The sequence below is a fragment of the Leeuwenhoekiella marinoflava DSM 3653 genome (genome assembly GCF_900129005.1).
Taxonomy (GTDB): Bacteria; Bacteroidota; Bacteroidia; order Flavobacteriales; family Flavobacteriaceae; genus Leeuwenhoekiella; species Leeuwenhoekiella marinoflava.
This window is the reverse complement of the sequence record NZ_FQUN01000017.1, coordinates 57,672-115,342: the sequence shown is the minus strand read 5'-3', so window position 1 is coordinate 115,342 and position 57,671 is coordinate 57,672. Positions and strand designations below refer to the sequence as shown.

General features: G+C 37.3%; 42 protein-coding genes (2 of these 42 cut by a window edge). 18 read left to right on the top strand and 24 right to left on the bottom strand.

What is annotated here, in order from left to right; genetic code table 11:
• From BUB91_RS15625 to BUB91_RS15605, 5 genes are all read right to left on the bottom strand, one after another.
• Positions 1 to 396 carry the 5' portion of a rhamnogalacturonan acetylesterase gene (locus BUB91_RS15625; protein ID WP_073100210.1) on the bottom strand. The gene continues 387 nt to the left of window position 1, outside the view, so 396 of the gene's 783 nt are visible here — the first part of the coding sequence; it begins with the start codon at positions 394 to 396; its stop codon lies off the left edge, out of view.
• 2 nt (positions 397 to 398) lie between these two features.
• A complete protein-coding gene (locus tag BUB91_RS21365) occupies positions 399 to 2,294 on the bottom strand; it encodes a pectinesterase family protein (RefSeq protein WP_073100209.1) in 1,896 nt (631 codons plus the stop codon).
• A 91-nt stretch (positions 2,295 to 2,385) separates the two neighbouring features.
• On the bottom strand, positions 2,386 to 4,005 hold the full coding sequence (locus tag BUB91_RS15615; RefSeq protein WP_073100208.1) for a RagB/SusD family nutrient uptake outer membrane protein: 1,620 nt from the start codon (positions 4,003 to 4,005) through the stop codon (positions 2,386 to 2,388).
• Positions 4,006 to 4,009: 4 nt separating this feature from the next.
• The gene (locus BUB91_RS15610) at positions 4,010 to 7,123 is read right to left on the bottom strand and encodes a SusC/RagA family TonB-linked outer membrane protein (protein ID WP_241652630.1); all 3,114 of its coding nucleotides are present in this window, start codon (positions 7,121 to 7,123) and stop codon (positions 4,010 to 4,012) included.
• 30 nt (positions 7,124 to 7,153) lie between these two features.
• The gene (locus tag BUB91_RS15605) at positions 7,154 to 8,608 is read right to left on the bottom strand and encodes a glycoside hydrolase family 28 protein (RefSeq protein WP_073100207.1); all 1,455 of its coding nucleotides are present in this window, start codon (positions 8,606 to 8,608) and stop codon (positions 7,154 to 7,156) included.
• A gap of 271 nt (positions 8,609 to 8,879) precedes the next feature.
• Here BUB91_RS15605 and BUB91_RS15600 point away from each other — a divergent pair, with 271 nt between their 5' ends.
• Entirely contained in the window at positions 8,880 to 9,920 is a 1,041-nt protein-coding gene (locus BUB91_RS15600; protein WP_073100206.1) for a LacI family DNA-binding transcriptional regulator, read from the top strand.
• Positions 9,921 to 9,958: 38 nt separating this feature from the next.
• On the opposite strand, the gene BUB91_RS15595 is transcribed toward BUB91_RS15600, so the two are convergent.
• The 12 genes from BUB91_RS15595 to BUB91_RS15540 form a co-directional block, all read right to left on the bottom strand.
• Complete coding sequence (locus BUB91_RS15595) at positions 9,959 to 11,575, bottom strand: UxaA family hydrolase (protein ID WP_073100205.1); 1,617 nt, start codon at positions 11,573 to 11,575, stop codon at positions 9,959 to 9,961.
• A gap of 43 nt (positions 11,576 to 11,618) precedes the next feature.
• On the bottom strand, positions 11,619 to 13,058 hold the full coding sequence (locus tag BUB91_RS15590; RefSeq protein WP_073100204.1) for a tagaturonate reductase: 1,440 nt from the start codon (positions 13,056 to 13,058) through the stop codon (positions 11,619 to 11,621).
• Between the two features lie 17 nt (positions 13,059 to 13,075).
• A complete protein-coding gene (locus BUB91_RS15585) occupies positions 13,076 to 14,362 on the bottom strand; it encodes a TRAP transporter large permease (RefSeq protein ID WP_073100203.1) in 1,287 nt (428 codons plus the stop codon).
• Complete coding sequence (locus BUB91_RS15580; protein WP_073100202.1) at positions 14,359 to 14,829, bottom strand: TRAP transporter small permease; 471 nt, start codon at positions 14,827 to 14,829, stop codon at positions 14,359 to 14,361. The genes BUB91_RS15585 and BUB91_RS15580 overlap by 4 nt, the downstream gene beginning before the upstream one ends.
• 1 nt (position 14,830) lies before the next feature.
• Positions 14,831 to 15,823: a TRAP transporter substrate-binding protein gene (locus tag BUB91_RS15575; RefSeq protein WP_073100201.1), complete on the bottom strand. Its 993-nt coding sequence runs from the start codon at positions 15,821 to 15,823 to the stop codon at positions 14,831 to 14,833.
• On the bottom strand, positions 15,820 to 16,491 hold the full coding sequence (locus BUB91_RS15570) for a bifunctional 4-hydroxy-2-oxoglutarate aldolase/2-dehydro-3-deoxy-phosphogluconate aldolase (RefSeq protein WP_073100200.1): 672 nt from the start codon (positions 16,489 to 16,491) through the stop codon (positions 15,820 to 15,822). Before BUB91_RS15570 ends, BUB91_RS15575 begins: the two co-directional genes overlap by 4 nt.
• An 11-nt stretch (positions 16,492 to 16,502) precedes the next feature.
• Positions 16,503 to 17,516, bottom strand: coding sequence for a sugar kinase (locus tag BUB91_RS15565; protein WP_073100199.1), 1,014 nt, complete (start codon positions 17,514 to 17,516; stop codon positions 16,503 to 16,505).
• 6 nt (positions 17,517 to 17,522) lie between these two features.
• A complete protein-coding gene (uxaC, locus tag BUB91_RS15560) occupies positions 17,523 to 18,950 on the bottom strand; it encodes a glucuronate isomerase (RefSeq protein ID WP_073100198.1) in 1,428 nt (475 codons plus the stop codon).
• Between the two features lie 32 nt (positions 18,951 to 18,982).
• Positions 18,983 to 19,744: an SDR family NAD(P)-dependent oxidoreductase gene (locus BUB91_RS15555; RefSeq protein ID WP_073100197.1), complete on the bottom strand. Its 762-nt coding sequence runs from the start codon at positions 19,742 to 19,744 to the stop codon at positions 18,983 to 18,985.
• 8 nt (positions 19,745 to 19,752) lie between these two features.
• The gene (kduI, locus tag BUB91_RS15550) at positions 19,753 to 20,586 is read right to left on the bottom strand and encodes a 5-dehydro-4-deoxy-D-glucuronate isomerase (protein ID WP_073100196.1); all 834 of its coding nucleotides are present in this window, start codon (positions 20,584 to 20,586) and stop codon (positions 19,753 to 19,755) included.
• Between the two features lie 177 nt (positions 20,587 to 20,763).
• The gene (locus BUB91_RS15545; protein ID WP_241652629.1) at positions 20,764 to 21,771 is read right to left on the bottom strand and encodes a DUF4861 family protein; all 1,008 of its coding nucleotides are present in this window, start codon (positions 21,769 to 21,771) and stop codon (positions 20,764 to 20,766) included.
• A 15-nt stretch (positions 21,772 to 21,786) separates the two neighbouring features.
• Positions 21,787 to 23,007, bottom strand: coding sequence for a glycoside hydrolase family 88/105 protein (locus BUB91_RS15540; protein WP_073100194.1), 1,221 nt, complete (start codon positions 23,005 to 23,007; stop codon positions 21,787 to 21,789).
• Positions 23,008 to 23,602: 595 nt separating this feature from the next.
• On the opposite strand from BUB91_RS15540, the gene BUB91_RS15535 reads away from it, so the two are divergent.
• The 12 genes from BUB91_RS15535 to rhaM all read left to right on the top strand — a co-directional run bounded on the left by BUB91_RS15535 (position 23,603) and on the right by rhaM (position 44,353).
• The gene (locus tag BUB91_RS15535; RefSeq protein ID WP_073100193.1) at positions 23,603 to 25,834 is read left to right on the top strand and encodes a fasciclin domain-containing protein; all 2,232 of its coding nucleotides are present in this window, start codon (positions 23,603 to 23,605) and stop codon (positions 25,832 to 25,834) included.
• A gap of 6 nt (positions 25,835 to 25,840) precedes the next feature.
• Complete coding sequence (locus BUB91_RS15530) at positions 25,841 to 29,098, top strand: SusC/RagA family TonB-linked outer membrane protein (RefSeq protein WP_073100192.1); 3,258 nt, start codon at positions 25,841 to 25,843, stop codon at positions 29,096 to 29,098.
• 12 nt (positions 29,099 to 29,110) lie between these two features.
• Positions 29,111 to 30,580: a RagB/SusD family nutrient uptake outer membrane protein gene (locus BUB91_RS15525; protein WP_073100191.1), complete on the top strand. Its 1,470-nt coding sequence runs from the start codon at positions 29,111 to 29,113 to the stop codon at positions 30,578 to 30,580.
• A gap of 11 nt (positions 30,581 to 30,591) precedes the next feature.
• Positions 30,592 to 32,265, top strand: coding sequence for a fasciclin domain-containing protein (locus tag BUB91_RS15520; protein ID WP_073100190.1), 1,674 nt, complete (start codon positions 30,592 to 30,594; stop codon positions 32,263 to 32,265).
• Positions 32,266 to 32,299: 34 nt separating this feature from the next.
• Positions 32,300 to 33,760: a fasciclin domain-containing protein gene (locus BUB91_RS15515; RefSeq protein ID WP_073100189.1), complete on the top strand. Its 1,461-nt coding sequence runs from the start codon at positions 32,300 to 32,302 to the stop codon at positions 33,758 to 33,760.
• A gap of 24 nt (positions 33,761 to 33,784) precedes the next feature.
• Positions 33,785 to 36,985, top strand: a complete 3,201-nt coding sequence (locus BUB91_RS15510; protein WP_073100227.1) for a SusC/RagA family TonB-linked outer membrane protein — start codon at positions 33,785 to 33,787, stop codon at positions 36,983 to 36,985.
• Between the two features lie 11 nt (positions 36,986 to 36,996).
• Entirely contained in the window at positions 36,997 to 38,733 is a 1,737-nt protein-coding gene (locus BUB91_RS15505; RefSeq protein WP_073100188.1) for a RagB/SusD family nutrient uptake outer membrane protein, read from the top strand.
• 39 nt (positions 38,734 to 38,772) lie between these two features.
• Positions 38,773 to 40,149 carry a DUF4998 domain-containing protein gene (locus BUB91_RS15500; protein WP_073100187.1) on the top strand — a complete coding sequence of 459 codons (1,377 nt, stop codon included), beginning with the start codon at positions 38,773 to 38,775 and terminating at the stop codon, positions 40,147 to 40,149.
• Positions 40,150 to 40,318: 169 nt separating this feature from the next.
• On the top strand, positions 40,319 to 40,732 hold the full coding sequence (locus tag BUB91_RS15495; protein WP_128759372.1) for a hypothetical protein: 414 nt from the start codon (positions 40,319 to 40,321) through the stop codon (positions 40,730 to 40,732).
• A gap of 539 nt (positions 40,733 to 41,271) precedes the next feature.
• Complete coding sequence (locus BUB91_RS15490; RefSeq protein ID WP_073100185.1) at positions 41,272 to 42,657, top strand: sulfatase-like hydrolase/transferase; 1,386 nt, start codon at positions 41,272 to 41,274, stop codon at positions 42,655 to 42,657.
• A 66-nt stretch (positions 42,658 to 42,723) separates the two neighbouring features.
• The gene (locus tag BUB91_RS15485; protein WP_073100184.1) at positions 42,724 to 44,031 is read left to right on the top strand and encodes a DUF4861 family protein; all 1,308 of its coding nucleotides are present in this window, start codon (positions 42,724 to 42,726) and stop codon (positions 44,029 to 44,031) included.
• A 4-nt stretch (positions 44,032 to 44,035) separates the two neighbouring features.
• Positions 44,036 to 44,353 carry an L-rhamnose mutarotase gene (gene rhaM / locus BUB91_RS15480; protein ID WP_073100183.1) on the top strand — a complete coding sequence of 106 codons (318 nt, stop codon included), beginning with the start codon at positions 44,036 to 44,038 and terminating at the stop codon, positions 44,351 to 44,353.
• Between the two features lie 51 nt (positions 44,354 to 44,404).
• Here rhaM and BUB91_RS15475 read toward each other — a convergent pair whose 3' ends face one another.
• The 5 genes from BUB91_RS15475 to BUB91_RS15455 form a co-directional block, all read right to left on the bottom strand.
• Positions 44,405 to 44,938: a hypothetical protein gene (locus BUB91_RS15475; RefSeq protein ID WP_073100182.1), complete on the bottom strand. Its 534-nt coding sequence runs from the start codon at positions 44,936 to 44,938 to the stop codon at positions 44,405 to 44,407.
• Between the two features lie 83 nt (positions 44,939 to 45,021).
• The gene (locus BUB91_RS15470) at positions 45,022 to 45,762 is read right to left on the bottom strand and encodes a hypothetical protein (protein ID WP_073100181.1); all 741 of its coding nucleotides are present in this window, start codon (positions 45,760 to 45,762) and stop codon (positions 45,022 to 45,024) included.
• Between the two features lie 83 nt (positions 45,763 to 45,845).
• Positions 45,846 to 46,799, bottom strand: a complete 954-nt coding sequence (locus BUB91_RS15465; protein ID WP_073100226.1) for a DUF3078 domain-containing protein — start codon at positions 46,797 to 46,799, stop codon at positions 45,846 to 45,848.
• Positions 46,800 to 46,864: 65 nt separating this feature from the next.
• A complete protein-coding gene (locus BUB91_RS15460; RefSeq protein ID WP_073100180.1) occupies positions 46,865 to 48,043 on the bottom strand; it encodes an AIR synthase related protein in 1,179 nt (392 codons plus the stop codon).
• 403 nt (positions 48,044 to 48,446) lie between these two features.
• Entirely contained in the window at positions 48,447 to 50,630 is a 2,184-nt protein-coding gene (locus BUB91_RS15455; protein ID WP_073100179.1) for a glutamine synthetase III family protein, read from the bottom strand.
• A gap of 201 nt (positions 50,631 to 50,831) precedes the next feature.
• Here BUB91_RS15455 and BUB91_RS15450 point away from each other — a divergent pair, with 201 nt between their 5' ends.
• The gene (locus BUB91_RS15450; RefSeq protein WP_073100178.1) at positions 50,832 to 51,848 is read left to right on the top strand and encodes a glutamine synthetase beta-grasp domain-containing protein; all 1,017 of its coding nucleotides are present in this window, start codon (positions 50,832 to 50,834) and stop codon (positions 51,846 to 51,848) included.
• A gap of 71 nt (positions 51,849 to 51,919) precedes the next feature.
• On the opposite strand, the gene BUB91_RS15445 is transcribed toward BUB91_RS15450, so the two are convergent.
• Both BUB91_RS15445 and folP read right to left on the bottom strand, forming a co-directional pair.
• Positions 51,920 to 52,858, bottom strand: a complete 939-nt coding sequence (locus BUB91_RS15445) for a calcium/sodium antiporter (RefSeq protein WP_073100177.1) — start codon at positions 52,856 to 52,858, stop codon at positions 51,920 to 51,922.
• Positions 52,859 to 52,912: 54 nt separating this feature from the next.
• On the bottom strand, positions 52,913 to 53,746 hold the full coding sequence (gene folP / locus BUB91_RS15440) for a dihydropteroate synthase (protein WP_073100176.1): 834 nt from the start codon (positions 53,744 to 53,746) through the stop codon (positions 52,913 to 52,915).
• 127 nt (positions 53,747 to 53,873) lie between these two features.
• On the opposite strand from folP, the gene BUB91_RS15435 reads away from it, so the two are divergent.
• The 4 genes in view from BUB91_RS15435 to BUB91_RS15420 are tightly spaced (at most 55 nt apart) and all read left to right on the top strand, a layout consistent with a single transcriptional unit that may run on beyond the window.
• Positions 53,874 to 54,428, top strand: a complete 555-nt coding sequence (locus BUB91_RS15435; protein WP_073100175.1) for a DUF1599 domain-containing protein — start codon at positions 53,874 to 53,876, stop codon at positions 54,426 to 54,428.
• A gap of 1 nt (position 54,429) precedes the next feature.
• A complete protein-coding gene (locus BUB91_RS15430; protein ID WP_073100174.1) occupies positions 54,430 to 56,142 on the top strand; it encodes a BT_3928 family protein in 1,713 nt (570 codons plus the stop codon).
• The gene (locus tag BUB91_RS15425) at positions 56,139 to 57,215 is read left to right on the top strand and encodes an ABC transporter permease (protein ID WP_073100173.1); all 1,077 of its coding nucleotides are present in this window, start codon (positions 56,139 to 56,141) and stop codon (positions 57,213 to 57,215) included. Before BUB91_RS15430 ends, BUB91_RS15425 begins: the two co-directional genes overlap by 4 nt.
• A gap of 55 nt (positions 57,216 to 57,270) precedes the next feature.
• On the top strand, positions 57,271 to 57,671 hold the 5' portion of the coding sequence (locus BUB91_RS15420) for a TlpA family protein disulfide reductase (protein ID WP_073100172.1). 79 nt of this gene lie beyond the right edge of the window; 401 of the gene's 480 nt are visible here — the first part of the coding sequence; it begins with the start codon at positions 57,271 to 57,273; the stop codon falls past the right edge of the window.

Below are 57,671 nucleotides of genomic sequence, written 5' to 3'. Positions count from 1 at the left end.
TGCTTCTCTAGCCTCTTTTACATAACGCTCTAAATTATATCTATACTGTGTAAAAGGGTTGGTATACCGAGTGCTATCTTTAAACTTTTGATCATTATGACCAAACTGAATAAACACAAAATCTCCTTTTTTTAAAGAACTTAAGACTATTTCCCAGCGACCTTCAGTAATAAAACTTTTACTACTGCGCCCATTTAGCGCATGATTACTAACCTCTATATTTTCATCTAATAGTTCTGGCAGTACTTGTCCCCAACCATGTTCAGGATTCGTTTCTGGGTTTTTCTTATTTGACATAGTAGAGTCACCTATCAGGTAAATCGTAGGCTTATCTTGAGCAAAAAGAATTCCTGTTAAAAAGAAAAAAACAACAAATAAGGTTTTAAAAAATTGCATAACTATTCATTTAAAATTGAAAAAATAAACTCTGGTTTCCAGTTATCGTGACCCGCTAAAACATGAGCTTTTGTATAGTAATCAATCTCTTCTTCATAAAGTTGATGAGACCACCACACTCGTTTCTCTGGGTTTGCTCCGGCTCCTTTACTATTATATTCAGCATAAAAAACAGAGCGTTCTTTATGCGGAAACATTTTATCACCGTCCCATACTTCCCAACCATCAGGAAGTATATGAGCTCCTAAATCTGAATTGATAAATACTGTTTTAGCATAAGGTCTCCAAGGTCTTCCTAAATAGGCTTTAGTCACTCCTTCTGCTGCTGTGAGTTTACAATTAAGAAATACATAACCGTATTTTTGCTTAGCTGGTGTTGAAGCTGCAGTCACATATGAATTATTAAGACTATTGATTTCACAATGATCAAAAAATGCAGTCGCCTGACCAAAAATGAAATCGGTAGTACCTTCTATATAACAGTTATCAAATAGCACTCTATTATCTTCCCCTGCTGTATAAACCGTATCCTGACATCCTAGTATTTTACAATTTTTAAATATTGAACGGTCTCCTGCCGTATGCAAAGCAACAGCTTGACCTTGGTTACATGATGTATTTTGTATCGTTAAGTTTTCAGCATAAAAATCACGTCCTTCAACCTTTAAGGTATGTGAAGTAAAAGTGCTATGTATAAAACCAGTAAGTGAATCTATCTTACCAGAATAATCATTATTTACAATAACAACCCCATCTCTACTTTCTCCTACTAATACTATTTTACGCTTCCAGGCAGGCACTTCTATTTTTTCATTATATACGCCATTTTTAATATATATCTTGACATAATCAGGTCCTAAATCACGTGTGCTGCTGATGGCCTCTTGAATTCTTTGAAAATCACCACTACCATCTTTAGCTACTGTAATCTCACGATATATTTTTGCATCTTCCGCTTTGAAAACCCGATTTAAAAACGCCATGCTGTATTGCAAGGTGGATTCAAACCATGGTTGCATCAGCCAAAAAGAGTGTGGCGTATCTGGAATTGTATGCACTTCATTATAAATATTATTTTCGTCAAGAATGGAAAGCATATCATCTCTGCCTGCGTGAAAACGAGGCATCATACTATTTATAAATAATGTAGGAGGTGTATTTGCATCTACATATTCAAGAGGTGATGCTTCTTTCCAATTTTTAGGATTATCAGACTCTAAGCCATCAAGCCACTTACCTGCAATTTCCCCTTCTTCACTTTCAGGATGTATAAATGAAACAATCCCATCAACATTAATTATAGCTTGAATTGAATCTGAAACTTCAAAACTTTTACTATTGTAGACCGAAGATCCTCCGGTTACCCCTATCAATGTCGCAAGCTGTGCACCGGCTGAATTACCAAGTATAGCTATTTGCTTGGTATTTATTCCGTATATATCTGCATTTTGACGCATCCATCTAACAGCAGCTTTTAAGTCTAATACGGCTGCGGGGTATTTAGCTTCGCTACTTAAACGATATTCAGCAGTAACAGCTACAAAACCATTGTCTGCAAAATGCTGCGCCATAGGCCTAACATTCTCTTTGCTACCACTAATCCATCCTCCTCCAAAAACCAATAAAATTGTAGGCTTCATAATGCTTGTATCTTTCGGAAAATAGACATCTGCCTTTAAGTCTCTATCAGCTACAGTGTGATAAATAACGTTCTCACTTTTATTAAAATTTCCAGTTTCTAATTCTTCTATAGGTTTGATAAAAGGGTAATTGTTTTTTAACTTATCGTAGGTGGTTTTTATAGAGTATGGCTTTACAGCTGTAGATCTATTTTGAGCAAAACAAACTCCGCTCAATAAAAAGCAAAAAAGAACAATTTTAAATCTAAGTTGAATCATATTATTACTATTAAAATCTCTATCAATTAAACAGAAAAAAGCTTAACCGTAAATCGGTAAGCTTTTTTCACACTCAATTAAAATTCAAAAATTACTGGTATGCAGGATTTTGTTCAAATTCATTATTCTGATTCAAGTCTAACGCACTTTGCGGTATAGGTCTTAAAATCTTCAATTCTCCATTAGCTCCATCAAAATTGCCTTCCTCTACAAGGTAATGATAAGCAGAAGCACGTTCTACTAATTTACCAGTACGTTTTAAGTCAAACCAGCGGTGGTATTCTCCCATCAATTCACGACCACGTTCATCCAAAATATAATCGATATCAAATTCTCCTAATGTAACATCATCTACTCCTGCACGCTCACGTACTTCATTTATAAAATTAAGACCTGTACCAGGCTGACCAGCTTGTAAATGAGCTTCTGCTGCAATTAAATAAGTCTCTCCTAAACGAGAAAGAATAATGTCTCTTCTACTTGTATTTTGCCCAAAAGGTGCTTCAGGATCATCAAATTTTTTCATTGGAATCGTTTGATAATCATTAGTAGGATTTGCTGATGGTACATACGTACCATAATCATGATATGTTGCTTCTGGATGCTCGACTATATAAGCATCTTTGTCTGCCTGTGTAGCTTCCCACGCCGGAGCATAATAATGAGCTACCGGTAATGTACTCGTATCATCAACATCATAAAAATCAAAGTAACGCGCATAAACTTCAGTCATAAACGTAGTCGAATAGCGCTCATCATCTTCTTCAAAAAGATCTATTGCAAACTGTGTAGGACATAACGTATATGTTCTATATGGCGCATCACCAGCAATCTCACTACCTCCTTGGTACGGCCCAAAATAAGCAGTTTGCATATGCCCCAGACTAAAAGGGTCTGTACTCACCGATGCCGCATCGTATTGCACCGAAAACAAGGTTTCAGAATTTATCGCATAATCAGGAGACCAAAGTTCTTCAAAAGACAAATCAAGCGACTGCCCTGCAATAGCAGCATCTGCATAAGACGCCGCAGTTTCAAAATCTGTTGCGGCTCCAAAACTTTCATAACCTCTGGTTAAATACACCTTGGCTAACAGGTGATTTACCGCACGCTGAGTCACTTTGCCCTGATAAGCACCAGTACTTACTGCTGGCAAAGCCGCTTCTAGTTCGGTAATTATAAAATCATAGATCGCTTCTGCTTCCGCACGATCAAAAGAAAGCACCGGCTCTCTGAAGTATTCGGTAATTAAAGGCACTCCCCCGTAGGTTTGAACCAACAGGAAATAAGCGTTTGCTCTTAAAAAGCGTACTTCTCCCAGTTGCTGATCCAAAACATCAGTGGTTTCGGTAAGATCGTAGTAATAAACAGCGGTGTTTGCGGTTTGAATCGCTTTAAATGCAGTGTCATACAAGGCGCCCACTCCTTCAGACGAAGGATTCAAATTGGTATACCTGCTCAATCCCAGAGGCTCCCGGTCTCTTCCCTCTGCATACAGGTCTGTTCCGCAGGCATACAGCCAGGGAGAATTGCCGTACAGCTCTCTCAGCTGCGCATAATTTGCATTCAACAGCGATTGATAACCTTCGGCGGTAATGTAGAAATCTTCTGCCGTGGCATTGGATTTATTATCTTCTTCTAAAAAATCTGAACAGCCCGTTAAAAAGAGGACTAGTGTCAAATAACTTAAAGTATATACTATCTTTTTCATCTTCTTATAATTTTAAATTAAACCCTAACTGATAAATTACAGCACTGGGTCTACCTACATTTAAACTGGCTCCTGCCCACTCCGGGTCATACCCGTCATACTCAGTAAATACAAAAGGATTCAACACATTTGCATAGATACGCAGTTGCGAAAATCCTAAGGATTCTAACGCCTGAGTTCCTAAATTGTAGCCTAAAGCAATATTTTTAACTTTCACGAAGGAAGCATCTTTGTAATACCCAATGCCGTTATCGTCCCAAAACCTTCCTGCGTTCTGAGATTGTGGATATTGTGTGGAAGCATTAGGCGTTAAGCCGGCTTCATTTTGTGGAATGTAAACATCCAAATCTATTTTTTGACGCCCTCTGTCATTTACATTGGCAAAGTTAGAATGATACGGGCTATAAGTAAAAACGCCTTCGGTAACGATCACCGAAGCAGACAGGTCAAAGTTTTTTACTTTCAACGAACTGAAAAAACTTCCGGTCCAATCTGGATTTGATGAGCCTAAAATAATACGGTCACCATCAGGTGTATACCTGCCATCATCATTTACATCAAGCAGCTTTTCCTGACCTTCTTCCATTCCGTAACCAGCAGCTTCAGAAACTTCATCCGCTTGCCAAATTCCCGTAAATTTATAGTTGTAAATAGCATCAAGAGATTCTCCTAAAAATAGATTATTACCTATATCATCTACTTCACTTTGACCATAGATTGACCTTAATTCATTTGTGTTTTTTGTAAATGTAAAAGATGTAGTCCATGTGACATCTTCAGTTTGAATATTACGTGTAGTTAAAGCCAATTCAACCCCTCTGTTATTTACAGAGGCAACATTTGCATTAATATTAGAAAAACCGGTTTCACTAGGTAAATCTTGCGTAAATAACAAATCATCAGATAAACGATCGTACACATCAATACTACCGGTGATACGATCTCTCAATAAACCAAAATCAACCCCTACATTAAATTCACGGGTACGCTCCCACTGAAGTTGAGCATTTGCTATTTGGGTAGAGACAAAACCATTAGAAACAGAACCTGCATAATCATAATAGGTTTGAGAATTTAAAGTATTCAAAGAAGAGTACGGAGATATGATATTGTTTCCTGTATAACCAAAACTCATTCTTAGTTTTAAATTATTTATTGTTTTAGAGTCTGTTAAAAAATCTTCGTTAGAAATATTCCATCCTAAAGCAGCTGAAGGGAAAGAATCCCAGCGATTTTCTTTCGGAAATACAGATGATCCATCCCATCGATTTGACAAAGTCAAAAGATATTTATCATTATAAGAATAGTTTAATCGCAAGGCATACGATCTCAACGTATTTTTATTAAAACCTGAGCCTATATCAAAGGTACCTTGCTCACCACTACCTATATTATAGAAACTATTATCAAACGGCATATTTCTGGATGAAGAGAAAGAACTTTCATTTCGATTTGAAAACATGCTATAAAGCCCCAAGAAATTTAAATTATGTTTTTCATCAAAGGTTTTGGTGATGTTGAACTGATTATCCCAAGTATAATTAAAATTCTGACTGTTACTTAATTCTGCGGAAGGTAAATTGTTGTTATTTGCACCTCTGTTAGTAAGTGCACCCCAGGATTGACCGCGACGCGAATGCGTATAACCAGCTGCAAACGATGTCTTAAATGACAACCATTCTAATGGCTGATACTGAAAATATGTATTACCTATTACATTCCAACGACGAAGGTTATTAATAGTATTATTTATTTCTAGCAAAGGATTGTAAGTACTGGTTTTGTTTATGATAAAATCACCATTTTCATCTGTTAGCTTACCGGGTAGTGGAAAAAGTGTAACACCATCTAGGTCATATGGATCTAGAAAAGGATTTAATCGAAACGCTTGCTGCATCGCATTACCAGACCCTTGGTCTTGATTAATTAAAGTAACTGTGGCGTTAGTACCCAAAGTGAATTTATCATTGATTTTATGATCAACCCCTAGTTTTAAGGTGTACTTATCTAGTTCTTCATTATCAATAACACCAGTTTCATTCTGATAACCTATTCCTAAGTTATACCCTAAGCCATTCTCTGCTCTTCCCGATGCATTTACATAAGTGTTTTGTTGAATCCCAGTCTTTAAAACTGCATCGTACCAATCAAATGATTGGTTTTCAGCAACACGCCTCAATAACTCGGTATTACTTCCATTTCCTCCTACTGCATCAGCAAGCGTCGCGGCACTTACAGCTCCCGTGTTAGGATCTGTACCTGCAGTTGCTAAATAAGCAGACTGATGATAATCCCACCAAGTTTGTGGCTCCATCAATTCTGGCAATCTTGCTACATTTTTTACACCCACAAAAGATTCTACACTTACTTTTAAGCCTCCTTTAGCCCCTGCTCCACTGCGAGTAGTTACAATTACAACACCATTAGATCCTCTCGAACCATAAATCGCCGTAGATGACGCATCCTTAAGGATGTCCATACGTTCAATATCCTGCGGGTTTAAAAAGTCTATATTATCTGTAGGAACACCATCAACTACAAATAATGGATCTCCTCCTCCTCCAATAGAATTTTGACCTCGTATAGTTATATTAAAACCATCACCTATTCTACCTGTAGAATTGCTTACCTGCACACCAGGAACTAAACCTTGTAATGATTCAACAGGGTTTGTTATGTTACGCTCGGTAAGGCTTTCTGAATCTATTGTACCTACTGCTCCGGTTAAATCTGACTTTTTAACCGTTCCATATCCTACTACGACTACTTCGCTTAAAGACTGAACATCTGTCTCTAACGATATCGTAAAAGTGTTTTGAGTACCTACCGCTACGTTTTTAGTTAAAAATCCTACATAACTAATCACTAAGTTATTGTCATTTCCCGGAACCTGTACTTCAAAATTCCCGTCAAAATCTGTTACGGTGGCATAATTGGTTCCCTCGACCACCACATTAACCCCGGGAAGAGGCATCCCGTCATCTGCGGCAGTAATAGTACCGGTTATCGTTCTGGTGTCCTGACTAAATGTATTCCCGATAAAAAAACAGGACAACAAAACAACGAAGAATCCTGCTTTTTTTGGAATAAGAAAATTTGTGTGTCTATTTCTCATCATATTGATTTTGGTTATTTATACTATGAATTTTTAATTGCTGTAATCCACTCCGTTAATTGAAGTGTTTATATAATTTATGGGTTCGCAGTTTTCGACCAGTAAAGGAGTTTCGGCTCCCTTTATGGTTACATTTTTAAGCGTAATGCCCGAAACCGGTCTTTCTTCGCGACCTTTGATTAGCAACCCGTATTTACCACCCTTTTCTACTGTAATATTTTCTAAGTTAATATTACTTATACTAGGTATAAACTCCCCTTCCTGCACCCCATAAATACCGTAATAAGTATTGATTTTGAGCACCGCTTCTTTTACCTGTCCTACTTCAATGTCCTTGACATATACATTTTCTACAAATCCGCCACGCAACGTATTGGTCTTAATGCGTATCGCTCTATCTAGATTGGGGCTGTTCATGGTACAATTGCGAACAAAAACATTGCGCACTCCTGCAGAAATCTCGCTTCCCATCACCACACCGCCGTGGCCGTCTTTCATATCGCAATTTTCAACCACTATATTTTCACTGGGAATATTTACTCTTCTTCCGTCACCGTTACGACCCGATTTTATAGCAATACAATCGTCACCGGTATTGAACTTGCAATTGGTGATATGCACATAACTAGAATATTCAGGATCACACCCGTCATTGTTAGGTCCATGACTGTTGACGGTGATCCCGTCTACGGTAACATATTTTGATTTTAAAGGATGAATTACCCAAAAAGGAGCATTCGTAAACGTCACACCTTGAATAAGAACATTTTCACACTCTAGAGTTTGTAGAAATAGAGGGCGCAACTGATTTCCCTCACCAAAAACCCTCTTTTCAACCGGAGTACCATCTTCTATCATTTTAAATAGAGTTGGTAAATTGTGTTCATCTTTTTGTTTTGGATCTCCTTCCTGATATCCATATCTATCTGCACCACACCAAGGCCACCAATTAGTTTTATCTGCCTGCCCATTTAAAATTCCACTACCGGTAACCGCTATGTTTTTTTGTCCTTTAGCGTATATTAACGGAGAGTAATTCATAATCTCCATACCTTCATAAGAAGTATGTACTGCTGGTAAATAAGCACTCTTATCTTTTGTGAAAAGTATTTCTGCCCCTTTTTCTAAATGTAAGTTTACATTACTTTTTAAATGAATAGGACCAGTCAAATATTTACCTGAAGAAACCACAACTTTACCACCACCTGTAAGACTACAGGCTTCTATTGCTTTAGAAAATGCCTCAGTATTGAGTGTTCTACCATCTGCAACAGCTCCATAATCTTTTATATCGAATGTAGAATCTGGGAATTCTATAGTACCTATCTTTTCGATAATTGCATCTGCTTCACTCCAAACTGAAGTCTGTGGCGGTTCACTTGTTTCAGCTTTTTTCTCATTGTTTTTACAAGATATAGATAACAACAATAAACAGTTCAGTAAAACCAAAGCATTGTTACGCAAACGATTTCTTTTAAAATTCAACATATATAGATTTTTATAAAAATTTAGGCCTTGAAATTTTGAATCATTCAAGAAACAAATACAATCGATTGCACGAAAATAATTATTAATTATCAGTATGCAAATAAAAAGTGCTAATAATTAATAAAAAATCATATTTTAACAGTTAAAATTTCAATTTCAGAAAGTAAAACGACAAAAAATAGCATTATATACTTATTAAAATTGATAAAAAGACATAGACTTTATTAAAAAAAAATTAAATTGGAAACGATTACAATACCCTAAATAAAAAATGCGTCAAAAAGAGAAAGTCACAATCTACGATATTTCAAAAAAATTAAATATCAGTGCAGCTACCGTTTCAAGAGCCTTAAATGATAGTAACCGGGTTAGCCTTAAAACAAAAGAACTTGTTTTAAAAACAGCTAAAGCTCTCAATTATCAGCAAAACACACTGGCCTTGGCCTTAAAGAGCGGACGAACCTTTAACGTAGGAGTTGTAGTTCCTTACATTAATCACACGTTTTTTGCTTCGGTAATACGTGGTATTGAAGAAGAATTGGAGCCTAAAGGCTACCATGTTATTATATGTCAATCTCATGAAAATGTTGAAAATGAGGCTAAGCAAATAAAAACCTTACTCAACACGCACATTGATGGTATATTCATTTCAGTATCTAAATCTACAGAAGATATTAAGCATATTGAAGAAGTATGTGAAGAGGGTGTCCCTCTAATCTTCTTTGACCGTAAAAAAGATATTTCAGGGGTGAGTTCTGTTACTATTAATGATTATGAAGGTGCATTTGCAGCTACAGAACATCTTATTAAACAAGGTTATAAAAAAATTGCACACATAGGCGGTGACCCAAAACTTCAAATCTACAAACATCGTTATGACGGTTATATTGCCGCTTTAAAAGCTTATAACATTCCTATTGATAAAAACCGCATTCTTGAAGTAAGCAGTACAGTTGAAGCTGGCATAACAGCCGTACAAGATCTACTTGATAAAAAGATTGAGTTTGATGCGTTCTTCTCTGCCAGTGATTATGTTGCACTAGGTGGCATGCGAGAACTAAGAAGCAGAGGTTTAAAAATACCTGAAGATGTAGGTGTTGTAGGTTTTAGTAATGAACCCTTTACAAAGTACCTGGAACGACCACTTACTACCGTTGGTCAAACTCCTGTTTTAATGGGACAGATTGCAGCTCAAGTATTTTTAGAACAAATAAAAGACAATAATAAAAGTGTTCGGGTTGAGAAAAAAGTGGTGCTTATGCCAGAGCTTTATGAGCGTGAAACTTCATTAAAAAAAGGAAGCATTGATTAAATGCTTCCTTTTGAAATTCTTTTATTTATTAAAATCTTTTAAAGCGATACACCACGTTTCCAAGGAATAAAGTCATCCTGATCTAACGCATCTGCTTTAGATTCTACTTCACCGCTGGCAACTTGTATAACATGCTCTAATATTTCTTCTCCCATTTCGGTAATAGTTTTTTCTCCACGGATAACCCCACCACTATCAATATCTATAATATCTGGCATTCTGCGAGCCAAAGTACTGTTTGAAGCGACTTTTAAAACCGGAGCAATAGGATTTCCTGTTGGTGTCCCTAGACCGGTAGTAAACACAACTATATTAGCTCCTGCGCCTACCATTGCCGTTGTACTTTCAACGTCATTACCGGGTGTACATAGTAAGTTAAGGCCTGACTTAGTTACATATTCCCCGTAATCTAAAATAGCCTGAATAGGCGAAGTACCTCCTTTTTTAGCAGCTCCAGCAGACTTCATCGCATCGGTAATTAAACCATCTTTTATATTACCCGGAGACGGATTCATATCAAAACCAGAACCGACATCTATAGCAGATTTTTCGTAAGCTTTCATCAATTGCATAAAGCGCTGCGCATCGTCATCGTTAACACAGCGGTTTACCAATTCCTGCTCTACACCACACAATTCTGGGAATTCTGAAAGAATAGGTGAACCTCCTACAGCAGCCAGAATGTCTGAAGCATATCCCAAAGCCGGGTTAGCAGAAATTCCTGAAAAACCATCAGAACCACCGCACTCTAATCCCATTTTCAATTTTGAGATAGATGCTGGTTCACGCTTAATTAGATTTGCTTTCTTTATCCCTTCAAAAGAATCTTTAATGATTTTTGAAAGCATATCTTCTACAGTTCCCTCCTGTTGCTGTTCGTAGATCAAAACAGGTTTTTTAATTTCAGAATTTTTTTCGGCTAGCGCATTTTTAAAAATATCAATCTGCAAGTTTTGGCACCCTAAACTCAATACAGTCGCTCCTGCTACGTTAGGATTATTTACATAACCAGCCAATAATTTAGATAAGGAAACCGAGTCCTGGCGTATACCACCACACCCACCTTGATGGGTGATGAATTTTACTTCTATATTGTCAAAAATGGCTTGTTCTTCTTCAATTTCAGCAACGGCAGTATCTTCTGGAGCACCGGTAATTAAATTGCGTAATAATTGTCTCTGCTTACTCGCTTTATGAAAAGACAATTCTTTTTCGAAAACATCTTTAAGCAATTCGATATTTCGGTTTTCACAAAATACAAGCGGAAAAAACAACCATACGTTTTGAGTTCCTACCTGCCCGTCTTCACGGTGGTATCCCATAAAAGTTCTGTCTTTCCACTTTGTAATATCAGGGGCTATCCACGAAGTAGTTTCTGTTTTTTGAGAAACCGAACTCGCCTGATGTTTAACATTTTCTGTAGTTAGCAAACCTCCTTTTTTAATAGGACTCAAGGCTTTACCTACTAAAACACCATACATGTAAATCGCGTCTTCGGCAGCTAAATCAACTAACGATATCTTATGTTTCGCCTTAGAATCGGTTAAAACCTGAAGCGTTTGCCCTTCAAATTTTACGGTATCTCCTGCATACAAATCTACCAGTGCTACCGCTACGTTATCTTCTGGATGTACTTTAATCAGTTTGCTTTTCATATCTATCACTTTAAAGGCCTAATCAATAATCTTTATTATTGACTTAAGCCGTAAACTTTTTATAAGCGGCTTCTACACCATATTCTTCAATCAATTCTAATGCCTGAGCAATACGCGATTCTAAATCTGAAATCTGTGTAAGATCTTGATCCCAATACGTCATATTACTTAGTATTCGTTTTGAAATAGCACTGTAACCTCCTTGCTCCCAAGCAGCTTGAAATTCTGTAATTATTGCTGCATCATCTTTCACCGGTAAATCCTGTCCATTCCAAGTTCCTTTATAGAAACGAATTAAACAAGCCAATGCAAAAGTAAGGTTTTCTGGTAATCGATTGTATTCTTTTTCAAAAGCTAATAAACTAGGAAGAACACGAACCTTAAATTTAGACACCGTATTGAGTGCTATACTTGATAATTGATGCTTGATAAACGGATTTCTAAAGCGATCGAAAACTGCATCAGCAAAGGCACTAAGCTCTTCTTCAGAAAGGTCAAGTGTTGGATTAATTTCTTTAAAAACTGCATCTCTTACAAACTTACCGGTAAAGTCATTATCTACTGTTTCTTTAACGGTATCATTTCCGTAGAGAATAGAAAAAGGAACCATAGTAGTATGTGCACCATTTAAAATACGCACTTTACGCGTACGGTAAGGTTGCATATCTTCTACCACAAGCACATTCTCATCGATCTTATCAAAAGGAATTTTAGCTTTTAATTTAGCATCACCTTCTATCACCCACAGTAAAAAGGTCTCTGCGGAAACAATAAGGTTATCTTTAAATTTCAACTGACTTTGGTACGTCTCAATATCATCTTTAGGATAGCCCGGTACAATGCGATCTACCAATGTGTTGTGGAAATTATTGCTGGTTTCTATCCAAGATTTAAAAGCATCTCCCAACTCCCACAAATCTGCGTATTGCAAGATTATTTTCTTAAGTGTATCTGCATTATTGTTGATTAATTCACACGGAATAATCGTTAGTCCCATATCCGGAGCACCTTCAAAATGATTGAAACGCTTGTATAATAAAGCTGTTACTTTTGCCGGAAAGCTGTTGTGAGGCTTCCTATTAAGTGTATCAGTTTCATCAAAACTAATACCTGCTTCGGTTGTATTTGAAATCAGGAACTGCAGTTCTTCTCCTGTAGCCAAAGCCAGATATTTATCATAGTCTTCATACGGGTTAAGTCCTTGCTGAACACAAGAAATAGTATGAATTTCTTCGGTTTCCTCTCCGTTTTTTATTCCACGTAGAAATAGATTGTATAAACCATCTTGCTCATTAAGCATATTAATCAAGCCATTTGCTAAAGGTTGAATAACCGCAACACCAGCATTAAAATCAGCTTCTTTATTCAGCTTATCTATTATATAATCTACAAAGGCTCTTAAAAAATTTCCCTCGCCATATTGAATGACTTTGACGGGTAAGCTCTTTGTATAACCGGCATTTGCTCTGTTAAGGTTTTTCATAGGTTGTAATTGATAAATTATTCAAAAAGTGAAGGTAACCATAGGCTGATTGCCGGTATAAAGGTTACCATTAGTAAAACAAGGGCCATAACGGCATAAAGTGGTAAAAGCGGCTTCATTATTTTTTGAATTGATGTTTTTGCCACACCTACACCAATAAATAATACAGCTCCCACCGGAGGTGTACATAAGCCTACACAAAGGTTCATCACCATCATAATCCCAAACTGCACCGGCTCTACTCCCATACTGGTTACCACTGGTAAAAATATAGGTGTAAAAATCAGAACTGCAGGTGTCATATCCATAAAAGTTCCCACAAATAAGAGTAAAATATTGATAATGATCAAAATAACAAATTTGTTCTCGCTAAGCGAAAGTAATGCTGAACTTACGTTTTGAGGTATGTTTTCAAAAGACATTACCCAAGACATACTCATTGAAGTTGCAATAAGTAACATAACGATTGCCGTGGTACCTACAGAGCTTAAGAAAATACTCTTTAAGCTTGAAACCTTCAATTCTCGATATACGAATGATAAAACTAAGCAATATAAAACAGCAATCCCTGAAGCTTCAGTAGCCGTGAAAATACCGGTAACGATACCGCCGATTACAACCACTAATAGCAATAAACTAGGAAATGCATCTAAAAAGGTTTTCACTATAGTTTTTATACTACTACGCTCACCAGCAGGATATCCTTTTTTCTTGATCCAGAAAGCTGCTACAAGCATCAATGCTAGTCCCATTAATATACCAGGAACATATCCTGCTAAAAATAAAGACGCGATTGAAACACCTCCACTGGCCAGTGAATACACAATCAACACGTTAGAAGGTGGAATAATCAATCCGGTAGTTGATGCGGTTATATTGATTGCTGCACCAAATTCCTTAGAATAGTTTTCCTTTTCCATAAAAGGTCCTAGAATCCCTCCTATCGCAGATGTCGCCGCTACTGCAGAACCAGATATCGCACCAAAAAGCATTGCTGCAATTACATTCACATAAATCAATCCACCCGGAAGTGAACCAATTAAAGCCTTCGCAAAGTTGATGAGCCGCAGGGCTATTCCGCCTTGGTTCATAATCTGACCGGCCAATACAAATAACGGTATCGCCAAAAGTGAAAAACTATCAAGACCCGTCGCCATTCGCTGAGCGATTGTCGTAAAACTAGCCAATGAATCTATTGAGACCATTATCGTAAGCAAACAAGAAATACCTATAGACCAAGCCACAGGCACACCTATCCCCAGCAAAACAAAAAATACCAATACGAGAATTAAAACTTCAATCATGATGCTAAATATTTTTTAGGGTTTGCCAGTTCGATTCCTTTATACCAAATTATTAAGGCTCCACTTAAGGGAAGCACTACATAAACATATCCTAACGGAACCCCTAATGCCGCAGAGTTTTGTCCCAATTCAAAATTCACATAGACCAGATTTCCGCCTCCTATAATAAATGCAAAAAAAGCAAAGAGTATAATCAAGATGTTTATTCCTATTCTTAATTTAATTCGATTTGAAACATCAAGTTTAGGCGGTAAAACATTAATTGCTAAATGGTCTTGTTGACCTGCTGCATAAGCAGCTCCTAAAATCCCAATCCAGATCAATAAATAGCGTGCAATTTCTTCGGTAAATGAACTAGCTGATTGTAATACATAGCGTGAAAATACTTGCCACAAAACAGCTACAACGATTGAAGCCATTAGAAAAACTAGAATAGTTCCTAAAATTTTATCAAGTCTTTTTTTCATATTAATTGGATTTAACCGCTTGTATTTCTTCAATCAATTTTTTCATATCTTCATTCTCAGAAAAATCTTCATACATAGATTTCACACGATTGCGAAACGGCTCTTTGTCAGGGTAAATAACCTGTACCCCGGCTTTCTTAATTTCAGCCAGTGCTTCCATCTCTGCCTCGTGCCAAATTTTCTTTTCAAACTCTAGAGATTCCATCGCTGCTTCTTTAACCCACTTTTGTTCTTGTTCAGACAAATCATTCCAGATTACGGTACTAATTAGTAATTCATCCGGTAATGCTGTATGTTCATCAACTAAGAAATATTTACACACTTCGTAATGATGCGATAAATAAAAGCTAGGTAAGTTATTCTCAGCACCATCTACAACACCTTGTTGTAAAGCCGTATACAACTCTCCCCAAGCAATGGGTGTTGGTGACCCTCCCAGGTTTTTAACCATATTAATTGCTGTCTGGCTCTCCATAACACGAAGTTTGAGACCTTTAAGATCTTCAGGCGTTTTTACAGGCTCTTTAGTATAAAAACTTCGACTTCCGGCATCGTAAAAAGTTAAGCCTTTAAGACGTTGCTCGACACTCGCATTGAGTAATTCTTCTCCAATATCTCCTTCTAAAACAGCAAAACGATGTTCTGCATTTCTAAACAAAAAAGGAAGACCAAATACTTTAAGTTGTGGTGCAAAATTCTCCAATACTCCGGTAGAAACTTTGGTCATCCCAAGGCTTCCAATTTGTAGTAGTTCTAGACACTCTCGCTCTGATCCCAATTGCTGACTGGGATAAATATCCAAACTCATTTTACCGCCTGACTTTTTCTGAAGACGTTCGCCCATAAAAATCATCGCTTTATGAACAGGATGCGTTACATCTAAACCGTGTGCTAGTTTTATCACACGTTTATCAGAAACTTCGTCACAACTCATTACACCAAGTAAAAAGACAAGGCATAAAGCTATCAAATAGTAGTTTTGAATACGTCTCATGCGCGTAGTTTTTTGACAATATCCAGCGCATTTTTTATAGTCGAAGTCACACCCTCCAGATCGTAAGCTCCAGAAGTATCTTTTACAAAAAGCTTAGAACCAATTCCTACACAATGCACTCCTGCATCAAACCAGGTTTTTAAATTCTCTTCGGTAGGGCTTACACCACCGGTAGGCATAATACTTGCCCATGGTAACGGACCTTTAACGCCTTTTATAAAAGCAGGACCGCCCACTTGTGCTCCCGGAAAAATCTTAACCACTTCGGCTCCTAACTCTTCAGCAAAAGAAATTTCGGTTACTGAACCACAACCCGGCATCCAGGCTACTTTACGACGGTTACACGCCTTTGCCATTTCAGCATTTACAACAGGTGAAACTATAAAATCTGCTCCTAATTGAAGATATAATGATGATGTACCGGCATCTAAAACAGAGCCTACTCCCATCATCATTCCGCTTAGTTCAGCTTTAGCATATTTATTGAGTTCGCTAAAAACCTCGTATGCATAATCGCCACGGTTGGTAAACTCAAAGGTACGCAAGCCGCCATCATAACAAGCTTTTAAAACCTGTTTACAAACTTCAACATCAGGATTATAAAAAACCGGAACGATTCCGTTTTCTTTCATCTGAAGCACCACCTCTATTCGGGTATATTTTGCCATTAATTTATGTTTTATCTTTTAATTCGTCCTCCCGTGTTTCCTTGCATAACCTCAGTTATTTCAGCAACAGAAACCAGATTGACATCTCCTAGAATCGTATGTTTTAAAGCGCAAGCTGCATTGGCGAAATTCAAGGCCTTTTTAGCATCAAAATGACGCAAGCCATAAATTAGTCCAGCGGCATAAGCATCACCAGTTCCGATGCGATCAACCACTTGTGTAATCTCAAGCTCATCTGTCTCTATGTAAGTATTGTCCACAAAGGCTCTACCATAAATCTTTTGCCACGAAGCACTCAATCCTGTTCTGATCTTGTCAAAAACTTGTTTGATGTTGGGACATTCCGCCATCAAATGTTTACTCGCCTCGATAAACCCATCTTTGTCTAAACTGAAGCTTGTTTCTAAAATCTCATTGATTTCATTAACCCCACCGATGAATATTGTGGATAAGCCTACCAATTCTTTTAAAACTTCTTGCCCCTTACGACCGTATTGCCACAGGTTGCTTCGGTATGCCGGGTCTGCAGTAACGTGTAAGCCTTTTGCATTCGCAGAAACCAAAGCAGCTTTTAGCCCCTGATAAGCAGCTTCTGAAATTGCTGGAGTAATACCCGTCCAGTGAAAAAGACCTGCATTTTTCAATTCTGAATCCCAGTTTATTTTCTCTGGTTGAATATTAGCAAATGAGCCATTTAACCGATTGTAAGCAATCTGACTACTACGCATATCCGAGCCTACTTCTAGCAAATACTGCCCAATAGGATGATTAACTTTTTGTACTGAAGAAACATCAATACCGTATTGACGCATACTGCTAAGTGCTGCATCTCCCACAATATCGTTAGAAACCGCAGTGATATGTTTTACAGATTCTCCCAAGACAGCAAGCGATGCACCTACGTTCATCTCAGTTCCTCCAAAGAAAAAATCTAAAGATTTAGCCTGAGATAATTTGCGATTTTCAGCAGGAGAAAGACGTAGCAAGACTTCTCCAAATGTTATTATTTTTTGAACTTTAGCCATAGAATCTTAAAAGTTGAAGTATTCTTTAGCGTTATTATAACTGATATCGGCAATGGTTTTACCTACCAAATCCATGTTGTTAGGTAACTCTCCAGAAGCAATCTCTTTACCAAAAAGATTACAAAGCACGCGTCTAAAATATTCGTGACGCGGGAACGATAAAAAGCTTCGGCTATCGGTAAGCATACCTACAAAACAACTGATAAGCCCCATGTTAGAAAGTGCATTCATTTGCTTTTCCATCCCGTCCTTCTGGTCTAAAAACCACCAACCGGAACCTAACTGTACTTTACCTTTTACGCTACCATCGTTAAAATTACCTATCATTGTTGCCATCACTTCATTATCAGAAGGATTCAAATTATAGATGATGGTTTTGGTCAGTTTATCTTTGCTATCTAAAGCGTTCAAAAAGTTTGATAACGACTCGGCTTGTGTATAATCACCGATAGAATCCCAACCGGTATCCGGCCCTAACTGAGCCAGCATGCGCTTGTTATTATTACGCAGCGCGCCTAAGTGAAACTGTTGCACCCAACCGAACTCGTGATATGTTTCTCCTAAAAACAACAAGATTGCTGTCTTAAACCGCTCTGTTTCTTTTGTTGAAAGGCTTGCCCCACCTCTTCGCTTTTTAAAGAGTTCTTTGATCTCGGTTTCAGTAGCGGTTGTCCAAGAAATCTGATTCAAGCCGTGATCGCATAATCTGCATCCATTTTGATGGAAGAACTCAATACGTTGACGTAGTGCTTGCTTAAGATCATCGTACGTAGCTATAACAACCCCGGAAACTTCAGCTAATTGATTGAGATAATCGTTGAACCCTTCGGCATCAATTAAAATCACTTTATCAGGACGAAAAGCAGTACTCATCTTGAGTCCGGTTTTGTCACCATCATAAGCTCTGTGCTGATCTAGTGTATCTAATGGATCTTCGGTAGTACAAACCGTCTCTACATTCATTTGTTTCAGAAGTCCGTGACAGCTGTTCTCTTTGAGTTGCAACTGACGATTTACTTCTTTGTAAATTTCTGGACCCGATTGTGCATTCAATAATTCATCTATACCGAAATAACGCTTCAATTCTAAATGCGTCCAGTGATACAATGGATTACGCAAGGTGTGCGGAACTGTTTTTGCCCAGGCCATAAACTTCTCTTCATCTGAAGCATCTCCGGTAATAAAACGTTCGTTTACACCTAGCGTGCGCATAGCTCGCCATTTATAATGATCGCCATTCAACCATACCTTTGAAATATTCTCAAACTGACGATCAGCCACAATCTCTGCCGGTGGCAGATGATTGTGGTAATCTATTATAGGCTGTGGTGCGGCATACTTGTGATAAAGCTCTTCTGCATACTTGTTCGATAAAAGGAAATTGTCTTTTATGAATGTATTTTTCACCTCTGCCATTGTATCTACTGTACTCATAATATTATTCTATTTTATGCTTTGTAGATTTATTATCTACCCATCCAACCACCATCTACGGTCATAACAGTCCCACTCATATAATCACTAGCTTTAGAAGCTAAAAATGTAATTGGACCTTTAAAATCTTCAGGTTTACCCCATCTACCTGCCGGAATTCTGGCAAGAATAGAAGAACTTCGATCAGGATCATCCCGTAAAGCTTCGGTATTATCTGTTGCGATATAACCCGGAGCGATAGCATTTACTTGCACACCTTTTCCGGCCCATTCATTTGACAACGCCATAGTCAACTGCCCTATTGCTCCTTTAGAAGCTGCATACCCAGGAACTGTGATTCCGCCTTGAAAAGTTAAAAGAGACGCTGTAAATATCACTTTACCATTACCTCTTTTAATCATTTCTTTGCCAAGTTCACGACTTAAAATAAACTGAGCATTTTGATTAACTTCAATCACTTTATCCCAATATTCATCGCTGTGCTCTGCCGCCGGTGCACGTAAAATTGTACCTGCGTTATTCACTAGAATATCTATGGTTAGATTTTCTGATTTTACTTTTTCAATAAAAGCATAAAGCGATTTGCGATCTGAAAAATCACACTGATAACCTTTAAAAGATTTCCCAGTGGCTTCTACTGCTTTTTCTATAGCTGATCCTGAAGTTTCTAATGATGCTGAAACCCCAAGAATATTAGCACCGGCTTCTGCTAAAGCTTCCGCCATTGCGAAACCAATACCACGTTTACAACCGGTAACTAATGCTGTTTTTCCTTCTAAACTAAACAAACTCATCCTACTTCTTATTTTAATTCGTCTGGAGTTACTTTATCCATATCACCATAGTCTAGATTCTCTCCGGCCATACCCCAAATAAACGTGTAGTTTGAAGTACCTGCACCAGCGTGAATAGACCATTCAGGAGAAATTACAGCCTGATGATTTTTCATGAAAATATGACGTGTTTCGTGTGGCTGCCCCATAAAGTGACTAATAGACTGACCTTCTTCCAGATCAAAATAAAAGTAAACTTCCATACGGCGCTCGTGTGTGTGGGGAGGCATAGTATTCCATACATTTCCTTCCTGAAGCTCTGTCATTCCCATTTGAAGCTGGCACGTTTCAACAACACTATTCACGAGTAATTTATTTATCACACGCTTGTTAGAAGTTTTTGTATCACCTAATTCTACAACTTCTGCATCAGCCTTAGTAACCTTTTTAGTAGGATATGATTTGTGAGCCGGAGCTGAATTGATATAAAAATACGGTTGCTCTTCAGTTGCTTCAAAAACAACATCTTTAACTCCTCTACCTACATAAATAGCTTCACGGTGGCCTAGTTCGTAAGTCTCTCCATCAACAATCACTTTACCTTTTCCGCCAACATTGATCACACCTAATTCACGACGGTCTAAAAAGTTTTCAGCCTTAAGCTCATCAATAGCTTCTAGCTTCAAAGCTTTATCTACAGGAAATGCTCCACCTGCGATATAGCGATCATACATGGTATAAGTAAGGTTGATCTCATTTTTTACAAATAACTCAGGAATCAAGAAATGCTCTCGTAATTCACTGGTAGTATATTTTTTTACATCTTCTGGATGATGTGCGTATCTAAATTCTGACTTTGTCATTTTTGATATGTTTTTTTGGATAAATATTTTAAAATGGTACTTCTCAAACTTACGACTCCTGTTTTAAAATGTAAAATTTACATTTTAAAATTCCAAAACCATTTTATTCAAATTAGGAATCGAACTCAAATTTAAAGAGCTCCTTTCTAAAGCTTATCCTGTACTGTATGGTATTGTTTATTCTAACTTGCCGTTGTTATCTAATTCTGACAACTTGGTCTGTAAATCTTGCTTAAAAGCTTCTTCGGTTTTAATACCATCTTTTTCTTGATCCCAAGCGCTATTAATATAATAAGTCTGTTTTTCTGTTGATGGGTTGAATACAACCAAGTGATCGTATGGTCCTTCAACTGCTTTAGCCTGATCTGTCTTATAAAAAATCGCCATACCCAACTTATCATTTTCCCCTGCTAAAGTTTGCACTCCATAAGTCGCTATATACGCCCAGTCTCCATTCTCACTCGTTTCTTTCATTAATGGAATGTCATCAAACTTTACGATTCCTGTAGCTAAACCATCAAAAGAAACACTGGGTGTTAATTCAGCTTTTAAGAAACGATCTTCCGGAAAAATACTGATAACCGATTTTAAATCTGTTGTTACATCGCCAGTCTTCCAACCTTTATAATCTATAGTTACACTAGAGTTTTCAGCAGAATTATCGATCTCAACTAGAGTTTTTTTAACTTCGTCAAAGTGAGCTATGGTATCTCCTGTAAAACGACCATAACCTCCTATACCCATAGATTTACCTGCTTTTAAAATATCTTGTCCCCAAGGCGCATCATTATGGTATGAGTCAAAACCATCTGTTCCTACAAATGGCAAAACCAGTGTATCTACTTTTTTACCAAAAATATCTATTGCATTTCTCCAGTCTAGATACAAACGATAAGCGGTTTGTTTATTTTCCCAACCCGGACCTTCATATCTTATGTACCAAGAGTGGTCAGTATGTTGCTCAGGCACTTCCATCTCTTCTACATTTACAAAGCTTCCATCAATATACTCTCGAGTATCTTCTTTCCAGCTCCCTCCCTTTTTAACAGATATTTCTGTGTAAGTAGCAGGTTGAACTTCTTCTACTTCAATAATTTCTTCAACAACATTCTTGTCTTGTTTTTCTTTACAAGCTAATAACGTAGTTAGAGCAAAGGCTCCTAAAATAATTTTGGAATTCATCATTAATTTTTTGTTGCGTTAGCGATCTAATTGTATTGCAGCCATTATAAATGGACCGGTACCCTTAGGATCATTATCTTTTTTACGCTCATTGATGTAATACTCATAAGAACCGTCTCGATAAGGGTCCCCTCCTAAACCTGCTACTGCACAAACCTGAGTTAAAGTTATTGTCCCATCCTCGTTACGCTGAATAAGTTCTTGGGTAAGTCCATCAAAGGCCTTATTGGCTACATCTTTATAAGCCGCATCAAGATAGCCTTTATTCACTCCTTTTGCAAAGGCATATGCAAACATGGAACTGCCAGATGCTTCTAAATAATTACCCTCTTTATCTCCTAATGTAGGAACTTGATACCATAAACCTGTTTCATCTTGATACGGAATTAAAGCATCTGCCAGTTGGTTTAAATACTGAATCAGCTCTACTCTTTTTGGATGATCTTCAGGGAAATAATCTAGTACATCAACCAGAGCCATAGCATACCAACCTAAAGATCTTGACCAAAAATTAGGCGAAACACCAGTCTCTTGATCTGCCCATTTTTGTTCTTTACTTTCATCCCAAGCGTGATATAATAATTGACTCTCAGGATCTATCGCATGTTTTTGAATCAATTCAAATTGTTTAGCAACGTCATCTAAACCCTTGCCTTCTTCAAAAGACGAAGTGTACTCAGCATAATATGGTGCCCCCATGTACAGACCGTCTAACCACATTTGATACGGATACCGCTTTTTATGCCAAAAACCACCCTCTGAGGTACGCGGATGTTCTTTAAGCTGCTTATCTAATAATTGCATTGCTCTTTTATACTTCTCTTCTTTTGTTATTTCATAAACCGGAAAAAGAATTTTACCCGCATTAATCATATCTATATTGTAATCCTCTAACTTATAAGTTGTGATTGAACCATCCTCTTGTACCAATCGATCAGCGTATCCTTCAACATAATCAAAATACACTGAATCACTTGTCATCTCATATAAGTCGATAAAACTCTTAAGGACTAAACCATGAACATAATCCCATTTTGCCGTATCACGACCATCAATCTGATAAGACTCAGGGTATCGTAACATTATAGACTGAGCCATTTGTACAAACCATTTTTCTGAAGCCAGGTCCTGAGATTCTGTTTCTTTTGCTCCAGCTGTTTTGGTTTCATTCTTACAAGCTGACACAACTATTATCAAAACAACAAGAAAGGTAATTTTAAAAAAGCGTGAAATATTCATTATTAATTGGAATTGATTTTACGAAAACGATTTTCATATAAAAAAACAAGAATGCAATCGATTACACAAACTTAGTATTCCCTTTCAAATAATCAAAATAAAATCTAAAAGAATTACTAAGGGTACTAATTTTTAACAAAATGATCTACTAAAGACTAAACGTAAAAGCTAAAAAGTATTTTTTTTTAGCTTTTTAATAAAAAAATAAAATCTACATAAATACCAGTATTTATAATACTTGATAAGAATTTGACTAATCATAACTATCTCTACTTAATTGATTTAGCAAAATACAAAGCAGGTTAGTACAGGATACTCATAATTTAATATCCCTATAAATTTGAGTGTTAATAATTTTAACGTTTAGCTCTTGTCTGAAGTATTTGTTTAAAAAATTAAATTTAAAACAAACTGATTGCAATCGTTTTCGCAATTGGTTTAAAAATAAAAAATTCAAACCTTAGCTTCTCTTGTTTTATTGTATTAACCACATTACTATAAACTGTGCTTTCTTGAAATAATCTTTCTTCTTTGCGCAATCGTTTGAGATTTTAGAGAGAGTATTAAATAAACTAACTAATTAACCGAAAAAATAATGAATAAAAAAATACTCCTAATTTTATCATTTTATTTTATCGCAATCGTTTTCGCATCTTGCAGCAAAAAGGAATTTGATGAATACTATGGAAGACCAGAAAATCTGGAGGAACCTGTTTATCAAATATTAAGAGAAAAAGGAAACTTTAGTATGCTCTTACAAACTATTGATAAAGCTGGTTATGCAGATATTTTAGGGAAATCAGGTTACTGGACCATGTTTGCTCCTAACGATGAAGCATTCAATGCTTTCCTTCAAGAAAAGGGTTTTTCAAGTATTGATGATATAGATTCTACTTTAGCTGGCCAAATTGTTAAATACGGTCTTATTTACAATGCTTTTAGAACAGAGCGACTTCCTGATTATCAATCATCAGGCGGATGGGTAGAAAACGCTGCCTTTAAAAGAAGAACTGCATACTACGACGGCTTTAAAACTCAAAATATTGATGGACAAGAAAGAGTTGTTATTGGCTCAAATCGTAACAATACTGACGGAACAAACTACTATGTATCTGGAGACAATAACAATAAATACATAACATATTTTGCTGATGAGTTTTTAAATGCCAGAGGTTATGGAGCTTATGATTATAACTTCTTCTACCCTAACAATACACTTTCACCTCTTAATATCATGCAAGCGCAGGCAATAGACACAAATATTGTCGCTGAGAATGGCATTATTCACGAAACGGATAAGGTTTTACTTCCTCCAAAAAATCTAGATGATTACATCTCTCAAACGTCACAGTACAGCCTTTTTTATCAACTTCTTGGAGACAATCTCGTGACTTATGTAAGAAATGAGGAAGCTTCTAACAGTTATTACAATTTCACCGGAAACACTGATGATGTATATATTAAAGTTTATGATCAAGCCTTACCCTTTTCTCCTACCAATGAAAACTTTTTAAAGGAAATGGATAATGATGGGCAGGCCAACGGCTACACCATATTTGCTCCTGAAAATGCGGTGTTCCAAGAATTTATAAACGAAGTACTTCTTAAGAATTACCCTTCTTTAGACCAGTTACCAAAATATATATACGAAGATCTTTATAATGCACATATGTGGCCCAACAGTGTATGGCCTTCTCGATTTCAAGCCACCGTTAACGGCTTAGAAGAAGAACCTAGATTTGACTTTGATTCAGAAATCATAGATGCTCAACAATTGAGCAATGGGTTTTTCTACGGGACCAATAAGGTACAACCTTCAAACTACTTCTATAGCGTTTACACCTCGCCTTATTTAGATCCTGCCTATACCTTAATGACTCGATTATTAAATGACCCAGATGGGTATCGCAATCTTATAAGTAATATTAATCGACGTTGGACGCTTTTTATGATGTCTGATGAAGTACTTAGAAACCTTGGCTACGATTACAATATAGACCGTTCTGAATGGGTTTATGAGTCTCCTGAGAATGGAAACATTGTAACGGGGAATATCGCTAAGCAACGTGCACTACGCATACTATACAACCACATCGTCTTAACTCCAAATGACGAACTTGACAACCTATCGGGATCGGGAATCATCAGAACCGGAGACAATGAGTTACCTGGTGAATACATTAAATATGACAACAATACGGTATATGCTGCAGGAAATGAAGTCCTAGGCAATGTGGTAAATATTACTGGCTCTGAAACTCAAAATAATGGAATCGTTTATTTTACAGACAATCTACTCGAGTTTAGTGAAGAAGCTCCAGGGTTAGACTTAAAACGCCTCGCAGAAGAACCTAACTCGGGTTATGATTACTTCTTTAGGTATCTAGAAAATTCACAATTCTATAACCCAGATGGAAGTACCATCTCAATCGTTACCTTAGGAAGCAGATACACCTTTATAATACCAGATAACGACGCAATTCAACAGGCAGTAGACGATGGCGTATTACCGGCAACAGATACCGGAGCGCCCAACTTTTCTCCTAGTGAATTTGAAGGTCAGGAACAGGTTGCCAACTTTATAAGATTTCACATCATAGCCGATCGTATTATTTCAGATGACGGAAAAGTTACCGGGCAATACTCAACACTCCTTAAAGATGAGCTAGGCAACGCTACCTTTCTAGATTTTGAGACGTCTCCGGGTAGTTTAACTGTAACTGATGAGAATGAAAGGGTTGCCAACTTTATTCCTTCCGCCAGCAACAACCTAGCAGACCGATCTTTAATACACCTAATAGACAATTATCTTTCATTTACCGAATAAATAAATATGATACATAAAATTACCCATTTTATTTATGCGCTCTCATTTATCACTACTCTTGTGCTTACCGGTTCTTCCGCCGCTGCACAACAAGGAGAGATTGTGATAAGAGGAACCGTAATAGACGAAAGCTCCAACCAGCCAATACCTGGTGCTACAGTTATAGAGCAAGACAACGAAAAAAGAACCATTACCGGCGTTGTTGCTGATTTTGACGGAAACTTTGCAATTAAAATCAAAAACCCAAGCAACAATTTAGTGATTTCCACTCTTGGTTTTAAGTCCAAAACCTTGCCTATAACCAGTGACAGACAACTCACGATTAGCCTGGTTCCTGATATTGATGAGCTTGATGAAGTAATGATTACAGTTGAAAAACCTACCGAATCTGGATTACTTAACATCGCAGAACGTAATCAAACCACCAGTGTTGTTACGGTAAAAGCAAGTGATATTGAAACCACACAAGCCGCTTCTATAGATGAAGCCTTACAAGGTAGAATGCCTGGGGTAGACATCGTAGCTAATAGCGGAGATCCAGGGGCCGGAATGCAAATACGCATCAGAGGTACCTCATCGATCTCGGGATCATCAAATCCACTCATAGTGGTTGATGGTATGCCTTATGAAACCGAAGTTCCTAGTGGCTTTAATTTTGGTACTGCAGATGCTCAAGGCTATGCAGCACTCTTAAACATTGCTCCTACCGATATCGAATCAATTAGTGTACTTAAAGATGCAGCCGCCACAGCAATGTGGGGTGCTCGTGCTGCTGCAGGGGTTTTAGTAATCAATACCAAACGAGGATCGGTAGGTGAGCCTAAAATAAGTTATACGTTTAGAGGAACGTATTCAAGATTACCAAAAACCATCCCAATGCTCAACGGAGACCAATACTCTCAATTGATTCCGGAAGCTTTTATGAATAGAAATGGAGTTCCCTTAAATACTTTGGCTAATAAAGAGTTTCAATACGATCCTCAAGAAGTATATTTCTTTAAAAACTATGGTAATAACACCGACTGGGTTGCTGCTGCCACCCAAACAGGACTTACAGGGGAGCACAATTTATCTTTACAAGGAGGTGGTGAAAAAGCCCGATACTTTACCTCTGTAGGATATTATGATTCTAAAGGGGTTACCAAAGGTACGGGCTACCAAAGGATAAACGGAAGACTTAATCTCGATTATGTAGTTTCTGACCGAATAAGATTTAAAACGGACATCTCCTATACCCACAGTAACACCGATAGCAATTATGAAAACATTCTTGGAGAAGCCTATACCAAAATGCCCAATATGAGTGTTTTTGAATATAATGAACGCGGCCAACTTACGCCTAATTATTTCACTCCGGCACAAAACATTCAAGGTCTATATCCAGGAACGTTCAACCCACTTGCAATGGCAGAATATGCTTCCAACGAACAAACGGGAGAACGTATCGTACCGCACTTCAATTTAAATGTTGAATTGATTCCTAATCGTTTAATTTCAACCTTTGATCTACAGTTTGATTTTAACAGTACGAAGACAAAATCATTTTTACCGCAAATTGCTACGGGTAGACCTATTACAGAAACCGTGGTCAATAGAGTATCAGATTCAGATGTAGACATTACAAGTGTAACCTCTAAGACCAATTTTATTTATACGCCGGATTTGGGTGAAGATCATAGCCTGCAAACCATACTGTCCCTTCAAACAAATGATTATAGATATGAATCGCAAAACGCTTTGACCTCAAATACAGCTTCTTCATTTCTTACAGACCCTTCAGTACCCTCACGTACTCAAAATTCAGATCTTGCTCTAGATTCAAGAAGCCTGCAATCGAGAAATGTTGCCGGACTTATAAATGCACAATACAGCCTTCTTGATCGCTATATTCTAAATGTAGGGGTTCGTGCCGATGGGAATTCAAAATTTGGCCCTGGTAACCGTTATGCCATGTTTCCATCATTTTCCGGAAGATGGCGTATATCTGGTGAGCCGTTTATGGAAGATTACGACTGGATTGATGACTTGAGTATTAGAGCGAGTTACGGAAAATCTGGAGGTGTTCCCCGTGACGACTATGGATACTTTAGTAATTATACAAACTTTAACACACAGTACTTAGGATATACCGGTGTATACCCTTCAAATATTCAATTAACAAATCTTAAATGGGAAACCTTAACCGGAAAAAACTTAGGGTTTAATCTTCAACTATTTAACAGAAGAGTAATACTTGATGTTGATTTTTATCAGAATAGAACAGAAGATTTAATTTTTAGAAATCTAGACTTAACATCAGTTTCGGGATATAACAACATTGACCGAAACGTGGGTACCATCGATAATCAAGGTTGGGAAGTCGGACTCTACACTACCCCATATAAATCAGATAAATGGAGAGTCGAATTCAACTTTAACATCTCTCATAACCAAAACGTTATTCGTGAAATCTCAGAATTTTTCCCTAATGAGTCAGGTAATGTAACTGAAAACGGACAGTTTAAAAGATTTCTTCAAGTAGACAACCCTTTTGGCTCATTTTACGGCTATCGTTTCTTAGGTGTTTATGCAGATCAAGACGCAACCCAAGCCAGAGACGCAAACGGAAATGTGATTACCGGTCCTAACGGGCAAATCGTAAATATGCGTTTTAACTACCCTAATACTGACTATGTTTTTCAACCTGGTGATGCCAAGTATGAAGACATCAATAAAGATGGAAATATAGATAGTCGTGATGTGGTTTATCTGGGGAATAGTAATCCAAAATTTACAGGTGGTTTTGGGCCTACTGTAACCTTTGACAATCAATTTAAACTACTCATGTTTTTCACCTATAGACTTGACTTTGATGTTATAAACGGTACAAATATGCGTACCACCAACATGTACAATTGGGATAACCAAAGTACAGCAGTGCTCTCCAGATGGAGAAATCCTGGAGATCAAACCGATATACCTCGAGCTATTAATGGTGCTGGTTATAACTGGTTAGGTTCAGACCGCTATGTTGAAGACGCTTCGTTTTTACGCTTAAGATCGGTTACGTTTAGCTATGACTTTGGTAAAAAGTTTCTAAAAGACCTAAAAATAGATGATGCACGGGTTTATATCACTGCAGATAATCTCTTTACGTTTACAAAATATCTAGGACAAGATCCCGAAGTTAGACTACCCGGAGGAGATCCTTTTGATATTTCAATAGATTATTCAAGAACGCCTCCTACCCGTAGAATTTCAATTGGACTCTCAACTAGATTTTAAAAAAATACTGATATGAAAATAAGAATATTAACGATCCTAATTTTTGTCTTCACTTGCTTTTCTTGCGATGAATATTTAGACCTGCGCCCACCCAATGGTACAGTACGTCAGGATTTTTGGAAAACAAAAGAAGACGTTCAGGCTGCCGTTATTGGTATTTACTCAGAGATGGTAGGAAATGCAAGCTTTACCGAACGCCTGTTTATGTATGGAGAGCTAAGAGGAGATATGGTTATCCCCGGGCAAAATGCTTCAGACAATCAAATTTTCTTAAATACTACAAACATTCTTCCTACCAATGCACTAACAGAGTGGTCCATGTTTTACAGAACTATAAACTTTTGTAATACAGTTATAGACCTTGCTCCTGCCGTGCTTAACGAAGATCCTACGCTTGAAGAAGAACAGTTAGAAAATTACCTCTCTGAAGCCTTAGCAATTAGAGCGTATCTCTACCTGACGTTGGCTAAAACATTTAAGGACGTTCCATTAAAATTAGAGGCAACTTTAAACGATACTGATAATTTTCAACTTCCTACAACACCTCAAGAAGAGGTTTTTAGACAAGTAGCTGAAGATTTAAGCCTTGCTGAAGAATATGCAGTAGAAGAATATGAGACCATTCCTGAGAATAAAGGTCGTATAACAAAGTATGCAATCAATGCAATGCAAACCGAAGTCTTTCTCTGGCTCAATGATTTTGACAATGCACTCATAGCGGCAAATAAGATCATAGACTCCGGTAATTTCGAACTCATTCCGGCAAGCAATAGCTGGTTTGGTACCGTTTATGGAGAAGGTAATTCAAGTGAAAGCATTTTTGAACTACAATACAGCAATCAAAACCTTAACTCGTTTATAAATGTTTTCTTTCAAAGAGCTGAGTATCGTGCTTCAGCGGTAGCGGTAAGCGATGTTTTTGGTATAGATCAACAAAATCCAGAAAATCAGGATATCCGCGGAGAACGTGTTTCCATAGTTTCTAGCGGTGCTGAGATTTATAAGTTTATTGGTTTAAACAGAGATCAACGTAAAACCACCACAACCTCAGACACACACTGGTTTTTTTATCGCTATGCCGATGTGCTTTTAATGAAAGCCGAAGCCTTAAATGAGTTAAACCGTGGTGAAGAAGCCATCGCTATCATAGAAGAGATCAGAACACTTCGTGAAGCGCTTGAACTTACAGCACAAACTCCTGCAGCTAATGATCCCTCAAGTATAGCAGAGTATATTCTTGCCGAACGTTCAAGAGAACTGGCTTTTGAAGGTAAACGCTGGTTTGATGTATTGCGTTTTGCAAGACGTGATAATTATGCACGATTAGATCTGATCCTTACAATGGCGCTCTCAAGTGCTCCTCCTAGTCAACAACAGTCTATCAGGAACAAATTGCAGGATCCCAACAGTCATTATTTACCTATAAATCAAAATGAATTATTTACCAATAAACAATTGGTTCAGAATCCATTTTATAACTAAAAATTCAAGTCATGAAAAAATTAAATATAAAAACCGGTTTACAAGGGCTTGTATTGTTAATTCTAAGCATTACCCTTTTCAATTGTTCTGTAGATAAATACAAAGAATCGACAGATGAAACTGTTAACGCAACAGAATACCTTAAACTAAATGAAGAAGAGTATTCTATGTTCCTCGAACTCTTGGAGGTAACCGGATATGCCTCGTTTTTAAACACCTATGGGACTTATACGCTTTTCCTGCCTACTAATGATGCTGTAGAAAGCTACCTGAATACTGCAGGTGTTTCTTCTCCTGCAGATTTACCCATTGAGGATTTACAAGATTTGGTAAAACTGCACATTCTAGAGTCCAAAGTCATAACTACAGATTTTAACGATGGTAAAATTGCAACTCCCACTATGCAAGGCCAATATTTGGTTACAGGAGCCTCTAATCAAGGGGGATCATCAAGTATAATCGTCAACAAAGAGTCACGAATAGTATCTTCAAATATCGAAGTAGGTAATGGGATCATTCACGTGATTGACAAAGTTTTACCTATTGCAAAACTAAGCCTTGCTCAGCAGGTTGAAACACAAGAATCGCTTTCTATTTTCACCAGTGCATTGAAAGCAACAGGTTGGTATGATATTCTTGACAAACCGGTAACTTATGATCAAGACAGTATCTCGAGTCACCTATCGCTAATTGCACAAACCAATGAGGCTTTTGAGAGAGCCGGTTTTAGCAGCTATGAAGAATTAGAAGAGCGATACAGCCATTTGGGGCAGCCTACAAACCCAGAGGATAGCCTCAATTTGTATGTCGCTTATCGCATACTCCCAGGCTTAAAATACGTAGCAGATTTGGTAAACTCACCAACCCACAGTACAGAGGCTCCTCAAGAAGTGATCGGGATTAAGTTGGCACAAGATAGCGTATTGATCAATGAGCAAACCTTTGACGGAGTCCTTGAAAAAGGCGTGCTTTTAAATAGAGACCAGAGTGATGTTACTACAACTAATGGGGTTCTCCATTTAGTCAAAAACAATTTTGACATTAAAAAACGTTTTCCAACTCCTGTATATTTTGATCCCGGTGATCAACCAGAAATAAGACGACTAGCCTCAGTTTTTAGAATTCCTGGGCAAAGCGCTTCGTTTGCTAAAGAAGATCTACAATTTGTAGATTGGGAAGGTGATGATGAAATAATGTACCGAGTTGATACTCCTGGAGGAGGAACCTATGGCCACGGGTATTGGGCTGATGTTATGCAAATTAAGCGTCTAAGAGATGGTTATGTTAATAACATCGAGTTTACAACTCCGGTAATTATAAAAGGTAGGTATAAAATTTGGGTTTCTTATCGCGCGGCACCTAACGCATCTCCTAATGTTCAAGTATTTTTTAACGATGAAGAATTATCAAGGCAATTAAACTTCACGGAGTACGGCAACACTACACAGCCTGAAAGAGTTTTAGAATCACAAGGGTATAAAATACCGGTATCTCCTCAAACTAATAGATTCAACTCAAGACTGTTAGGCATTGTTGAGGTAGAAACCACTGGGCGTCATAAAATACGTTTCAATGCCGTAACGAATGCCGGTCAGGAAACATGGATAGATGTGATCGAATTTAGACCTATAGAAATGGATCAGATCTACCCAAGGTTTTCACCAACCGGACTTGTAGAACAATAAAAAGATACCTGATTGAAAAATTAATTATAAAAGAATGACAACACTAAATACATATACCAAGTGGCTTTTCATAGGAGTTCTTTCTATGGGTCTTAGCAATTGCTCAGACCCTTGGGATGATCGTTCTGCTGAAGGGGATCAAAATCTTCAAAAAAACTTAAGTGAACGCCTGCTTGAGAATACCGAGACCTCCTCTTTTGGGCAATTATTAGTAGAAACCGGATATGATAGTATTCTAAAAGCCTCTAAAACCTTTACGGTTTGGGCTCCTACAAATGAAGCGATGAATCAGGTAGATGAGAGTATCTTGAGCGACCTCGAAAAAAGCCGTTTGTTTATTAAAAACCACATTACACTATCGGCCTATTCTTCTGTAAATAGTGAAGACACCCTTACTATTCATATGCTCTCCAATAAATACCTACAATTTATAGAAGGCAACCGTATTGCAGGTTCACAAGTGGTTACCGCAGATCAATACACTAGCAATGGTATTTTCTATACCATTGATCAAGCTCTAGAGGTACGACCTAATATCTGGGAATATTTAGAGGAGAATAAAGCAGAGTATTCAGTAGGTGCTTATCTATACAGTCTGGATGATTTTAATATTTACCATCGTAGAGACAGTATTGCAAAAGCAAATCCTGATGCGCAAACGCTATTTGCTGATTCCTTGACCAACTCGTATTTACACAATGTGTATAACCTAAATAACGAGCAGAATAAGTACACCTTTTTATTGATGGAAAATGATGGTTTTGAGTCTGAAACAGAAAAATTAGTACCCTACCTCAATAAAGGTGCTGTTGATTCTACCAAAATTTATGCACAATATTTTGCTTTGCGAGATATGACGTTTCAAGGCATTTATTCAAGAGAGAATTTGCCGGACACGCTAGTCTCAAAATTTGGTGTCAAAGTTCCTTTAGATCAATCGCAAATTCTTGAAGAGATTCCTGTGAGTAATGGTATTGTTTACCGCATGAGTACAGTAGATGTGCCTTTAGAAAAACGATTACTCACCACAGAGATCCAAGGTGAAGAACCTAAGAGTTTTAGCAGAAATGACAAAGAAGCCTCTACCTTTTATAGAGAACGACCTGACCCACAAGGAGGTATTGTTTACGATATAATGGTTCAAAATCATGGTGCGGCACAGTTTGCCATTAATTATGAGGCAGATGATATGTACAGTACTACGTATCAAGTGTATTGGCGCGCTGTAAATGACATTCAAAGCAACACGTTTCAACAACGTCTTCGCATAGGAGGAACCTTGTCTGAAGATGGCAGCGAAATCGTTGACCCTATTGCATTATTACCCTATACTGATGTTCCGCCAGATGTATACGATGAAGTCTACGTAGGTGAATTTACACTTGAAGAAGCTGGCAAAATAGACTTTATCTCGCTGATCGCTGCAAACACAGGATCTAACGGTAATAACACATTAACTCTGGATTATCTTAAGCTAATACCAGTCATCCAATAATTTCATTTAAACAAACTAATGATTATGCGAAAAATTTTACAACTAACCTGCTTAATAAGCATGTTTTTTGTGGGAACCCTTGGAGAAAACCTCTACGCACAAAGAGAACAGGAAAACGATAGCACCACTGATTCTGTAACTGAGCAAAAGGGGATTCTCATAAAAGGTGTTATAAAAGATGCAGAAAATGGCTTAGGTATATCAGGAATTAATATTGCTGCAGGTAATTATGCTTCGGCTATATCTAACGACGATGGTACATTTGAAATTAATGTCCCACATTTAGATGCCTTGTTAACCATTCAAGGACAGGAATATCAAGCTAAAGTATACCCTGTTCAGCAGCAAAAAGAAAACATCGAAATTTTCCTCTTTGAAGCTAATTACTCCCAATTTTATCAGCAGGCAGATCTTGCAGGCCCTGAGAAAATTCAGTTTGAAAATTCCGGAGCTTCTACAGTTACATCTTTAGAAAAGTCACAATGGGGAAACCCTGTACAAGAATCGGTAAGTAACCTTTTACAAGGACGCATTCCCGGTCTCAACATTGTGAGAAAATCTGGAGTGCCTGGATCTGGATCCTATATCACAATTCGAGGAATAAACTCTTTATACGGTACCAATAAACCGTTAATAGTAGTTGACGGGATGATTTATGATGATGAAGATTATGGCTCTGGAATTATTCAAAACCACAGTTCTTCTCCTTTAACTGATATTGATGTTAAGGATATTGAGGATGTTACCGTATTAAAAGATGGATCTGCACTTTACGGAACAAAAGGAGGCAATGGAGTGATTATTATCAACACAACCCGCCCCAACCAATTGAGTACAAAAATAGATTTTACAATGTATGGAGGTGTGAATCAAACACCAGACCAATTACCCGTATTAGGAGTAGATCAATACCGTACCTACCTCTCTCAAATCTTTGCCACTCAAGAAAATGGTCAAGCACAATTACAAAACCAACCATGGATGATAGATGATCCTAATAATGGCAATTATGCCCGCTATCATAACAATACCAATTGGCAAGATAAAGTGTTTAGAACTGGGATAAACCAAAACTACTTCTTAAAAGTGCGTGGGGGTGATGACATTGCAAAATATGGCTTATCTGTAGGCTATTTAAAAAGTGAAGGCGTTATGACTAAAAATGATTTAGAACGTTACAATATGCGCCTTAATGCTTCTCTACGACTTACCGAAAAGCTGTCTATGGACGCGCGATTCTCATTTGTTCGCAATATTCAAAATCAATTTGACCAAGGTTTAGCGTTTAAAACAAACCCGCTATATTTGGCCTTAACAAAAGCACCATTTACGAGTACAAACGTGATAAGTGATGCAGGAGAAATTTCTCCTAATCTTGCCGATGTAGACATCCTAGGAATAGGGAATCCTATAGCGATTATTAATGAAGGCATAGGACGAAATGAAAATTACCGCTTTTTCGGAAATCTGCATTTCAGATACGTCTTTAACGATACTTGGAACCTCAACACCATTTTAGGCCTCACCTATGACAAAGAGCGAGAGAACTTTTTTATCCCCGACTTAGGTATTGCAGATATTGTGTTGCCTACGGCAATTGCAAATAACAGAAGTGGTAGCGAAGTTCAAAGACTTTACACCTTATTTACTGACACCTATTTAGACTACAGCAAAACCATAAACAATTCACACAGCCTGGACATACGCCTAGGCTTAAGAACACAATCTAATCAATCAGAAAGTGATTTAGGTTTAGGGTACAACTCGGCTACTGATGATTTTAAAAATGTTGGTGCTGGTAGTAACCTGTTACGATATGTAGGAGGGCAACTTGGAGACTGGAACTGGCTCAATGCTTATATGAGTAACAGATACAATTACCTAAACAAATATTACCTCACTTTAAATGCATCTTTAGATGGTTCTAGCCGTTTTGGCAATGAGGTTAATGATGGGGGGATTAATTTGGGCGAAAACAGCTTTGCTGTTTTAGGTTCTTTATCCGGTGCTTGGCTTTTGTCATCTGAAGCCTTTATGCAAAATGCAACCGCAATAGACTTACTAAAACTTAGAGCTACACTTGGATTTAGCGGGAATGATGATATAGGTAATTATACTGCTCAAAAATTCTATGTTTCTCAAAACTTACTCGGGCTACAAGGTTTAGTAAGAGGCAACATCGGAAACCCCGGCTTAAAATGGGAAACTGTAAGAAAACTTAATCTAGGTGCTGATATCTCGCTATTTAAAGAGCGCCTTAATCTAAGTCTTGACGTTTATGAGAATACTACTAGCGATATGATTACCTACGAGTCTGTAAACGAAATCGCCGGTTTTGATTATGTTGTATCAAATAGCGGAAGTATGCGCACGCGTGGTGCAGAGTTAGCACTTAACAGTCGTATCATAAATACATCAGATCTGAAACTTGATTTTGGTGTAAATCTGGCGAGCTATCAAAATGAAATTACCGATCTTCCTGGAGATCCGATTTTTACCAATTTTGGTGAAGCCACGTATATCACAGCGCAAGGCTATGATGCCAATTTATTTTATGGTTACAAAACAAACGGTGTTTATGCCACAACAGCAACGGCACAATCGGAAGGACTATTAAAACGAATGGCAAACGGTGACTTGATACCTTATCAAGGGGGTGATGTACGCTTTGTTGATTCTAATGGAGATAACATCATCGACAGTCAGGATAAAGATATAATAGGAAACCCCAACCCCGATCTTACCGGTAGTTTTAATGCTTCGCTAAAGTGGAAACGCTTTGACCTTCAAGCCTTGTTTACATTTTCAGTTGGTAATGACATTTACAACGGGCTACGCTATAATTTAGAAAAAATGCAAGGTTATGAAAACCAAACGGTTTCAGTAACTAATCGTTGGATTACCGAAGGACAGCAAACCAACGTTCCACGAGCAGTTTGGGGCGATCCTATGGATAATGCGGCATTCTCTGATCGTTGGATCGAGGACGGCTCATACCTACGTCTTAAAACACTCGTATTGGGATACAATTTTGAAGTTAAAGACTGGAACTACATTAAGTATATAAGGCTTTATGCTTCTGCAAACAACCTCTTAACATTTACAGACTACCTTGGTTTTGATCCAGAATTTAGCCCTACCAATTCAATCTTTGGACAGGGAGCAGACACAGGGCTAACTCCACAATTTAGAAGTGTACAATTAGGATTACGCCTAGGCTTATAAAATATAGTATTATGAAATTTATTAAAAAATACACCTCCTATCATTTACTCCTTTTATGGGTGATTTCTTTAGGCTTATCATCCTGTAGTGAATATTTAGACGTTCCGCCGAAGGATAAATTAGCAGAAGAACAAACCTATCTTGATGTCTATGATGCAGATGCCATCATAACGGGTATATACGGTAAATTTATCACTCTTGCAGAAAAACATGTCATCTTAAACGAGTTAAGAGCAGATCTTTTAAGCACCACAGTGAATGCAGACCCCTACCTCTACGAACTTCAGATTCATCAGGTAAGTAGTGACAATCCATATGCAAATCCAAAAGCATTTTATGAGCTGATTAATAATTGTAACGATGCGCTCAAAAACTTTGATATTATGCTTTCTGAAAATCGTTTGACAGAAAACGAGCACGCACAGCGTTACTCAGATGTTGGAGCATTACGCTCTTGGTTATACTTACAAGTTGGTATTCATTATGGAAATGTTCCTTACATCACCACACCTATTGAAAATTTAGATGATCTACTCGATACCAACAGATATCCAAAGATTTCATTTGATGAACTTTTAAACGAATTAGTGAATTTTACAAACAACTTACCCTACACTACGTCATATGAATCTAACAGTTCTTTACTTATTGATGTAGATGGTTATAATACCGGTAAGTTTTACATCAATAAAGAGTGTTTATTGGGTGATTTAAATCTATGGATTGGCAATTACACGCAGGCCGCTTCTTATTACAAAACCTTAATGGCGAGTACCGATGATTGGAATATTTATAAAATGCCATTTTCTTTTCCTAACGATGAAGGTATCGCTGTAGAATATTTAAGATACAGAGACCAAGATGCACGAGCTTTAATCGATACCAAAACCGATGGTTGGGGTAGTATGTTTGTAAGAGATCGTGATGATCTTTGGAATACAGAGTGGATTTGGTCTCTGCCTTTTGATTCTAACTTTGCTCCTGAAAATCCGTTTATAAGGCTATTCTCTATTCAAGAAGGCGAATATCAATTAAAGCCCTCTCAGCGGTCTATAAACCTTTGGGATAGTCAAACCCAGCTTAACGGATTTCCCTACGACGCACGAGGAAGAAGATTTAGCTACTTTACAGTAGGTGAACAACCTGTAGTAAAAAAATATTTATATGGATATCTCGATCTAGAGTCTTTAATGCCTATAGATATGTTTAACCAAGACGGGCGATGGTTTTTATATAGAGCCGCTAAAATGCATTTGAGGTTTGCCGAAGCTGCAAATCGCGATGGCAATCATAAACTTGCAAATGCATTGCTCAACAGCGGTATTAGAGAAGCCTACACCGTTGAGGGTGCTGTAGACAAAACAGATATAGAACAAACCCATCTTCCCTTCCCTTATGATTTTGATGCAAGAAATGGAGACTTTCCTCGCTATAGAGCTACTTGGCATAGAAACACCGGAGTACGTGGCAGAGGGTATGTTCGTCCAGTTGAAGTTGTGGGGGATAGTTTAATTTCTATCGAAAACAACCTAATTGAAGAAGCTGCTTTAGAACTCGCCTTTGAAGGTAGCCGGTGGGAAGATTTGGTGCGCATTGCACGTAGACGGGAAGACCCTGCCTTTTTGGCCAACAAAATTTATGACAAATTAAGAGCCGAAGGCAATGCCGAAGCAGGTGCCGTACGATCAAAATTAATGAATGAAGCCAACTGGTACTTACCTTTTGAGTGGGAAATAAAGGAAGATTAAATGCTTGCTATTATATAGATCAATTGAAAACTAGACAAAATGAAATTTGATAAAAAATATTCAGTACTGCTGCTGCTATTTTCATTAGCCTTAAGCATGCTATCCTGTAAAAATGATGACGACTCCTTATTTTCTAACGAGAATACTACGAACTCATTAGCTATTGTAAAAATGTTAGAGGTGCGCTCAGGAATCAATAAGGTGCTTGTAAAAGCGGTTGTTGATGATCCTAATGTTTCTGAGATGATGATCTCCTGGGGAGATGATGCTAATGCCTTGAGCATTCCTGTTGATGCAAGAAACGGTGCCGATACTATTCAACAGACCATTACTAATCTTGAAGAACGCATCTATATATTCAGAGCCGTGAACCTAGATGCTCAAGGGAACAGCTCTAAAGAAATAACTGCCGGAGCCGAAGTTTTTGGCTCTGAATTTCAAGCAAATATTGCAAACAGAAGCCTCACTTCCAGCACGCTATTAGACACTAATCTTGATGTAAGTTTTAGTGCAACAGACTTGAGTAGCGGAATCATCAATACTGAAATTATTTACCAGAATACCCAAGGAGAAACCATTGAATTATCTATAGATCCAAAAAGAAATTCACTCAATATCCCCGATTATTTAGGAGAGTCTCCTTTTAAGTTCAGATCGCTTTATGTGCCTACACCAACAGCTCTTGACACCATTTACACAGCCTATACAGAGACCTCATTTGAACCCATTCCTGAAATTATTTTTGTTACCGATGATGCTAATGATGACGAGCAAATCAACTGGTTAAGAGATCAGGGCTTTTATGTGAGCACTTATTATAATTCTTCTTTTGATACCTCAGCACAATCCGATATCGACATGCTTAATGATGCCGATCTCATTATAATTGGACGAAGCGGAAGCTCAGGAGATTTTGCCGGCGCACAAAAAACCGCTTGGAACTCTTTAACTACACCGCTCATTCTTAATTCGCAGTGGATGGCCCGCTCCAACCGCTTAAATTGGTTTGACCACGCCTCAAACCCTGTAGAATATGCCCCGGGCAACGACGATGTCGTAAACGTGAAAGTAAATTCACCTAATGACGCAGTTTTTACAAATGTGACCCTTAGTGGTGACAATACGCTTCCGTGGCTTCAAACGCCTAATAATTTATTATACATCAACAAAACCTCTAATGGAGAGGTCCTCGCTGATAGTGCTCCTGGTGAAGCAGACAATGATGACGGTGGCTCTGTCCTTTTCGTTCGTTTTTCTGCTGAAACCGAATTCTATGATGGTGCCGGAGAATCAGCCGCAGGACCACGAACTTATTTTGGATTTGGAATTGATTTCGATGGTTCCTCCATCTATTTCCCTATTACAGCTGAAGCTAAAGAAGTTTACCTTCAGGAAATACTTAGATTGATTGATTAGTAGAGTGTCTCAGTTTTATAGAACAAGAAATGATCTTTACTTTTTTAGGATACCGAAAATATAGTTTTAACAGGAGTACGCTGAAAATCCCTTAAAGAGTAAGCTTTTATAAAAAATGGTAATTATGAATTTACTTATTAAAGTTTCAACTATTTTGATCCTGTTCTTTATGAACCCGCCTAGTGATCCCATTCTTGTAGATGAATCTTCAGCCGTACCTTGTTATCAATTAGATACTACCAATTGGCATTCTTGGGGTGGCACTCCATATCTCTGGTCCTCCAATGGTTATTCCTATATGGAACCTTGTTTTAATTTTACAGGTTCAACCTGGAGTATTAGTAGTTCTATAAATACCTACAAACAAATTGAAAGAAGAACCGTCTATGTTGATTATGAAACTTCTGGTCCAATTGCTAGTTGGGTTACTCTATATGAGTATGATGGCACTTCGGGAGCTACGTTAACTCACTCTTTTACGCCTCCCAATCCCGCTGATGTATCCTTCCTAGCATACACCTCTGATGTTATATATACTGACGGGAGTCAAGAGGTATTCACTTTACATATTTCTCCCAATTAACCGATATAACGACTTTGTTTGTGTTTAGATTGAGTTCTAATTTTGAGAGGACAATGCTACGGTTTATGCCGTGGCATTGTTTTTTTAGACCTATTCCTTCTCCCCTATAAAACAAATTTAATCAGCTTAGAACAGGATGACTATTGGGGTTGTCAAGATTATTTCAACTAAAAATGATCTTCTCCATTTTTAAAACGAGGCAACGCCGTATCAAAGGCGTAGATAAAGCGTAGTTAAAGCGTGTTATCACCCTAAACAGCATAGGTTTTTAACAATCAAATCGGTCAATATAAATCGGTTTTGAGTAAACTACCTCAGGGCAAGCCCTTGAGGCATTGGTTGGAAAAGAATTTTCAATTTCGAGGCAAGCCTTGGAGTATTAAACCTCTTGGCGGCGCCAATAAAAACCAGGATCAGCTTCATTAATCAGGGTTCGTTTAGTCAGGTTAGAACAGGACACTTTATACAGGCAGTACGTTTAACTTTGATAAGCACCACGGTGTTTCTTTTGGAATATAAACCTTTGCTAAACCAAGAAAATGATTAAAACCTCTTCTTCCTTTAACTATGTTCTGTCTGTATTTGTAATGCTCTTTCTGGTGTCAGCTTGCAAAAAAGAGCAACAAGATGGAGTGGCTTCAGAAATAACAAAACCTAACTTCTTAGTCATCATTGCTGATGATGCCGGGTGGAATGATTTCAGCTTTCACGGTTCAGAAATTAAAACTCCGGCATTAGATAGCTTGGCCAATCAAGGCTTGATTCTAAACCGTTTTTACACCTATCCTACTTGCTCTCCAGCACGAGCTAGTTTTCTGACAGGAAGACCGGCGAGCCGTATGGGTATTGTCGCTCCTATTAGTGGAAGAAGTGAACTAAAATTGCCTGATGGTATTAAAACATTACCACAAACCCTCAAGGAACTGAATTACAAAACCGCGTTGATGGGTAAATGGCATTTGGGTTTACAACCTGAAAACGGACCAGAGGCTTACGGTTTTGATTATTCCTACGGATTTTTACACGGTCAACTTGATCAATATGCGCATACCTATAAAAATGGCGATAGTACATGGTACAAAAATGGAAAATTCATCACTGAAGAAGGCCACGTTACTGATTTGCTTACGAAAGATGCGGTAAACTATATCAAAGACCAAGATTCAACTGATCGTTTCTATTTACAGGTTGCTTACAGTGCACCTCATATTCCGTTACAAGAACCTGACTTTTGGCTAGAACAATACAGTACTATAAAAGATAGCTCAAGACAAGCATATGCGGCAGCGATGGCTCATATGGATCACGGCATTGGTGAGATACTTAAAACTTTAAAAGATCAAAAATTAGACAAAAACACTGTTGTTCTTTTTGTGAGCGATAACGGTGCACAGGAAAAATGGATACCTACAACACAATATGATGGTAAATATGGTCCCAATTATAAGCTGGGTAGTAATCTTCCCTTACGAGATTTTAAAACCTCTAATTATGAAGGCGCAATACGGGTTCCGGGAATTATATCTTGGCCTCTACATCTCAATACCGGAACTTCAGAAAACTACATTAGTGTTATAGATTTTATGCCCACGTTTTTGAATTGGGCGAATGCTGAGAATATTCCGAATTCTGTAGAAGGAAAAATAGCTTCTGATTTGCTTTCAACAGAAAATCAAAACCGTAACGCTCCTATTTACATCAGAGGACACATACAAGAATCGGTTATTGTAAAACCTTATAAACTGATTCGTACCAGACATATGACTAGCGAAACAGATTTTGAACTTTACAACATTGAAGAAGACCCTTCCGAAGAACAAAATATAGCTAAAGAAAATCAACAACAAGTTGCAAAACTTTTAGCCATCTTAAAAGAAGAGTTTGCTAAAGATACAGACGAAGTTAATGTAGGTTTAAAAGATTAAATGTTAGTACTACTACATTTATTAACTTTATAATCCTTTTGAAGAATTCTTAAACTATTTTATTTAATGAAAAAAATAATTTTCCCTTTTATTACGCTACTTGCAATTACTTTGACAAGTTGTGATAAGCCTCAAGAAAAAAGTATTACTACTATTAAGCTTTCAAATCCTACCGATTTTGATCTCAAGCAAAAAGCCGTGGGTTTAGCTCTTGATGAACTTCCAAAACAAACAAGTTCATCAAAACATCCACTACTCTTAATTGAAGGCGACACTTTAGCTTCACAGTTGAGTGATTCCAACAAAGACGGTAGGAATGATGAATTATTTTTTGTTATTGATATTGTGGCAAATGCTTCAAAAAACATTCAGTTTAAATGGGTAGAAAAGCAACCTCAATATGAAACAAAAACCAGCATACGCTTTGGCAAAAGAGATTCAAAAGACCAACCGGTGAAGCCTGCAACTTCAGAAACATTAAGTGCTACAGATATGCCAAAGGCATTAGGTTTTCAGAAATACCAAACTGATGGGCCAACTTGGGAAAATGATAAGGTGGCTTTTAGACATTATCTGGATGGTAGAAACGCTATAGATGTTTATGGTAAAAAAATCGCTGCTATATCACCCGAGAATGTTGGTCTTGATTCAGCAAAAGCTGTGGTAGATAATTACCATACTATGGAAGATTGGGGTCGCGATGTTTTCCCGGTAGGAAATTCTGCTGGCCTAGGTGGTTTTGGAGTTATAGCTAACGGAAAAATTCAGCGTCTGGGAATTCTTGTAACAGACACGTTAAATAATATCGAAAAAACAAGCTTTAAAATTCTGGAAGAAGGTCCTGTAAAATCTTCAATGGAGTACAGTTATACAAATTGGAATACTGAAGAAAATACTTATCAAGCAAAAGAAATTACAACAATCTGGCCGGGAATGTATGCTTTTCAAAATACAGTTGCTGTTAACGGTCTAGCTCCACAAGACACGCTAGCTATCGGTCTCTCTAATATTAATAATAAAAAGGGTGTTGAAGAACTAAAAACCGAAAAATGGACAGCTTTAATTCAGCATGACTCGTTAACTTATGACAGAACCTGGGTTATGGGTACTGCTATTATTCTGCCTTCAGAAAAATATACCAGTTATAGCGAAGCTCCGGATGCAGGCAAGTTCATGCAGTCGTATCTCGCTAAAGTAAATGTCAAAAATGATGAAAGTATAACTTATTACGGAGTTTCAGGATGGGAGTTGAGTCAGGAAAAGCGTTTTAAAGATGTTGCTTTTTTCAAACAATATGTTACTGATCTCGCTAATACGCTTTATACCGAATTGGATATCAGTATAAATACCGAAAATCAAAAGATTTCAGAATAAAACCATGCAAATACAAGCCTTTACGATGAAACTCAAACCGGGTTTTGAAGAAGAATATAAAAAACGTCACGACGAGATCTGGCCAGAACTTCAGTCCCTTTTAAATGAATCTGGAATAAAACATTATTCTATTTTTTTGGATAAAGAAACCGGGACTTTGTTTGCTTTCCAAACCTTAGAAGAAAATCATACTACCGAAGCAATACCACAGAATCCAATAGTAAAAAAATGGTGGGCTTTTATGGCTGATATTATGGAAACCAATGCAGACAATTCACCGATAGAAACATCTTTACAAGAAGTTTTTCAACTTCAGAAGTAAGTTCTTAAAGACAAAAAGCAAGGCTGGCAAAATTGTCAGCATTGCTTTTTTTTATTTCTTTTTGCTTTCTCCTTTAAAGTTTTGAGAACTGTTTTTAAATAATACGTTGAATGTTGTCAGACTTCCGTAAATACGGGTGATGTATTGCTGCAAATCTATTTTTTCCTGATCATCAAGATTTTTGCTTGCGTTTATTTTCTGCTCCATTACCCGAATGCGATCACGCACCATTACGATTTTATGGAAAAAGGTATCTATAGGAATTTCTTTGTTAGAAAGACTAGGATCTGCTGGATTTAGAGTAATGCTCCCGCCCTTCCACTTGTCTGCAAGCGGAATTACTTCAGATATATCAGAATAATGCTTTAAAAGCCCTCTGAACGTTTTTTCAACTTCATAAAAGCTAATTGTATCAACCTCATCTTCTACTGCTTCAATAACTTCAAAATCTGTATCCAGATCTAAAGTTTCTAAGCCGCTTTCTATAAAGGTTACCCAATAATGTTTTGAAGTAACATTAGTAATTACGCCAGCTCCTAATTCGTCATGTTTTATGCGAGAGCCAATGCCCAAAAGTGTTGCCATTAGTTTTCAATTTAAATTCATTACAAGATAGAAAGCTATCTTATTTTAATAAAATTAAATAGAAATAAAGGTTTAAAAAAGTACTATAGCTTTTTATCAATCATTTCAAATTGATAATATTCTTCTTTTACACTTTCAAAATTGAGTCCATAATTAACAAGCATCGCTAATGAACCTAAGAAGAAAAAACGGTCGAGGAAGTAAAACATTTCAAAGTTGAAATAATACGCAAACAAAGCCGCGATATCTGAAAATATAAAACCGAATGCAAAAAAGATATATAGTAATGAACGATTGCTGTTGTATTTATTGTTATAAGCGATAGCCTGTACTCCTAATACCATCATTGCCGCGCCGTATGCATACAGCAAAAGAGGTTCTAAATTATCATGAAAAGTATGGGTAACCATACTCATATTCATAATAACATAAAGTGTATAAGTATTTGCCGCAACTAATAATAAGGTCACAACGATAACAGAAGGCTTAATATTTATTTCTGAAATCTTAGGCATTCGCTCTAAAACTAGAGTAACATAGCATAATATACCTATTATCAAATAGAGTTTGTATCCCAAAGGCTCTTCATAAAATTGAAAAAAAACATCACGAATAGTAAAAAATAGCAACGCAGAAAGCGTCCAGAAATTAACGATTTTCTTTTCTACCAAAAAGTAGATTAGAAAAAGTAGAATCGTCATTAAACGAGCTAATCTACTGGACTCTAAATCCATAAAAGCTACAATCGACAGGTTGATGATTGCGGCCAAGACAATTAAAGTGATAAAAACTAGTTTATCACTATTTAATAATTTAGAGCTCATAGTTTTATATTCACTTGATAACTTTAAGAATGATAATCTATATACGCAAAAGTTATAAATTCAGTTTTTATCGTTGATCTTTTTTAAAAATCAACAATAACACCTATACCTAGCTGTTGTTTCCATTGCGTTTTTGCTCCCATTGCAACTTCTTCTCCATCACCATTAATTTCGGTTGTCTTTATATCATTATCGTATTTAAGATGTGAACCTACTTTAGCAAGAACAAAACTATTTACTTTAAAATTTAAATTCATTTGCCAGTCAATATCTATATTACCAAAACTATTGAGATAATCTGTATACAGGTTTACGATGTTGGTCAGGTTGATATTCTCCATCACTTTAGCATTTAAGGAGCTTTGTAAAAGAATCCCCAACTCACTATTAAAGTTAGAACCTTCCCGTATAATATTACCTGCATCATCATAAACAGCTGGAGCTACACCAAAAGCTCCATTATTTGCTAACTCTTGATCTAAAACAAAAGTTGATTTATAAGTTAACGGTGATGCATAAACCGAAAGATTATCTAGACGTTGACCATACTCACCTCCTACACCCAGAAATACATAACCCGGCGCCAAAAATTGAGAGATAGGTGTACTCGTATCAGGATATTTATACCCGTTAGTAAACTGTGAGGCAAATCTAAATTTTGCAGAATAATACCAATTAGATATAGTATCGCGACGATAACCAAAGTCTGAAGTTACCTCAAGCATATCATCTGTTTTACGCAACTCCTGCCCTTCTTGACTATTTACCCCATATCGACTTGTGAGCTTATTACGCCATTTTCTTTGCTTGTCAGAATAATTTCTTTCAAGTACTAATTCTGCTAAACCTGAAATAGAATTACTTCCCCCAGCATTCCAATTTACAAAAGCTACTTCGCTAAGATCAAGACCTATTCGATTTACTTCTTGCCAGTTAGTCTTTGGTTTAGGCGCCAACTGTTCAGTTAAACGTTTTACCAAATTCTTTTTAATAGGAAGTGGAAAAGCAACATGTTGTGCTAATACCTGTGATCCCATAAAAAGAAATAAACTTAACAGACTTAAGAAGCATACTTTTTTCAAACTATAGGTTTTTAGGTTTACTAATAATTAAACGTACCAAACTGGGAATTAATTGTCAATTCTTTACTTTCTGAATTTTCAACACGTCCTACTACTTGTGCATCTATATTAAACGACTTTGAAATAGCTATAATTTCTTCAGCAACAGCTGGGGCTACATAAAGCTCCATACGATGCCCCATATTGAATACTTGATACATCTCTTTCCAATCTGTACCACTTTCTTCTTGAATCAATTTAAACAAGGGTGGCACATCAAAAAGATTATCTTTTATAATGTGTAGCTTATCTACAAAATGTAAAATTTTAGTCTGCGCACCTCCACTACAATGTACCATCCCATGCAGTTGAGCTTTATTAACTTCTGCTAAAATCTTCTTGATTACCGGTGCGTAAGTACGGGTAGGAGATAAAACTAATTTACCGGCATCCAGAGGACTATTTTCAACAGCATCAGTCAATTTTTTTGAACCACTATAAACTAAATCTTCAGGCACAGCTTTATCAAAACTCTCCGGATATTTTTCAGCTAAATATTTATTAAACACATCGTGTCTGGCAGAAGTTAAACCATTACTTCCCATCCCACCATTATACGCTGTCTCATAAGTTGATTGACCAAAACTAGCCAAACCAACAATAACATCTCCCGCTTTGATATTGGCATTATCCACCACATCTTCTCTCTTCATTCTGGCGGTAACAGTAGAATCAACAATTATAGTTCGTACCAAGTCGCCTACATCTGCTGTCTCGCCACCTGTACTTTTTATAGATACTCCGTGCTTTTCCAAGTCAGCAATCAGTTCTTCTGTACCATTGATAATAGCCGAAATAACTTCTCCTGTAATCAGGTTTTTATTTCTTCCTATTGTTGATGAGAGCAAAATATTGTCTGTTGCTCCTACACACAATAAATCATCAATATTCATGATTAGCGCATCTTGAGCGATACCTTTCCAGACTGAAACATCTCCGGTTTCTTTCCAGTACATATAAGCCAATGAAGATTTTGTACCGGCTCCATCTGCATGCATAATTAGACAGTGCTCGTCACTACCTGTTAAATAATCTGGAACTATTTTACAAAATGCCTGCGGAAACAATCCTTTATCTACATTTTTAATAGCGTTATGAACTTCTTCTTTTCCTGCTGAAACTCCGCGTTGCGCATACCTTTTTGAAATCTCCTGACTCATTGTATATTATTATTTTGCAAAAGTAAGAAATAAAAACGTCCTGAAATTTCAGGACGTTTTATAAATCTGTATAAAAAAGTTATCTATTCCGCTTACTGTGCCCGGCTTATTCTCATAAATAACATCTTCGATGGTTGCTGAAGATAACCTAACTGTATAAATCCACATATGATAACCATCGCTATTATTCGTTTTGACAGCTACTAAATTGTCATTAAATGCTGCTGAATTTACAGCTGAAATAAAACCTGGGCAACAGAGTTTGCCTTCATTTTGTGCCCAAGTATAATTCAGTTCTGAAATGCGGAATTAAATTTGTAAGAAGACCATATAAATGTAACAGTTGGCTTCATTATGATTATGTTTAATTACTTCTAATAAAACGTTTTCTATTGATTTATTTTTAACTCAAACTAAGCAACTCTCTGTTTTTTGCTAAAGGCCAGAGTTTATCTTCTACTAATAATTCAAGTTTATCTGAAGCATATCTTATAGTATCAAAAAAGGGAAGCACTTCATTTTTATAGTTTACAGCACGTTCTTTAACATCTAGCTTATTAGCAGACTTACGGGCATCAACCATAGCGTTGATGTCTTTATTAATCGTACCAATATATTCAGATATTTGGGTTATAAGAGCTAGCTGCTCTTGTGCAAGATTTTCATAATCCTTAGCGAAAATATTTTTCAGACCTTCGACATTCTTAATCAATAAATTTTGATACCGTATCGCTGTAGGAATAATATGATTTTTTGCAATATTACCCAATACTCTGCTTTCAATCTGAATACGCTTTATATATTCTTCTAACTCTATATCATGACGCGCTTTAAGTTCTATACTATTCATAACGGCCATTTCTTCAAAAACTGCAATAGAACGTTTATCTAATTGAATATTTAAAGCTTCAGGAGTACTACTGTGATTGCTCAATTTTCTTTTTAGTGCCTCCTTCTGCCAGGCTGCACTATATCCATCTCCTTCAAAACGAATTTTCTTGGAAGCTTTTATATATTCCCTAAGAACATTAAAAATCGCATCGTCTTTTTTCATTTTTTTCTTATCGACCAGCTTATCTACTTCATTTTTAAAGTCTTTAAGCTGCTTAGCGACGATTGTATTTAAAACTACCATTGGTTTCGCACAATTTGTAGTCGAACCTACAGCGCGGAATTCAAATTTGTTTCCGGTGAATGCAAAAGATGAAGTACGATTACGGTCTGTATTATCTAAAAGTATTTCAGGAATTTTACCTACTACATTCAGTTTTAAATCTGTTTTTTCTTGTGGCGAAAGTTTTCCGTCTGTTACTTTTTCAAGTTCATCCAAAACTGCAGTAAGCTGTTTTCCAATAAAAACAGACATAATTGCCGGCGGTGCTTCATGTGCTCCTAATCTATGATCGTTAGATGCCGAAGCTACTGAAGCTCTAATCAATTCTTCATTGTCCTGTACTGCCTTTATGGTATTAACAAAAAAAGTCAGAAACTGCAAGTTCTTCATCGGAGTAGTACCCGGACTCAATAAGTTAACTCCGGTATCTGTCGCTAATGACCAATTATTATGTTTACCACTACCGTTAACTCCTGCAAATGGTTTTTCGTGAAAAAGAACTTTTAAGTTATGGCGTTCTGCAATTCGATCCATCAAATCCATAATGAGTGAATTGTGATCTACTGCAAGATTTGCTTCTTCAAAAATAGGAGCTAATTCAAATTGGTTAGGAGCGACCTCATTGTGCCTTGTCTTTACAGGAATACCCAGCAACATACATTGTTGCTCCAAATCTTTCATGAAGTTTAAAGCTCTGGCTGGTATTGACCCAAAATAATGATCATCCAATTGTTGCCCTTTTGCGGGAGCGTGACCTAGAAGCGCCCTCCCCGTTTGCATAATATCCGGTCGAGAAGCTGCAAGCGCAGAATCGATTAAAAAATATTCTTGCTCCCAGCCTAATGTAGCGGTTACCTTATTGACGCTTTTATTGAAATATTTAGCCACTTCCGTCGCGCTATGATCAATCGCAGCCAAAGCCCGCAAAAGCGGGGTTTTATTATCTAAAGCCTCACCCGTATAAGAAACAAAAACCGTAGGAATACATAATGTAGTATCTAAAATAAAAGCAGGTGATGTAGGATCCCAGGCAGTATACCCTCTAGCTTCAAAAGTATTTCTGATTCCGCCGTGCGGAAAAGAAGACGCATCAGGTTCTTGCTGAACCAATTTTGCTCCTTCAAATTTCTCAATTGCGTTTCCTTCTGGAGTTTGCTCAAAGAATGCATCATGCTTTTCTGCAGTTGCTCCCGTTAATGGCTGAAACCAATGCGTATAATGTGTCGCCCCTAATTCTAATGCCCATTGCTTCATTCCGGCAGCAATACTATCTGCCATCAAGCGATCTATTTTAGCTCCTGTATTGATAGCATCTTCAACTGCCTGAAAAGCTTCATGAGACAAAACTTGTTGCATAGCATCTTTTTTAAAAACGTGTTTACCAAAAAGCTCAGATCTTTTCTTGTTTTCAGATATGATTATAGGTAAACGACTAAGGCTTTCCTTTAGGGCAAAAAATCGCAATGTACTCATATTTTAGTTGATTTTTATGAAATTCAGAATTGAGAGGTGTAAAAATATATGATTTCGTAATACACCCCTATTTTTTAGGGGTCTTATTAAATTTATTCCGTTAATAAAGCGCTTCACCCCCTATAATTACAAATGCTAGATATTAAAGAAATGTTATATTTGTTATTAGTTTAATTCAAAAAAAATTTAAATCAATTTATTATGGGCAAATCAAAATTAGAGTATCTCTGGTTGGATGGTTATACGCCAACTGCCAATCTTAGAAGTAAAACCAAAGTAGAAGAAGATTTCAGCGGAAAGTTAGAAGACTGTCCGGTTTGGTCTTTTGATGGTTCTTCAACTAAACAAGCCGAAGGAGGCTCTTCTGATTGTCTGCTGAAGCCCGTTGCAATATACCCAGATCCAGCTCGTAGAGACGGTTTCTTGGTAATGACTGAAGTTCTTAATGCTGATGGTACTCCACACGAATCTAATGCAAGAGCTACTATTGCTGATCAAGATGATGATTTCTGGTTCGGTTTTGAGCAAGAATATTTTATCATGGACAAAGAAACTCAACTTCCATTAGGTTTCCCAGTAGGTGGTTATCCTGGTCCTCAAGGGATGTACTACTGCTCTGTAGGGGGTAAAAACACACATGGTAGAGCATTTGTTGAAGAGCACGCTGATCTATGTATTGATGCTGGTCTTAACTTTGAAGGTATCAACCAAGAGGTTGCTAGTGGACAGTGGGAATTTCAACTTTTTGCAAAAGGAGCTAAAAAAGCTGGTGATGAGATCTGGGTTGCACGTTATTTATTACAACGTCTTACTGAAGATTATGGTTACTACATAGAGTACCACCCAAAACCAATTAAAGGTGACTGGAATGGTTCTGGTATGCACGCTAACTTCTCAAATACTACTTTAAGAACTGCAGGTTCTAAAGAAGTTTATGACACTATTTGTGAAGCATTCCGTCCGGTGGTTGCAGAACACATTTCTGTTTACGGTGAGTTTAATGATCAGCGTTTAACTGGTAAACATGAGACTGCTTCTATTCACGATTTCTCTTATGGTATTTCTGACCGTGGAGCATCTATCCGTATTCCAATTATCACAGTAGAAAAAGGATACAAAGGATGGTTAGAAGATCGCCGTCCTGCATCTAACGCTGACCCATACAAAGTAGCAGGTCGTATCGTTAAAACTGTATTAGAGGCTGAAGCAAAAATATAAGTTCTCCGTTAGCATAAATTTATAAAAGCCCGCAAATTGCGGGCTTTTCTTATTTATATTTCTCTCAAATACTAACTAAAAGCCAAGCCTATAAAAATGCAATAAGCTGCAAAAAGCACAAAACCTTTCCAGCGGTTTAATTCTAATTTTAAAGGAAGAAAGCCTAGCGGAAGTAATACAATCGCAAAGCCTAAAAGCCAAAACATATTATTCAAAATACTCCCGTCAATAACCTGTATAGGTTTTATAATTGCCGTAAGACCTAAAACCGAAGCAATATTGAAAATATTAGAGCCAATTAAATTCCCTAGCGAAAGTGCTTTCTCCTTTTTAAGCGCTGCAATAACTGAAGCCGCAAGTTCAGGAACACTGGTTCCTATAGCTATAACTGTAACCGATATTGCATAATCACTCACTCCTACTGAACGAGCCAAATCTTTTGCGCCGCTCACTAACCACTCCGAACCAAAATAAAGCGCTACACCGCCAATTATCAGCCAGACTACAATTTTAAAATAAGAAGCTCCAGAGAGTCCGGGATCTACCTCATCATCAACTGCTCGTGCTTTTTTCGCTCTGCGAATTAAAAGTATTAAATAAACTATTAACGAGAAAAACAGTATAAAACCTTCAAGCTTTGAGATCCTTCCGTCGTTAACCAAAGCCAAATACAAACCGAGTGAAAACAAAACCATTACCGGCCAATTGAATCTAAAAAAATCACGATCAATACCAAGTGTCGAAATAATAGCTGTAATCCCTAAAACCAAAGCTATATTCGCAATATTACTCCCTATCACATTTCCTAAAGCGATATCTGGCGAACCATCTAAAGCAGCCTGCAAACTCACTAAAAGTTCTGGAACTGAAGTGGCAAACGATACTACCGTAAGGCCAATAACCATTTTAGAAAGGTTAAGTTTAAAAGACAATCCTACCGATGCCCGCACTAAAAACTCACCACCTATAACTAGCAGCAACAAGCCCAGCATCACAAAAACTATACTCATAAAATCATTTTTAATGGCTGCGAAGATAAACAACCCCGCCTAACTGATGCGCTACTAAACAGAAGCTATTAGAGCTTCGTAAAGTTTCACTGCCTCCATAGCTTCTTTTACGTCATGAACACGCAAAATAGACGCTCCCTTTTGTAATGCAATCGTATTTAAAACCGTCGTCCCGTTTAATGCTGATTGCGCATCAATATCAAGTATTTTGGTAATCATAGACTTTCTAGAAAGACCTATCAGCATAGGTAAATCGAGGATTTGAAATTGATTTGTAGCATTGAGCAATTCAAAATTTTGAGATACTGTTTTTGCAAACCCTAATCCGGGATCTACTACAATATCATTAATACCTAATGCTCTCGCAGCAGCTACACGCTCACTCAAGTAGAGAATAACTTCCTGGATGAGATCCTCATATTGAGTGCGTGTTTTCATGGTTTGCGGTGTTCCACGCATATGCATCAATATATACGGAACTTGTAATTCTGAAACAGTCTGTAGCATCTGCTCATCTAGCAAACCTGCAGAAATATCATTTACAAGCGCAGCGCCTGCCGATACAGCTTCGCTTGCTACTTTGGCTCTAAAGCTATCTATAGATAAAAGTATATCAGGAAAGGTTTTCACTAAAAGCTCTACTACAGGAATCAATCTACTACACTCTTCATCTACTGAAATATCTTTAGCCCCCGGTCTAGAACTGTATGCTCCCACATCAATAAAAGTTGCACCATCAGCAAGCATTTTTTCAGCTTGTTTTAAAATATCTTGTTCATTTTTATAGCTTCCACCGTCGTAGAAAGAATCTGGAGTAATGTTGAGAATCCCCATTACTTTTGGAGTATTCAGATCAATTAGTTTGCCTTTACAGTTAATGCTTCTCATGAAATAGAGCGATGTTTTTCTAGATTGCTTATTTTAGGCGAAATTTACAGAAAATCGTTGACCTCAGCCGCTAATGACTAAGCTTTGAGTTTTAAAAATTCAATCTAAGCGGCTTTATATATTTTTAATGGAGCAAACTTCAGAACAGTACGATGCGGTAATTAAACGTTGCCGTGATTTATTTTCAAAGAAAATGAGTGATTATGGCAGTGCTTGGCGCATTCTAAGACTTCCATCACTCACTGATCAAATTTTCATAAAAGCGCAACGCATACGCGGGTTACAGCAAAATGCTGTTCATAAAGTTGATGAGGATGAAGCTTCAGAATTTATAGGTATTATCAATTATTCGATAATGGCACTTATACAGCTTAAAGAAGGTGTCGTAGAGCAACCTGATTTTAATCTCGAACAAGCGCTTACTACTTATAATGAACAAGTGAAAATCACTAAAGAATTGATGCAAAACAAGAATCATGATTATGGGGAGGCGTGGCGTGATATGCGCATCAGTTCACTTACAGACCTCATTTTGCAAAAGCTCTTACGCGTAAAGCAAATAGAAAATAATCAAGGTAAAACCTTGGTTTCTGAAGGAATAGATGCAAACTATCAGGATATGATTAACTATGCTGTTTTTGCGATGATATTAATTGAAGAAGCTGCAACTAAAACCTCTTAATTTGAAAAAATTAGTAAGTTTCGTACGCATTTTTGTTGGAGTCCTGTTTATCATTTCAGGATTTGTAAAACTCAATGATCCGGTTGGATTTTCATTTAAGCTGCAAGAATATTTTGCACCAGACGTTTTAAACATTGAGGTTATGAGTCCGTTTGCTTTAGGACTCGCAATTATTTTAGTCATTGTAGAGCTTGTATTAGGAGTCGCTTTAATAATAGGATACTACAAAAAACTCACGATGTGGCTTTTGCTACTTATGATTGTTTTCTTCACATTCCTTACGTTCTACTCGGCATACTTCAATAAAGTTACAGATTGCGGTTGTTTTGGTGATGCGCTTCCGTTAACACCTTGGCAATCATTCATAAAAGATGTTATTCTGCTGGTTATGATTCTCTTTTTGTTTTTCAATCTTAAGCACATCAAACCGTTCTTCACAAACTTCATGCGCTCGATCTTAATTTTCGTGACATTCATTGGCTGTTTAGGTTTTGCCTATTATGTTTTGATGCACCTTCCAGCAATAGATTTTAGAGCGTATAAAGTTGGAGCAAATATCAGTGAAGGAATGACGATACCAGAAGGCGCTCCGGAAGCTGTTTTTGATTACCATTGGAAATTCAATATTAATGGTGAAGAAAAAATAATTACTACTCAAGGGGAATATCCATCAAGTGAAGGTGAATTTTTAGGAGTAGAAACAGAAGTTGTTTCTAAAGGTTACGTCCCTCCTATTCACGATTTCACAATAGAAAAAGACGGCGAGAGTTATACTGAAGATTATCTCAATATGCCTAATCTTATTGTAATCATCGCTTATGACCTAAGCAAAACCGAATGGAATGGCTGGCCGGCAGTAAAAGAACTCACCAACGAAGCGTTAAAGAAAGGATATACGGTCATTGGCCTTACCTCCTCTGGCGACGAAGCGGTTCTTAATTTAACCAATAAGCAAAACATCAATTTTGATTTTTATTTTACCGATGCTACTACACTAAAAACTATTGTACGCAGTAACCCGGGGATTTTAAAACTCAACAAAGGCACAATCATTCAGAAAAAACACTGGAATGATATAGATGAAATTGAACTTGAAGTATTACCTTCTGCAAAACCGGCACTCAACCTGGAACTGAAGCAACGTTTGGATAGCATTGCGCGTTATGATCAATTGTACAGACCTTTATTACAAGAAACCGATGAAGCTAAGCGGATTGCGCTGGCCAAAGAAATGGGTGTTCCAAAAGAAGATTACACAGGTAATTTATGGAAAAAACAACGCATGCTTGACACCAGCAATCTTAAAGTCGTAAAAGCCATTCTTGATAATCACGGCTATCCCGGTAAATCTTTAGTGGGTGAACCTACAAATCTCATTGCGCTAGAAGTTATTGAACACAATCCTGTACAGATAGATCAATATATAGATTTGTTTAAAAAAGCGGCAGCCCAAGGCGAAATACCAACAACTAAAGTCGCGGTTTTAGAAGATAAGTATTTAATGATGCAAGATAAAGAGCAACTTTACGGAAGTCAGGCTCAGATTACTGCTGAAAATGGATTTTTCATTTGGCCCATTAAAGATGCTGAAACCGTAAATCAACGCAGAAAAGAAGCCGGCTTTAAACGCACTATTGAAGAATATGTCGCAGACTTAATGGGAAAAGATGCCAAATATAAAGCTCTTAAAATCTCTGAAATCAAAAGACTCTGATTCTATACATCTTAAATAAAGTGTTTTATGCTTTGCTAACCCTTTTTGGGGTAGTAACAGTCGTGTTTTTATTATTTACGGTGCTTCCGGGAGATCCTGCACGCATGATGCTGGATCAAAATGAAGACCCTGAGCAATTGGCGATCATTAAGCATAAGTACGGTTTTGATCAACCTGTACTTACACAGTATGCATATTATCTAAATGATTTGTCCCCGCTTTCTGTTCATCAAAAATCAGGAGACCATTATACAAGTTTAACTTCCGGGAAATATGAATACACCAAATTGCTTTCGGTAGAAAATCAGACGCTGGTTATTAAAAAACCATATTTACGCGAGTCCTTTCAAAAAACAGGAAAAACAGTAGTTGCGGTCATTTCTGAAACCTTACCTAACACTATTGTTCTTGCCGTTAGCGCAATAACACTTGCTATTCTTTTAGGTATATTCCTCGGCATCATTTCAGCGAATGCCAGAGACACTTGGCTTGATAAATTGATTCAGGTTATAAGCACTTTTGGGATGAGTGTCCCTAGTTTTTTCAGCGCTATTTTAGTTGCCTGGCTTTTGGGTTACGTATTACACAAGTACACCAATCTCAATATGACGGGAAGCCTTTATGAGATGGACGATTTCGGCGAAGCCATAACCATTCAATGGAAAAATATTGTGTTACCTGCTCTGGTTTTAGGAATACGCCCTTTAGCTGTTGTAATTCAACTGATGCGGAATTCACTTTTAGAAGTTTACAATCAGGAATACATCCGTACAGCACAAGCAAAAGGACTCAATCAGCGTCAAATTGTATGGAGACATGCGCTAAAAAATGCGCTAAACCCTGTGGTTACAGCAGTTTCGGGTTGGTTTGCCTCGATGCTTGCAGGAGCGGTTTTTGTAGAATATATTTTTGGATGGAATGGCCTTGGTAAAGAAATAGTTGATGCTCTTAACACCTTAGATTTGCCCATAATTATGGGAGCTGTACTAGTTATCGCAACGATGTTTATTCTTATAAATATTCTCGTAGATATTATTTACGGTCTCCTAGATCCTAAAGTACGTATTAAATAGCCATAATGTTGTAGAATAGGCTGACTAATCCTAATTTTATATCTTATTTGTTTTTATGAAAATCATACTTGCATTTTTAACAATACTTTGTTTTTCAGCAGGTTTTTCTCAGGAAAAATCATTCTCTACGGAAGCGCTTAAAGATCTTGTCATCAACACCAGCGGTTCTGAAGTCACTTTTGAATCTGTTTTAGAAAAGCATAAAGGAAAAACTGTGCTGATTGATATCTGGGCATCTTGGTGTAAAGACTGTATTGAGGGATTTCCTGATTTAAAGAAACTACAAAAAGAAAATCCAAATGTGTTTTATGTCTTTCTTTCGCTAGACAAAGATACAGAGCGATGGAAAGAAGGTATTGAAAAATACAAGCTTCAAGGAAGTCACTATTTCATCAAATCTGGATGGAAAGGACCCTTATGCAGCAGCATAGATCTGGACTGGATTCCACGCTATAT

What these genes read in the sequence shown, in the direction of transcription:
- BUB91_RS15605 (WP_073100207.1), bottom strand. Translation starts at nt 8,608, where the DNA reads ATGTTGAATTTTAAAAGAAATCGTTTGCGTAACAATGCTTTGGTTTTA.
- BUB91_RS15525 (WP_073100191.1), top strand. Translation starts at nt 29,111, where the DNA reads ATGAAAATAAGAATATTAACGATCCTAATTTTTGTCTTCACTTGCTTT.
- BUB91_RS15570 (WP_073100200.1), bottom strand. Translation starts at nt 16,491, where the DNA reads ATGGCAAAATATACCCGAATAGAGGTGGTGCTTCAGATGAAAGAAAAC.
- BUB91_RS15540 (WP_073100194.1), bottom strand. Translation starts at nt 23,007, where the DNA reads ATGAATATTTCACGCTTTTTTAAAATTACCTTTCTTGTTGTTTTGATA.
- uxaC (WP_073100198.1), bottom strand. Translation starts at nt 18,950, where the DNA reads ATGAGTACAGTAGATACAATGGCAGAGGTGAAAAATACATTCATAAAA.
- rhaM (WP_073100183.1), top strand. Translation starts at nt 44,036, where the DNA reads ATGCAAATACAAGCCTTTACGATGAAACTCAAACCGGGTTTTGAAGAA.
- BUB91_RS15565 (WP_073100199.1), bottom strand. Translation starts at nt 17,516, where the DNA reads ATGGCTAAAGTTCAAAAAATAATAACATTTGGAGAAGTCTTGCTACGT.
- BUB91_RS15515 (WP_073100189.1), top strand. Translation starts at nt 32,300, where the DNA reads ATGACAACACTAAATACATATACCAAGTGGCTTTTCATAGGAGTTCTT.
- BUB91_RS15545 (WP_241652629.1), bottom strand. Translation starts at nt 21,771, where the DNA reads ATGATGAATTCCAAAATTATTTTAGGAGCCTTTGCTCTAACTACGTTA.
- BUB91_RS15460 (WP_073100180.1), bottom strand. Translation starts at nt 48,043, where the DNA reads ATGAGTCAGGAGATTTCAAAAAGGTATGCGCAACGCGGAGTTTCAGCA.
- BUB91_RS15585 (WP_073100203.1), bottom strand. Translation starts at nt 14,362, where the DNA reads ATGATTGAAGTTTTAATTCTCGTATTGGTATTTTTTGTTTTGCTGGGG.
- BUB91_RS15495 (WP_128759372.1), top strand. Translation starts at nt 40,319, where the DNA reads ATGAACCCGCCTAGTGATCCCATTCTTGTAGATGAATCTTCAGCCGTA.
- BUB91_RS15615 (WP_073100208.1), bottom strand. Translation starts at nt 4,005, where the DNA reads ATGAAAAAGATAGTATATACTTTAAGTTATTTGACACTAGTCCTCTTT.
- BUB91_RS15455 (WP_073100179.1), bottom strand. Translation starts at nt 50,630, where the DNA reads ATGAGTACATTGCGATTTTTTGCCCTAAAGGAAAGCCTTAGTCGTTTA.
- BUB91_RS15445 (WP_073100177.1), bottom strand. Translation starts at nt 52,858, where the DNA reads ATGAGTATAGTTTTTGTGATGCTGGGCTTGTTGCTGCTAGTTATAGGT.
- BUB91_RS15520 (WP_073100190.1), top strand. Translation starts at nt 30,592, where the DNA reads ATGAAAAAATTAAATATAAAAACCGGTTTACAAGGGCTTGTATTGTTA.
- BUB91_RS21365 (WP_073100209.1), bottom strand. Translation starts at nt 2,294, where the DNA reads ATGATTCAACTTAGATTTAAAATTGTTCTTTTTTGCTTTTTATTGAGC.
- BUB91_RS15555 (WP_073100197.1), bottom strand. Translation starts at nt 19,744, where the DNA reads ATGAGTTTGTTTAGTTTAGAAGGAAAAACAGCATTAGTTACCGGTTGT.
- BUB91_RS15490 (WP_073100185.1), top strand. Translation starts at nt 41,272, where the DNA reads ATGATTAAAACCTCTTCTTCCTTTAACTATGTTCTGTCTGTATTTGTA.
- BUB91_RS15450 (WP_073100178.1), top strand. Translation starts at nt 50,832, where the DNA reads ATGGGCAAATCAAAATTAGAGTATCTCTGGTTGGATGGTTATACGCCA.
- kduI (WP_073100196.1), bottom strand. Translation starts at nt 20,586, where the DNA reads ATGACAAAGTCAGAATTTAGATACGCACATCATCCAGAAGATGTAAAA.
- BUB91_RS15590 (WP_073100204.1), bottom strand. Translation starts at nt 13,058, where the DNA reads ATGAAAAACCTTAACAGAGCAAATGCCGGTTATACAAAGAGCTTACCC.
- BUB91_RS15500 (WP_073100187.1), top strand. Translation starts at nt 38,773, where the DNA reads ATGAAATTTGATAAAAAATATTCAGTACTGCTGCTGCTATTTTCATTA.
- BUB91_RS15575 (WP_073100201.1), bottom strand. Translation starts at nt 15,823, where the DNA reads ATGAGACGTATTCAAAACTACTATTTGATAGCTTTATGCCTTGTCTTT.
- BUB91_RS15435 (WP_073100175.1), top strand. Translation starts at nt 53,874, where the DNA reads ATGGAGCAAACTTCAGAACAGTACGATGCGGTAATTAAACGTTGCCGT.
- BUB91_RS15535 (WP_073100193.1), top strand. Translation starts at nt 23,603, where the DNA reads ATGAATAAAAAAATACTCCTAATTTTATCATTTTATTTTATCGCAATC.
- BUB91_RS15510 (WP_073100227.1), top strand. Translation starts at nt 33,785, where the DNA reads ATGCGAAAAATTTTACAACTAACCTGCTTAATAAGCATGTTTTTTGTG.
- folP (WP_073100176.1), bottom strand. Translation starts at nt 53,746, where the DNA reads ATGAGAAGCATTAACTGTAAAGGCAAACTAATTGATCTGAATACTCCA.
- BUB91_RS15505 (WP_073100188.1), top strand. Translation starts at nt 36,997, where the DNA reads ATGAAATTTATTAAAAAATACACCTCCTATCATTTACTCCTTTTATGG.
- BUB91_RS15470 (WP_073100181.1), bottom strand. Translation starts at nt 45,762, where the DNA reads ATGAGCTCTAAATTATTAAATAGTGATAAACTAGTTTTTATCACTTTA.
- BUB91_RS15530 (WP_073100192.1), top strand. Translation starts at nt 25,841, where the DNA reads ATGATACATAAAATTACCCATTTTATTTATGCGCTCTCATTTATCACT.
- BUB91_RS15595 (WP_073100205.1), bottom strand. Translation starts at nt 11,575, where the DNA reads ATGAAAAGCAAACTGATTAAAGTACATCCAGAAGATAACGTAGCGGTA.
- BUB91_RS15600 (WP_073100206.1), top strand. Translation starts at nt 8,880, where the DNA reads ATGCGTCAAAAAGAGAAAGTCACAATCTACGATATTTCAAAAAAATTA.
- BUB91_RS15475 (WP_073100182.1), bottom strand. Translation starts at nt 44,938, where the DNA reads ATGGCAACACTTTTGGGCATTGGCTCTCGCATAAAACATGACGAATTA.
- BUB91_RS15485 (WP_073100184.1), top strand. Translation starts at nt 42,724, where the DNA reads ATGAAAAAAATAATTTTCCCTTTTATTACGCTACTTGCAATTACTTTG.
- BUB91_RS15580 (WP_073100202.1), bottom strand. Translation starts at nt 14,829, where the DNA reads ATGAAAAAAAGACTTGATAAAATTTTAGGAACTATTCTAGTTTTTCTA.
- BUB91_RS15610 (WP_241652630.1), bottom strand. Translation starts at nt 7,123, where the DNA reads ATGATGAGAAATAGACACACAAATTTTCTTATTCCAAAAAAAGCAGGA.
- BUB91_RS15465 (WP_073100226.1), bottom strand. Translation starts at nt 46,799, where the DNA reads ATGGGATCACAGGTATTAGCACAACATGTTGCTTTTCCACTTCCTATT.